At 51.7% G+C, this 49,789-nt stretch carries 40 protein-coding genes and 2 pseudogenes; 17 read left to right on the forward strand and 25 right to left on the reverse strand.

The features are described from left to right. Positions 1-167: 167 nt before the first annotated feature. The 3 genes and pseudogenes from M4I36_RS06605 to M4I36_RS06615 all read right to left on the reverse strand — a co-directional run. Entirely contained in the window at positions 168-548 is a 381-nt protein-coding gene (locus M4I36_RS06605) for an aspartyl protease family protein (protein WP_258110943.1), read from the reverse strand. A gap of 473 nt (positions 549-1,021) precedes the next feature. After that, the gene (locus M4I36_RS06610; protein ID WP_258110944.1) at positions 1,022-1,798 is read right to left on the reverse strand and encodes an SDR family oxidoreductase; all 777 of its coding nucleotides are present in this window, start codon (positions 1,796-1,798) and stop codon (positions 1,022-1,024) included. Positions 1,799-2,663: 865 nt separating this feature from the next. Then, positions 2,664-3,044: pseudogene (locus M4I36_RS06615) on the reverse strand (transposase); the annotation flags it as partial. A gap of 342 nt (positions 3,045-3,386) precedes the next feature. On the opposite strand from M4I36_RS06615, the gene M4I36_RS16835 reads away from it, so the two are divergent. From M4I36_RS16835 to M4I36_RS06635, 4 genes are all read left to right on the forward strand, one after another. Beyond that, the gene (locus M4I36_RS16835; RefSeq protein ID WP_374985650.1) at positions 3,387-4,013 is read left to right on the forward strand and encodes a DUF6431 domain-containing protein; all 627 of its coding nucleotides are present in this window, start codon (positions 3,387-3,389) and stop codon (positions 4,011-4,013) included. Positions 4,014-4,104: 91 nt separating this feature from the next. After that, positions 4,105-5,532 carry a DDE-type integrase/transposase/recombinase gene (locus tag M4I36_RS06625; protein WP_258110946.1) on the forward strand — a complete coding sequence of 476 codons (1,428 nt, stop codon included), beginning with the start codon at positions 4,105-4,107 and terminating at the stop codon, positions 5,530-5,532. A gap of 47 nt (positions 5,533-5,579) precedes the next feature. Next, on the forward strand, positions 5,580-6,194 hold the full coding sequence (locus M4I36_RS06630; RefSeq protein ID WP_258110981.1) for an ExeA family protein: 615 nt from the start codon (positions 5,580-5,582) through the stop codon (positions 6,192-6,194). Between the two features lie 74 nt (positions 6,195-6,268). Continuing rightward, positions 6,269-6,496, forward strand: coding sequence for a DUF5348 domain-containing protein (locus tag M4I36_RS06635; RefSeq protein WP_258110947.1), 228 nt, complete (start codon positions 6,269-6,271; stop codon positions 6,494-6,496). A 114-nt stretch (positions 6,497-6,610) separates the two neighbouring features. On the opposite strand, the pseudogene M4I36_RS06640 reads toward M4I36_RS06635, so the two are convergent. The 6 genes and pseudogenes from M4I36_RS06640 to M4I36_RS06665 form a co-directional block, all read right to left on the reverse strand. Beyond that, positions 6,611-7,540, reverse strand: a pseudogene (locus M4I36_RS06640) (IS110 family transposase); the annotation flags it as partial. A 190-nt stretch (positions 7,541-7,730) separates the two neighbouring features. Continuing rightward, positions 7,731-8,114, reverse strand: a complete 384-nt coding sequence (locus M4I36_RS06645) for a retropepsin-like aspartic protease (protein ID WP_258110949.1) — start codon at positions 8,112-8,114, stop codon at positions 7,731-7,733. Next, a complete protein-coding gene (locus M4I36_RS06650; protein WP_258110950.1) occupies positions 8,111-8,359 on the reverse strand; it encodes a hypothetical protein in 249 nt (82 codons plus the stop codon). The genes M4I36_RS06645 and M4I36_RS06650 overlap by 4 nt, the downstream gene beginning before the upstream one ends. Positions 8,360-8,531: 172 nt before the next feature. Continuing rightward, a complete protein-coding gene (locus M4I36_RS06655; protein ID WP_258110951.1) occupies positions 8,532-8,915 on the reverse strand; it encodes an aspartyl protease family protein in 384 nt (127 codons plus the stop codon). 691 nt (positions 8,916-9,606) lie between these two features. Next, positions 9,607-9,864 (reverse strand): hypothetical protein, encoded by a 258-nt coding sequence (locus M4I36_RS06660; protein ID WP_258110952.1) that lies wholly within the window; start codon positions 9,862-9,864, stop codon positions 9,607-9,609. 144 nt (positions 9,865-10,008) lie between these two features. After that, positions 10,009-11,151, reverse strand: a complete 1,143-nt coding sequence (locus M4I36_RS06665; RefSeq protein WP_258110953.1) for a hypothetical protein — start codon at positions 11,149-11,151, stop codon at positions 10,009-10,011. A gap of 229 nt (positions 11,152-11,380) precedes the next feature. Here M4I36_RS06665 and M4I36_RS06670 point away from each other — a divergent pair, with 229 nt between their 5' ends. Then, the gene (locus M4I36_RS06670; protein WP_258110954.1) at positions 11,381-11,590 is read left to right on the forward strand and encodes a hypothetical protein; all 210 of its coding nucleotides are present in this window, start codon (positions 11,381-11,383) and stop codon (positions 11,588-11,590) included. A 905-nt stretch (positions 11,591-12,495) separates the two neighbouring features. On the opposite strand, the gene mazF is transcribed toward M4I36_RS06670, so the two are convergent. From mazF to M4I36_RS06690, 4 genes are all read right to left on the reverse strand, one after another. Then, positions 12,496-12,825, reverse strand: a complete 330-nt coding sequence (mazF, locus tag M4I36_RS06675; RefSeq protein ID WP_258110955.1) for an endoribonuclease MazF — start codon at positions 12,823-12,825, stop codon at positions 12,496-12,498. Then, positions 12,822-13,052, reverse strand: a complete 231-nt coding sequence (locus M4I36_RS06680) for an AbrB/MazE/SpoVT family DNA-binding domain-containing protein (RefSeq protein WP_258110956.1) — start codon at positions 13,050-13,052, stop codon at positions 12,822-12,824. Before M4I36_RS06680 ends, mazF begins: the two co-directional genes overlap by 4 nt. 274 nt (positions 13,053-13,326) lie before the next feature. After that, positions 13,327-13,590: an IS110 family transposase gene (locus M4I36_RS06685; RefSeq protein ID WP_483860617.1), complete on the reverse strand. Its 264-nt coding sequence runs from the start codon at positions 13,588-13,590 to the stop codon at positions 13,327-13,329. Between the two features lie 199 nt (positions 13,591-13,789). After that, positions 13,790-14,005 carry a hypothetical protein gene (locus M4I36_RS06690; RefSeq protein ID WP_258110958.1) on the reverse strand — a complete coding sequence of 72 codons (216 nt, stop codon included), beginning with the start codon at positions 14,003-14,005 and terminating at the stop codon, positions 13,790-13,792. Positions 14,006-14,358: 353 nt separating this feature from the next. Here M4I36_RS06690 and M4I36_RS06695 point away from each other — a divergent pair, with 353 nt between their 5' ends. Then, positions 14,359-15,657 (forward strand): glycosyltransferase family 87 protein, encoded by a 1,299-nt coding sequence (locus tag M4I36_RS06695; RefSeq protein ID WP_258110959.1) that lies wholly within the window; start codon positions 14,359-14,361, stop codon positions 15,655-15,657. Positions 15,658-15,758: 101 nt separating this feature from the next. After that, complete coding sequence (locus tag M4I36_RS06700) at positions 15,759-16,628, forward strand: proline iminopeptidase-family hydrolase (RefSeq protein ID WP_258110960.1); 870 nt, start codon at positions 15,759-15,761, stop codon at positions 16,626-16,628. A 107-nt stretch (positions 16,629-16,735) separates the two neighbouring features. On the opposite strand, the gene M4I36_RS06705 is transcribed toward M4I36_RS06700, so the two are convergent. The 3 genes from M4I36_RS06705 to M4I36_RS06715 form a co-directional block, all read right to left on the reverse strand. After that, complete coding sequence (locus M4I36_RS06705; RefSeq protein WP_258110982.1) at positions 16,736-17,593, reverse strand: SMP-30/gluconolactonase/LRE family protein; 858 nt, start codon at positions 17,591-17,593, stop codon at positions 16,736-16,738. Between the two features lie 171 nt (positions 17,594-17,764). Then, positions 17,765-18,835, reverse strand: a complete 1,071-nt coding sequence (locus M4I36_RS06710) for a LacI family DNA-binding transcriptional regulator (protein WP_258110961.1) — start codon at positions 18,833-18,835, stop codon at positions 17,765-17,767. 20 nt (positions 18,836-18,855) lie between these two features. Then, positions 18,856-21,501, reverse strand: coding sequence for a beta-galactosidase (locus M4I36_RS06715; protein WP_258110962.1), 2,646 nt, complete (start codon positions 21,499-21,501; stop codon positions 18,856-18,858). Between the two features lie 445 nt (positions 21,502-21,946). Between M4I36_RS06715 and M4I36_RS06720 the strand changes: the two genes are divergently transcribed. Next, positions 21,947-24,154: a glycoside hydrolase family 2 protein gene (locus M4I36_RS06720; RefSeq protein WP_258110963.1), complete on the forward strand. Its 2,208-nt coding sequence runs from the start codon at positions 21,947-21,949 to the stop codon at positions 24,152-24,154. A gap of 260 nt (positions 24,155-24,414) precedes the next feature. Here M4I36_RS06720 and M4I36_RS06725 read toward each other — a convergent pair whose 3' ends face one another. Together M4I36_RS06725 and M4I36_RS06730 are read right to left on the reverse strand one after the other, a co-directional pair. After that, positions 24,415-25,191 (reverse strand): SDR family NAD(P)-dependent oxidoreductase, encoded by a 777-nt coding sequence (locus M4I36_RS06725; protein ID WP_258110964.1) that lies wholly within the window; start codon positions 25,189-25,191, stop codon positions 24,415-24,417. 251 nt (positions 25,192-25,442) lie between these two features. Further along, entirely contained in the window at positions 25,443-26,672 is a 1,230-nt protein-coding gene (locus M4I36_RS06730; RefSeq protein WP_258110965.1) for an ROK family transcriptional regulator, read from the reverse strand. Positions 26,673-26,828: 156 nt separating this feature from the next. Here M4I36_RS06730 and M4I36_RS06735 point away from each other — a divergent pair, with 156 nt between their 5' ends. The 4 genes from M4I36_RS06735 (at position 26,829) to M4I36_RS06750 (ending at position 32,323) form a co-directional block, all read left to right on the forward strand. Next, positions 26,829-29,417: a beta-galactosidase gene (locus tag M4I36_RS06735; protein WP_258110966.1), complete on the forward strand. Its 2,589-nt coding sequence runs from the start codon at positions 26,829-26,831 to the stop codon at positions 29,415-29,417. Between the two features lie 104 nt (positions 29,418-29,521). After that, a complete protein-coding gene (dgoD, locus tag M4I36_RS06740; protein ID WP_258110967.1) occupies positions 29,522-30,670 on the forward strand; it encodes a galactonate dehydratase in 1,149 nt (382 codons plus the stop codon). Beyond that, a complete protein-coding gene (locus M4I36_RS06745) occupies positions 30,664-31,623 on the forward strand; it encodes a sugar kinase (protein ID WP_258110968.1) in 960 nt (319 codons plus the stop codon). The genes dgoD and M4I36_RS06745 overlap by 7 nt, the downstream gene beginning before the upstream one ends. 40 nt (positions 31,624-31,663) lie before the next feature. Then, positions 31,664-32,323, forward strand: a complete 660-nt coding sequence (locus M4I36_RS06750) for a bifunctional 4-hydroxy-2-oxoglutarate aldolase/2-dehydro-3-deoxy-phosphogluconate aldolase (protein ID WP_258110969.1) — start codon at positions 31,664-31,666, stop codon at positions 32,321-32,323. A 66-nt stretch (positions 32,324-32,389) separates the two neighbouring features. Here the strand turns inward: M4I36_RS06750 and M4I36_RS06755 are convergent, their stop codons facing one another. From M4I36_RS06755 to M4I36_RS06780, 6 genes are all read right to left on the reverse strand, one after another. Then, positions 32,390-33,553: a glycoside hydrolase family 88 protein gene (locus M4I36_RS06755; protein WP_258110970.1), complete on the reverse strand. Its 1,164-nt coding sequence runs from the start codon at positions 33,551-33,553 to the stop codon at positions 32,390-32,392. A gap of 39 nt (positions 33,554-33,592) precedes the next feature. Continuing rightward, positions 33,593-35,509 carry a heparinase II/III family protein gene (locus tag M4I36_RS06760; protein WP_258110971.1) on the reverse strand — a complete coding sequence of 639 codons (1,917 nt, stop codon included), beginning with the start codon at positions 35,507-35,509 and terminating at the stop codon, positions 33,593-33,595. A gap of 102 nt (positions 35,510-35,611) precedes the next feature. Continuing rightward, positions 35,612-36,529 carry a carbohydrate ABC transporter permease gene (locus M4I36_RS06765; RefSeq protein ID WP_258110972.1) on the reverse strand — a complete coding sequence of 306 codons (918 nt, stop codon included), beginning with the start codon at positions 36,527-36,529 and terminating at the stop codon, positions 35,612-35,614. Then, positions 36,529-37,425 carry a carbohydrate ABC transporter permease gene (locus tag M4I36_RS06770; protein ID WP_258110973.1) on the reverse strand — a complete coding sequence of 299 codons (897 nt, stop codon included), beginning with the start codon at positions 37,423-37,425 and terminating at the stop codon, positions 36,529-36,531. Before M4I36_RS06770 ends, M4I36_RS06765 begins: the two co-directional genes overlap by 1 nt. Positions 37,426-37,522: 97 nt before the next feature. After that, entirely contained in the window at positions 37,523-38,857 is a 1,335-nt protein-coding gene (locus tag M4I36_RS06775) for an ABC transporter substrate-binding protein (RefSeq protein WP_258110974.1), read from the reverse strand. 326 nt (positions 38,858-39,183) lie between these two features. Beyond that, positions 39,184-41,331, reverse strand: a complete 2,148-nt coding sequence (locus M4I36_RS06780; protein WP_258110975.1) for a DUF5054 domain-containing protein — start codon at positions 41,329-41,331, stop codon at positions 39,184-39,186. A gap of 207 nt (positions 41,332-41,538) precedes the next feature. Between M4I36_RS06780 and rnz the strand changes: the two genes are divergently transcribed. From rnz to M4I36_RS06805, 5 genes are all read left to right on the forward strand, one after another. Then, entirely contained in the window at positions 41,539-42,459 is a 921-nt protein-coding gene (gene rnz, locus M4I36_RS06785) for a ribonuclease Z (RefSeq protein ID WP_258110983.1), read from the forward strand. A gap of 144 nt (positions 42,460-42,603) precedes the next feature. After that, positions 42,604-43,287: a hypothetical protein gene (locus M4I36_RS06790; protein WP_258110976.1), complete on the forward strand. Its 684-nt coding sequence runs from the start codon at positions 42,604-42,606 to the stop codon at positions 43,285-43,287. A gap of 389 nt (positions 43,288-43,676) precedes the next feature. Then, positions 43,677-44,924, forward strand: coding sequence for an MFS transporter (locus M4I36_RS06795; RefSeq protein WP_258110977.1), 1,248 nt, complete (start codon positions 43,677-43,679; stop codon positions 44,922-44,924). A 234-nt stretch (positions 44,925-45,158) separates the two neighbouring features. After that, positions 45,159-46,067 (forward strand): sensor domain-containing diguanylate cyclase, encoded by a 909-nt coding sequence (locus M4I36_RS06800; RefSeq protein WP_258110978.1) that lies wholly within the window; start codon positions 45,159-45,161, stop codon positions 46,065-46,067. 63 nt (positions 46,068-46,130) lie between these two features. Beyond that, the gene (locus M4I36_RS06805) at positions 46,131-46,535 is read left to right on the forward strand and encodes a (deoxy)nucleoside triphosphate pyrophosphohydrolase (protein ID WP_258110979.1); all 405 of its coding nucleotides are present in this window, start codon (positions 46,131-46,133) and stop codon (positions 46,533-46,535) included. Positions 46,536-46,537: 2 nt separating this feature from the next. Here M4I36_RS06805 and M4I36_RS06810 read toward each other — a convergent pair whose 3' ends face one another. Beyond that, positions 46,538-49,321 carry a DUF3427 domain-containing protein gene (locus M4I36_RS06810; protein ID WP_258110980.1) on the reverse strand — a complete coding sequence of 928 codons (2,784 nt, stop codon included), beginning with the start codon at positions 49,319-49,321 and terminating at the stop codon, positions 46,538-46,540. Positions 49,322-49,789 lie beyond the last annotated feature (468 nt).

Consider the following 49,789-nt stretch of genomic DNA (forward strand, 5'->3'; position numbering starts at 1 on the left):
CTGATTCGTCAACCCGCCAAAAATGCAGAGCATGACTGTCGCCTCCGACCATTGCGCGTTCTGTCGCAATCCGGCCCTTTAGCCTAATAAGAAAGGGCTTGAGCAGTAAATATTCATGCAGCTAGCCCTTATTCCGTGTTTGTGCTTCACTTTTATGAGTGAGTTCCTTAGTCATTTTTATTTGTAATATCCATATTATCTAAATCGATGATAAATCGCCCTGTAATTAGGATATCTAGGCCGATCAAGCCGTTAATATCCCAATCAATCTGCCCAAAGTCCAATTGCTTACTTGTCATGAGGAATTCACCGAACTCCAGACTGTCAACAGTTTTCTCAAATGCGTAGTCCGTTCCACCAACACCGAAAGACCGATTTATGGGGTCTCCGATTTTAAAAGCGATTCCTATATCGTCGACCGCATCGGACACGATGATGGTGTGAGCAGCTCCTGTATCAATCGCCATACGCTCAATAATTTTGCTTTTGCCCCTATACGTGATCGTTAAAGAGGCAAGCAACAGCCCAGCGGAATATTCAATGCGCACTAAATCGACCCCTTAGACCTGGTCTTCGTCGAAGTTCAATAACAATTGAGTCACTGTTTGTATGGTAGACGAACAGTTTGTCCTTGCACTGCATTAGGGTTTTTGTAGCCTCATCATCAGGAACGCCACGTACCACCGCAACATCATCTACGTACACGCTATCGTTTTCGATATGCGACGCTAGTTCCTCGACTAATACGAACTGATTAGGAAAGCTTTGACGCACCTCGGACCACTTCACCCTAACCCCTCCCTGTCAACTCTGCTAACTTAAAGGTACCACATTTAAGCAATCAACAGTGGCATCTTTGTTGCACTAAAGGTAGACCCTTCTTCAGGATTACGGCCCGATAGCGTTGGAACCCAGAAAATTCCTTGATCGATATTTATGCACGGACGGGAGCAAATCCTGCTTCGAGTTCAGCCCCCTTTAGTTGAAGAACAAACTGCAGGGGGCGACCGAGAATGCTACATCACCAGAAGCCACCATCGGAGTGAATAATTTGCCCGGTAATCCATTCGGACTCATCACTCGCAAGAAAAACGATTAACTTTGCCACATCACGTGGTTCCCCAATTCGACCCATCGGGAATTTTGGCAATAAAAACTCTTTTAATTCGCTACTCATCCACCCAGAGTCTGTCGGTCCAGGATCTACAGCATTAACCGTGATTTTAAGTGGTGCCAATTCGAGAGCGACTGTTTCGGTAAAAGTGGAAATCGCACCTTTTGTTGAAACGTATGCCAAATTGCCCGGCTCAGGTGATTTGTCTTGCCCTGACACCATGTTAATGATTCGCCCACCATGTTTGCCCTCGATTTGGCGAGCAAAATCTACAGTTAAAAGACACGTTCCTCTTACATTCACACTGTAATGGGCATCGAGAATTTCCGCACTAATCGAACGAAAATCCACGTCAACAGAATGTGTCGCATTATTAACAAGAATTGATGGAGAACCTAATTTCTCATGAACTTCATCGAGCAGTTGTCTCGGGGCATCTGGTTGCGATAAGTCCAATTCCATCGATTCGCATCGGACTCCAAGGCTTCGGATCTCCTTCATCAAATGCTGTGACCAAGCGGAATCATCCTCAATGAAATACTTCATCTGGCGGTCATACCTTGACCAATGAGTAAAAAAAATATCTGCTCCTTCTCTGGCTAATTCTCGACATATTGCAGTACCAATTCCGTTTACTCGGCTAGCACCAGTAACAATCGCAATCTTATTCGTTAATCGTTTCATAAAAAGCATCCCCTTTTTAGAAACGCTGAACAAGCACTATTGGAGATGTAGTTAACCAAACAAAAAAGACGAATACCGACATAGGCATTCGCTTGGCGTTTGGCATTTATAGCACATGACCCCAGCGTTCCTATAATGGTATGAGTGAATATGGACACAATTAACCCCTTCAACCAAAGGAAGCAACTATATCCATGCAGTTACTCAGCCATTAAAGGATATCTCCCATTAAGGTCCATGCTCCTTCCGTACATCTCCACCACTATATGGTACCTTGTTAGGCGAATTTGGTAAAGAGTCAAAACGGATTATCTTGCACATTCCGGCCCATTACTGCAGTAAGCACGCCGAGTCCCTTAACCGATATTCATGCAGTGCCTACGCCTACAACATCACATCACTGGGGTTCCGAAATCGATCGTACATTTTCCGGACGACGTGATTGTTGCTTCAATCCAGGATTCTCCCACTAAGAATTAATGTTTTCTTCTATTTACTCTCTCATTCTCACGATTTCGCACCTTGACATTTTGAGAGGAATGCCGGAATGCTAAATGTTCCAATACTCAAACGGGTACTCGGTTGCAGGAACAGAGATTGGCGTTATGTGACCAATACGTGGAACAAAAATATGTTCGCACCTTTGGATGTCCACACGTTCTCTTGCGGTTTACCCTCCCATGTCACACTGGGTCTATGCCCTCACATTCCTTCGTACTACCTCTCAAGGGGTGGATGCCGTTTCTTGCTCCTTTACTGGGTCGTTGCCCTTATGGAATGGTTACTACGGCTTATCCGTGCTTCAGTTTGTCTTGGTAGGTCATCGTGTACAAGCGAGTCAATCGAACAAACGAGTTTAAATCGGTTAAGCTGCCATCTGTAGTTGGGACTTCCGAAGCGGTCCCAGTAAATCCTCAGCGTTGCATTGAACTTGCTTTGTCCCCAATGTGTGCAGGACACGTATCAGTTTCCCGCATAGTGCAATTAACGACTGCTTCTTCTTCAAGGGATTGCACGGTCGTGTCGTGTAATAATGGTGCAATGCCTTGAACTCTGGGTTCATAGCCACCATCGGTAGTATCGCCCGGAAGAGTAATGCCCTCAACCGGGAGCGTCCTCGTTTGGAGATGCCAGTTTTCCCTTTTCTCTTGCCGGAACTGTTCTCTTTCAGATTCAGTCCAGCAAGTCGAATGATTTGTTGTCCATGGTCGTATCCCTTTAGGTCGCCTACTTCAGCCAAGAACCCAGCTGTTTATGCTCACATTAGATGACACCGTTGACGGCATAACTGCTAGAGATCTCTGTCGGTAAAGGGATGTTTTTGTTAGAAGCGTAGCGTAGAACAAAAACATCCCTTTACCGATTGGGCAAATCGACTGAAATCTGTCTACATTTGTGTAGGATGAAGAGGAATTTGTCGTTAATTGTAGAAAACGCCACTAGGACCGGGTAGGTTCCAAGTGGCGTTTCCATTTGGCTGGACCACGGATGTACTGGTTTTCGAGGCCTCATCCGTATCCAAATCGACTGCCCTAAGGCAAGGTACATGCCCATCGTATGTCTCATTGGCCAACGTGTCAATTCAATCATGCCGGGTCATCTGAAAGATTGCTATCTATCTTTTGTGGCCTCGCTTCTCCCTGTAGACAGTCCTTGTATTCACTGCGCAAATCCGCGAACGCATGGTCATGGATTCTATCCTCGTGTCATCCATTTTGAGGACTTCAGTGAAGTCCTGTGTATTCATCGTCGCCATTGCCCTACCTGTCACAAGACTTTCGGTCTACTGCCGGAAATGGTTGCCCCGTACCAACGTGTTGCCATTTCGGTACAGGACGCCGTGGTGTCTAGGCTTGGCAGCGGACGGAGTTATGCCAAAGTGACCGAGTCCATTCCTTCTCCCTTGGGTCCACTATCTACGCAGACGTTGAAACGATGGTACGTTCGTGGTGCACAGCAGATTCAACGCATTACGGCCCGGTTCACTGCACTCGTGTTGTCTGCGGAACCAACGTGTCTCATCCCAAGTATTCCACACTCCGTTCGCGACCGCACCGTCTGCTTTTTCTATGCCATGGGCGAACAATGGCATGACGTCGGCGGGTACGGTATGAGCGCCGCATGGAACACACTCCGCACCATGGTCTACCTGTTCTCCCCATCGGTGTCGGTAAACAGGGTTTCGTATGGCCTTACACCGGGTCATTTTCCGTAGACTGCGCATTCATCCCACACAAAGTGATCTCTAGTGCGCACGCCGCGACACCTCAACAATGGGAATATCCCAAAAGCTGAGGAGAGATTTCATGAAGGACCATGAACGACGCCAAATCGCTCTGTTTCGCTATGAACTGATTGCACCACTCCTACAAAATGTACACCGTGGTGCACTGCAGGCACAGTTGGAACGAGCAGCTAGCCGAGTCTATGACATGCCAGGTGGGGACCAAAAACGTCTTTCCATTCGTTCGCTCGAGCGATACATGGCCCTTTACCGTAAAGGTGGGCTCGACGCTCTGTATCCCCAAGCACGTGATGACCGCAACCGTCCACGCGCTCTGCCACAAGCGGTGATTGACCGGGCGCTGGTATTGCGCCGTGAACAACCGGCGCGCACGGTGGAACAACTCATGACCATGCTTGAAATGGAAGGGATGGTCCCGCCGGGCTTTTTGAAGAGAAGCACGCTGTCCGCGCACTTACGAAAAGCAGGCCTTGCCCGTGCCAAAGCGATTCGCAAATCCCAAGTGTGGCAACGTTACACGGCCACGCGTGTCCACGAGGTCTGGCAAAGCGATGTCTGCGATTCGTTACGCGTTCCTGACCCGCACATGAACGGACAGATGCGCGTGGCCCGTTTGTTTGCGGTGCTTGACGACAAATCGCGGTATATCTGCGAAGCCTCTTACTTCTTTCGCGAGAATCTCCCGACACTCGAGGAGACTTTGAAGAGAGCGATTTCCAAATACGGAACGCCAGAAAAATACTACTGCGATAATGGTCCCGTTTTTCAAGCGACACACCTGACAGAGATTGCTGCTCGTTTGAAGTTCCAGGTGGTTCACTCTACCCAATACAAGCCCCAGGGACGCGGCAAGATTGAAAAATGGTTCGGGTATGTGGAACGTGCCTTTCGTCCTGAGGCAGAGTTGTGCGTGCGACAAGGAAAGATTGCGAACCTCGATGAACTGAATGCCTACTTCCAAGCGTGGCTGGAACCAATGTATCACCAACGTGTGCATAGTACGCTCAAAAAACGTCCCGCCCAAGCGGTACAGGAAGCTGGCCCACTGCGACTCGTCGACCCACTTGTCTTACAGCAGGCGTTTTTACGGACAGCAGAAGCAAAGGTAGACAAAACGGCCTGTATTTCAGTGCAAGGCAATACGTACGAAGTGGAACCCGCACTCGTCCGTAGCAAGGTGCAGATTCGCTATGACCCCTACGATTTACGCGACATCCAAGTGTGGTTTGAGGGTAAGCGATATGCCAATGCGACGCCACTGAAAATGCGTCGACACACCGATAAAAAGTTGGCTCACGACCAGGTTCCAGTCGATGTAGCCCATGACGAAACAGGCAGTTCATTTCTCGATACTTTGAAGGTACGAGACGAAGCGGCGCGCAAGGGTCGGGTGCGACCCACATCCTACAGCGGAAAGCGCGGTGACTCGAAAGGATTGCCAAGCATTTTGGGTGGACGACGGACCCATTTAACCGTGAAATCCCTGTAGATTCCCTTGTTTCCTTCCAAGCGCACAGCGAGGTCACGGCACGCTTGTTGTTTGCCGCAGAACACCGCCAACTGGCACTCGTCACGGGAGACACAGGCATGGGCAAAACGACAGCTGTGCGCGCGGCTATGCACCGTTTAGACAACGCACACTACCGCCCGATTTACGTGGCAAGCGCAGGACTGACGTCGCAGACACTCGTGCGTATCTTGCTTGAGAAATTACACATTGAACCTCGATTTCGTTACACCGAGAACCATGCGCTCGTGCAACAGGCGCTTGAAGATAACCATGCGGCTGGGCAACAAGTTGTGGTGGTGATTGACGAAGCGCATGACCTGAATCCACTGTTCCTTGGCCAATTGAGGTTCCTGCTCAATTTCCGAACCGACTCGTTCTCTCCGCTGTCGTTGTGGTTGGTGGGCCAAACAGAGTTACGCGAAACATTGCGGTTACGTGTCCTTGCTCCACTGGCCCAGCGCATTGAAATGCGCTACGCGATGACACCGATGACGCATGAAGAGCTGTCGTTTTACATGAAAGAACAACTGCTTCGAGTGGGTGAAGAACGTATGGTTTTTGCCTCTGATGCCATAGCGCAGATTGCAAAGTTAAGTAAAGGCGTGCCACGTGTCGTCAATAGTATTTGCAAAGCAGCATGACTGAACGTGGCCATGCAAGGTGAGCAGGTTGTAGGGTTGACCCATGTGGAGAGCGCTTGGTTGGAGGTGAATGGATGAAACGATTCGGAAAACTACTCTATGACGCGAATGTTTTGCAATGGCGATTTGAAGACAGTCAAGGAGCATGGTGGCTAAAAAACGGAGAGAGTGTAGCCTTTCATCTAGGCGACCGTTATTTGCAAGGGCGGATTGGACACGATGAAACCTGGCATATAACGCTGGGCGATGTCCGATTCATCCTAGATGCGAAAGAAGCCTACGCTGTCCGGATCGAAAGGTAGCTGGCGACCGGAGTCCGTCTATTTTTGGATGGGCTCCTATCCGCCATTTTCGCAAGAATGGACCATGAATTCCAGATGACAATGACAGTGGGAATTTCACCGACAAACAATGCAAGCAGCAACACCAGCCAGCGTCGTCACACCCATCCCTGGCACACTCAGCATGTCTTGAGTGCCTGGAATCCGGCCAAGCAATTGTTCCACTTGCACCATGATTTCATCACGCTGCCGGGTGAATAGCTCATACTGTTCTAGCAAAGCCGTCAGTTCCAAGCGAGCAGCCGTGAGCCCCTCTTTCAGACCAATCGACCTTTCAGCGATTCTGACAAGCCGTTGGGCTCGTTTCATGCCGACAGCACGCTTTATTCCACCACTTTTCCACTGACTCACAATCCCACTGGCACCTAGTGAGACAAGCTCCTGTGGAAAAGGACACTGACGCAGCGTAATGAGAGATGCTTTGCCTTCCCAGTCCTTGAACACCTCTGTGTATTCCGGAAAGAACCGGTCAAGCCAGTTCTGAATCCGCCGCTGTACCTGACCCAAGTTCACCATGACCTTTTCTCTCAGGTTCATGAGGATTCGTAAATCCGCATAAACACCAGTTGGAAGTTTAGGCTCGGTGTATTTGCCGTCTTTCACGAGATTCGCAATGACCTTGGCATCCTTATAGTCGTTCTTCGTCGGCGAGTTATCCTCCAACTCTTTGCTCTTGTTGACGTGGTGCGGATTCACAAGCACGAATCGAACGTTTAAGTCTTGCATGAAGGCAGCTAACGGGAACCAGTAGTGTCCGGTCGGCTCAAAGCCAAAGACGATATCCGTCTTGCCGTGGAGCGGTTGCAACTCCTTCATCCACGTTACGAGTTTCGTCAGACCCTCATCATCGTTGTTAAAAACGCATTCCTTACCGAGCTCAATCCCCCGGAAGTCAAGGGCTCTCGCGACATGCGTTTGCTTTGCAATGTCCGCTCCCACAATGATGGTAGCGTCGGTCATTTGTTGAATTCGTTGATTTTGCTTCTGCTGCATCTTATACTTCACTTGAGCGTCCTCCTCAATTAGGGAATGAATGTCTACCATTCGGAACCCAGCATACAGGAGGCGCTCTTTTTGTTTCAAACCCGAAATTAATTCATTACAGGAATGGCTTCTAGCGTTTTCGTTTGGGTTGCAATTGAACACTTCGGCCCCATAGTTCAACATGGTTATCTCAAGGAAAGTGAATAGTTATTCACGAATGTTCTTGATAAACTTCCATCTTTGCAAGGTTGATAATGAAGTTTCCTGCGGTTAAAAGATCCAATCCGATTAGACCATGGATATCAACGTCCAACCGTCCAAAATCAACTTGAAATCGCTGGGCAATAAAGTTGTCAAATTGAACCTGATCAATTCGTTTCCTGTTGGCTACATCTCGACCACCAATTCCGAATGCGGTGACAATATGATCACCTTCCTCGGGACCTACATCCAAAACATTCTCGACAACGTCCAAATTAACCCATGTATGTGCGGAGCCTGTGTCAATAATCATGGATTCAAGCGTTATGCTTTTCCGTTTGTGGGAAATCGTTAATGGAGACAACAGAATACCATTGACGACACTTAATTTCATGAGCGAATTCCCCGAACCATCGGTTTCATGACGACATCCATTACAATTTTCTCGTTGGATGTATGGTAAATAAACTTATTTGCCTTTGCTGCCTTGAGTGCTTGAAGAGCTTCGTGAGAATCAATGAGAGGGCGGATGATGGCTACCTCATCCACATAAAGCTTTCCATCCTCTATGTGAGACTGCAAATCCTCAAGATAGACAAATTGGCTCGGGTACAATTCTCGAACCTCCGACCATAACATACCTATCACCGTCCACCCGTTTTCATTTCTTGGATTATACCATTTTGCAATGATTAGCGAGTCAGTGCAATGTCGTATTACGGCCCAAATGTGCGATAACGGGCAACCAGGCAACACTGAATATTCATACAACATACCCGGCATTTGATGCGTATTTCAAGTGTTATCTATTTTATCTACCCGATACTCGGTGAACCTCTAATTCGAACAAATCTAAGGTGAATCCGCCGACGCGTAGAACATCTAACCCAATAAGCCCGTTGATACTCTCTATACGTCCAAAGTCAAGCATCATTCCGTCAACGGAAAAATCGACGAATCGAATGCGATCCATGCGCCTACGAAAACTGAAGTCATCGCCACCAACACCCTGTAATCGAGAAATCGGATCAGTAGGGCTGGGATTAATGTCAAGCACTTCGACCGCATCAACATGCAGTATCGTTCGAACAGCACCAGTATCGACTACTACATCTTCGACAGTATGCGTGATTCCCAGATATGTAATCTCTAAAGATGCTGCAAGTAATCCGTTATCCAATTCCTTAATGCGCATGATTGATCCTCAGCAACGGGTTAGGCATGATTTCAATTACAATTTCCGGATTAACAGTGTGGTAAACAAATGTATCCCCTGAGCATTGCATGAGTACCTTCTTTGCATCTCTATCATCATGAAGCGGTCGGATGACAGCTACCTCGTCCACATACTGCTTACCGTTTTCTATGCGTGATTCTACGGCAGTAACCATCACCCATCGTTCGGGGTACAATTCACGTACTTCAGACCACAACATTTAATCACCGCCCATGTCATTCCTCGAATTTATTGTACCATTTTTGCGTGAACTCGGGGCATGCCTTCTTGCGCATAGCGGCCCGTTAGCCGCGCAACAGCTATCGCCTCACCATTGGATATATATTCACAAGGGCGAGTTCCGTTACATCAAAGAAGCATAGGGTAAAGAGCTTCACTGCATGCACATGTGTTTGAGTGACTCTATATAGGCAACCGTACCAAGGGGGGTCCAAAGAGTAATATACCTTGTGGCGACCAACAAGCACATGATATGTACCGAAATACTGTTCTTCGTTGGATGGCATGCTTGTTCCGAGGAGAGTAATTTTCTTTTCGATCTCGCGCATAAGCTTGCGACGATACTCCGATGTCTCATCTTCCGTGAAATGTAAACTCTCTGTGTTTTGCAAAAAGTGGAGCGACTCCAACGACCACTGTACTCGTTCAATCATTGCTCGATTTCCCCGCGCTCCAACATTTCAATGGCTTCCTCTGTGGAATATACCCGCCCAGCCTTAATATCTTGTTTAGCCCGCTCGATCGATGCCTTCAATTCCCGGTCTGATTCAATTTCCAATCCGACCTCATTCATTAAAGGTAACCGTGCTACAAGACACGGAGTCCCATCGACAAGAACAATGGTATTCTCGTCGCCAACGAAACGCTGAAATTCCTCAGCATCGGTTCCTTCAAGTCGTTTCAACATGTGGAACCCCCCTTTTCGTTGACTGCTTAAGACTTATCATTGGCGCGTCCAAACAAAGAGAGTAAGCTGAAACCCAACACGGTCAGCCCTCCCACCAAGTAAGCATTGAGTGGAGACCTTATGATGCCAGCGAGTTAATAACATTTATTTTACTTCAAGCGGTACTGATGAGATGCCAGTTTGTCCGACGTCGTTTGGTCCCGCAAAATGCACATAGAACGATAAGTAACCATTGAACGGGTGAACTGCTTTGAACAATATCGCTTTTCGGTACGGAGACATCCTCTCTTCAAAATCCTTCCTGAGATCTTTGTTACTATATCTGTTGGATGCGGCAGTTGCACTCACATATATCGGATAAGCATCTCCTGTTTCACGGACAACGAGCGTTTGCCCCGCTTTCAGACTCAAAGGTTGTGTGGAACCGCTCAAATTTACTGTTGTTGACTTTGTATTGGACTTCACCTTGACATGTAGCGTATACAGTTTACTGTTCGGGATTTTATTAGGGTAATCAATCGAAACTTGCGTTAAATTAACCTTATTGTCAAAGAATGAATATATAGACGGTGATGCACCTAGCACATGCGATTTTTGTATGAGTAAGGAATTTCCGTCTCGATAATTAACTCCTAGTACAATGGCATTGTTTACATCCCGATTCACCACTAATTTGGTGCTCCATCCACGCCCTTCCTGTGTCAATCTCACGATCTGCATCGTTTCTCCGCTCCAGTCACCTGGACTTACATTTTCAGCGAGCACTGCGTAATTTACATTCCCGATCTGGAACCACATGGGTTCTGCAAATGTCCCTTCGCCCATTTTTGTATGGTACAACTGTTGCCACGTTCCATTTGCTTTATACAGTACATAGCCATTTCCAGAAGGTGGCATACCGCTATTCTCCGATTGATATTCAACGATTTTCAAGTCACCATTATTGCTTAGTGTTTGAGAGACCATTGACTCATTCGTCGGCATATTTGGATGCCATGACGGACTCTTATCTGCGGGGTTAGACTCCCTGTCTGCGACGCTTGAATTGCCAATCGATCCGTTGATAATTGTGGTGTTCGTCGGGATATTAGTAGGATTCATTAGCTTGAAATTTGTCACTGTCGTGTTATGGCTCGATTGAACTTGTCCCCCAAGACTGTTTGACACTGTCGCCGCATTGGTTACATTCGCTGAAAGCGACGTATCGTTGCCTGTTGAGCCGCAGCCAGCAAGACCGCCCACAACGCTCATCGCCACACCTGCTGTTAGCCATTGCTTATATCGCATTCCCGATTGCCCCCTTCCACGAATCTGACGTAACAATTCTGCACAGCGTTTCATCCAGCTTGAGGAGGAGCCGTTTAGTAAGCACCTCAAGTTTCGCACCCGATTTGAGCCGATAGACCATTGGTACAACTGGGGTTTTCGGCGTTTTTATAACGAAAAACACCCCCATTTTTCTAGTAGAATGATGTTGACAGGACAACAATCTACGGAAAAGAGGACGTTTAGCCTTATGGTACGCGAACTTCAGCACCAAGATCAACTTCAGTCTTTGATGTCTTCCTTCTCCAAGCACTACGGGATAGCACGGCTCCTGAAGCAATCGCATGCCAGCAAACAAGCGGGCGTCGCTGTCCTGGAGGTATTTCAGACCATCTTCAGTCTTGTGTTCACTCAGCGAAGCCTAAATCGTTGGCTCAAACAGGCTGGCTGTGCGGCATAGGCGGCAAACCTGATTTCCGTACCATCAGCGATTTTCGTAGGAACAACCTGGAGCTGCTACCCCAAGTTGTTTCGGGACATCGTTGGAATCGCCTGTCGCCTGGGGTATGTATCACCCGGACGCGTGAGTATCGATGGTTCGAAAGTCAAGGCAAATGCTTCTAAGCACAAAGCGATGTCGTAAAAGCACATGAAACAGGAGCTAGTCCCCCTTCAGGCAACCTTGATCTTCTTTTGCTCTCGTAGGATCCGGTCGCCCCGCTTGTGCTTATTTCGCCAACGAAGGTGTGCTTGAATGGCGCGAGCCAACTCTGTATGGTTGCTGTGCAGACCAACTCGACGTTGTTTTTCTCAACTCAGTCTGCCACCTTCCGTGTTTGTGTTGAGAGAAGTTATCCAGGACGGTGTAAAGCCGGGGTCTGTCAAGTATTTTGTGTAAACTCATTTTCACGTGTGTTCGGTTGGTTGTCTGCCAGCAGCCTCGCCATCCACACCCCCAGCACGTCTCTTTGTCCGTCGGGATCGATGCCGACGACCATGTAGGCAGCCTTGCTGTACCCGTTCCGTCAATGGCGGTGAGCAAACCACCGTCAAACACCGTGATCGGCTACACTATTGTCGCTCCTGAAATCTATTTCGAATAAATCCAAAATGGAAGTTTGTATACCGGAGTGTCTCGGCGATTGGACAGTTTGGGTAGAGTGGTGCTTCCGATCGAACTACGACGAATGATGCCATAACGAGCATAACAATAAGCATTGACGTGTGAGCCTTCTTGAACATGCGTACCCGTATACGCAAGTAGATTTGATGGTAATTTGAGCATAACGCAATCTGGTTTTAAAGATTCTCACTTATAGAACGGTTCATCGTGACAGGTCATACGGTATGATTTTTATCCCAAAATCAGATAAGCAGAATAAGCTTCTGTCTCACGCTCGACAGTACAGTTTCTGGAGCCGAACCAATATACGACGCTTCCCTCGCAAGCCAATCCACGCTTCGAGCGTGATCGGCCAATACCACACCCGAGACAAGACCTTCTTCTAGCAAATTAACTTCAAACGGATATCCCTTTACTCGACTTGTAATTGGACACACAAGTGCCAGTCCGGCCGCCTCGTTGTAAGTTTTAGGAGATAGTACGAGGGCGGGGCGACGACCGGCTTGTTCGTGTCCTGCCTGGGGATAGAACTGAAGCCAGATGAAATCCCCACGATCCGGAGTATAGGTCATAGTAATTCCCGCCCCACCGTTCCAAAATCGGTCTCATCATGCCGATTGTCTGTCGTGATCTGTGTGACCAGATCCTCCAACGTGGATTCTTTCTTTTTGATGATGATCTCCCCATCTCGAAAGATCAATTCCACAACTTCTCCATCAGAGAGGCTCATTTCTTCAGCAGCCATTACCGGAATTCTAATTCCCAAGCTGTTTCCCCATTTCGATACACGCGCCTGCATAGAAATGTCCCCTTTTCACGTTCACACAAAGATATACATAGTATATCTTTGTGTGAACTGTTTGACCACTTCGGAAGCGGTGGATCTCGCCCTAAACGTGGTTGGAGCTAAGGATTGTAGGAGTGCAGGCATAGATTGATCACCTGCAGCTTTGAACTGAGCAAACCATCGTCAAACGGCGTGAGCGGCGCCCTCCCGATGAATGAATATCTCACTGCCTTGTCAAGGCCTCTTTTGCCACTAGGCCGACGCATTTCTTGCCTGGTCCACCGATTCACAACATCCTGAGGGGACAGCCCCTTAAGGTCTCCGGGAGTCGGGCCTGCAAGAGAGGGGGCTCTCGTTGATACGGGCTATAATATCCACGTGCCACACTGTCTGTGATGACGGCCACATCCTTCGGATCACTCTTGGAGGGGAGGCTATCCCGGTTCTCCTTGCTCCGATGGGTCGTTATCGGGGTCACGAATACTACCTCGACACCCTTATCCACCCACCAGTTTGCTAAGTTGAACCCGTAGGGACCCGTCGGCTCCAAGGACCAACGTTTTCTCGGTGATTCTCTCCACGCGTTGATTCCGGGTGACCCTTAGATTATGCTTCATAAGTAGCGCCTCCTTGATGAGTTTTAAGGGCTCTCGACCCGTTGCACACTCATCATAAAGGAGGCGCGTTGATTTGGACAAACCCGAAAATTAATGCTAACAGGACTGATGACAAGATACGAAATCATGGTTTCAACCTGAAGGAGCCGTGTCTGCGAAAGGAACGGTTTTGCCTTCCGATTTTCCTTCCAAGGCGGATTGTCCTATCTCACGGTAAGCAATTAAAACCAAAGACTCGTCTAACTCACCAGACAACTCCGCTTCAAATTGTTGAATCTTCTGAACTATTGACGGGTGTAAGTCTGCGAATTGATACGGTCCGAATGATTCCCTAGCGAACGATGCCACTCTGAACACTCCCTGCACAAGTTCATCTTGGAGACGACTCCATCAGCGTGCCCGATTTTCCCGCCTTTTAAAAGGATGTTACACCAAAAAAATCCGAAAACATGGCGGTATTTAGAGATGAAACCTCATATCTTCACAAGTTCATCATGTTCTGTCCAACAAATGTTGACGGATTCTACCCGGCGGACGTTTATACTGAATCCTAAAGTGGTCTGGCTGCCCATTCCACTCGCCCATGGCTCGAAAGAAAGGGTGACCTCTGCACCGTGCAGTTTTCTCGTTCCACGAATTCCAGTTCCTCGGATTTAAAACGACGCTCATCGAAACGAATCCTTTGGGTTGGCTTCCTCCTGATGGTGGCATTGACTACGTACTCTACTGTGGCAGAGTGGTCTGGAATGGCCAGAATGCATCTGCTGCACTATGATTACGCATTCTTTTATCGCGCTTTTTTAGCGATTCTTCACCCTGCTTCCGCAGGTGGTAGCCTCTATTCACGCAGCGCAGAACAGAGCTTTATGCTGCGCCACGGATTTTTGCTTCTGCCTCACAACCAATACGTCTACCCGCCGCAGTTCGCTTTATTGTTCAGCCCACTTGGGTTGCTCTCATTTTCTCAGTCCGCTCTGGCGTGGTTGACCTTATCCGTGTTTTGTTATGTTGTTGGAGTCTTTTTATTCATCCGACTTTTATTGCCTCAACTTCGCGGCATTCGACTATTTGCATTGTGGATGGTCATTGCCATTCTCACACCTGCTCAGATCGATCTCGCTGCTGGCAATGTCAACTCCATCCTCTTTGGTCTCGTGGCGATGTCACTCTACCTTCTCTATGTGCGCAAGCGCCCTCTTTGGGCAGGGCTACCTCTGGCGGTCGCGATTGTCTTCAAAGTGACGCCAGCCGCAATCCTTGTCTATGTGCTATTGCGTCGGCAATGGAAGATGTTCTTTTCCACGTTGACCTTTACCGCCGTCCTATCTCTGCTGGACATCGCCGTTCTCGGCCCGCAGTCCCTGGTCTACTATGCACGCCATTTTGTCGCATTCGGACAGACGAGCATGAAAAATGGCCCGGCTCCTTACAACCAATCGATTCTCGGCGTGCTTGGCATGCTAACGAAACACCACGTCATGCTCTTGTCTCCCCGCACAGAGACAGCCATTTACATGGTATTTGCTGCGACATGCGGCATCCTCATTCTCTGGCTGACCCAGCGGACGCGCCAAAATCAGCGTTGGGATGTGGCACTCGCCAGCCTCACCCCACTCCTGTTTTCCCCACTCATTGAAGAGATGCACATGATGTTCGCCCTGCCGGCCATCTTGGCAACATTGGCTACTGCATTGGACACGAAGACAGAGACGACCCATCTTGCGCATCCTTCGGCGAAGAGGCGTCGTCAGTGGTCCCTCCGGACTCTTGTCACTCTTGAATTCCTACTCTTGTCGCTGCCAACCACGTTCTTGCTGAATTTTGTCACGCATCGTGTCCCCCAACTCTTTTTCCTACACACCCAGATGTTTTGGGTCCTTCTCCTAGCGACCAGCACCGTGATGACTCAAATCCGCCGACCGCTCGCGACCACTTCTCGAGAGAGTCGATGGCTCGGTAATTCTCCCCACGCAACGGAACAAGAGCGAAGGGCTCTGTGAGAGTGCGCGGAAATTCTGCATCAACGGGCACAAGCCGACAGACGAATCTCTCGCGTGAATGCTACACTGGAGAGAGTTTGATGTAGCGGGAGGATGTTTTTATGTATCAAGAAGGATTTGTGAACGTGACGGGTGGACGAGTATGGTATCGGCAGACAGGGCGTACGGGGAAGGCTCCGCTACTCGCACTGCATGGCGGTCCAGGCAGTTCCCATCTCTCGCTCTCCATTCTCGAGACGATTGGAGACGACCGTCCAGTCATTCTATATGACCAATTAGGATGCGGATTTTCGCAACGGCCAACGGATGCCTCGCTCTGGAGGATGGAACGATTTGTGGAGGAACTGGCCACTGTTCGGAGCGTACTGAATTTGGATACCGTTCATCTCTTTGGCCATTCCTTTGGGACTATGCTGTTGGCAGACTATCTCATCAAAGAACACCCTTCCGGAGTACAAAGTGCCATCTTTTCTGGCCCATGCCTCAGTGCAAAGCGATGGTTGGAAGACGCTCATCACTACCGGTCCGAATTGCCTGTTGAAATTCAGGCCACCCTTTTGCGTTGCGAAGAGAGCGGTCAGACGAATACTGAGGAATACCGCGAAGCCAGTAAAGCCTATGAACGGCTCCACGTTTGCAGATTGGAACGCACACCAGAAGAGCGGGCAGAGAGCGCTCGAATGTTCGGTGCAGACGTATACAACGCCATGTGGGGACCGTCCGAATTTTGTGCCACTGGAAACTTGCGAGACTTCGACTGTACTGCCGACCTGCACAAACTGGAAATGCCTTGCCTGTTTACCTGTGGACGATACGACGAGGCGTCTCCCGCCTCCACCGCCTATTACAAGGCGCAAGTTTCGCGTTCGGAACTCCACATCTTCGAAAACAGTGCTCACGTGCCGATGCGCGAAGAGCCGGAAGAATTTGTTCGCGTCATCCGCGAATTCCTCCGGCGTCACGACGAGTGACGACTATAGGGGCCGCCGATGGACATCCTTATTCTTTCGGGTGCCCCTTCGTTCTGCAAGACGACCCAACTGGCCCCCGACACAAGAAACGTGGGCGGCCGTTCCATTCAGCCGAGAAAACGGTGGCTTGGCAACCCAGGCACATCCGTGCGGTGGCGAAAGACACCACCCGCTCCCGGCTGATCCGCTCGTTCTGCGTCAGTGAGTCCCACTCGCGCAGTCGTGATATAGAGGTCCCGGTGCCCTGGGCCACCAAACGTGCAAGAAGTGACATGTGTAGCAGGCACCGTCGCAACGTCGAGTAGCGCGCCTGAACCAGGATGCCACTTAGAGACGCGTCCACCATCCCAATGCGCTATCCATATATTTCCTTCTGAATCTGCGGTCATCCCGTCGGGAATGCCAAACGCCGGCGGAATTTCGAACGACGATTTTAGCGGTCCCAATCGCCCTTCCTCTAGATAAAACTCAAACGTCTGAACACAGCGCCTAGGCGTATCGATGTAGTACATCTCCTGGTGGTCGGGACTCCAAGCCAAACCGTTTGAAATCGTCACGTCGCCCAAAGATAACCGTAGCGGACCAGAATTCGACAGCATATAAAGGCTCGCAATCGGTTGAGACTCCGTCATGTCCATCGTCCCAATCCACCAGCGCCCGCGCGCGTCGCACTTGCCATCATTGAAACGAATTTGCTCCAAGTCAGTCTTTAGCGAGGTCACGGGAGTACGCTCGCCAGTCTCCACGTTAAGTTGCTGAATCTCTTTGCCGAGGGCAATTAAAATATGCTGATCGTCCTTCAGCGCCAGGGCGCTGACCATCCCTCCCACATCGAGACTGGACAGTCGTCCGTCTCGGCCGTCAATCCAATGCACGGTATGACCGAGAATATCGACAAAATACAACCGCGAAAGCCGTTCGTCCCAGACCGGCCCTTCGCCTAATTCCGCGCGAACATCTGCCACTAGTTCCAAACTCAACATCCTCTCGTGTAAAACTCGCTGCCGGACATCCTCGCGCTCGGTGAAGCCCGATTGCAGTCTCAACTACGCGACCATGCTATCCTCTTGCCAGAACGAATCCTGCTCTACGAATCCTGCTCTACGAATCCTGCTCTACGAATCCTGCGCTACTCCTCATCCACACGGTTCAGAAAGCTGACTAAGCTGCCCTGCGGCAGCATTCAGCCCGTCAACCGTACTGCGCCGAATTTTGAGAACTGGCTCCAGTACCGTATGCTTGCGCACGCGGCGCTTTTGAATCAATTGTAAAAGTACTCTTACCGAGGTCTCCCCCAACTCTTTGCTGCGCTGAGAAATGGTTGTCAATTCAGGTGTGGTCGAGGCGGCCAGCACTGTGTCGTCAAAGCCGACCACGGCAATATCGGCAGGAATGCGCAATCCGTGGTCAAATGCGGTCTTAATTACTCCAACCGAGACAAAGTCATTGACGCAAAAGACTGCAGTTGGCCGCTCTGGAAGCGCCAACAACTCTTCCATGCGGCGCATTCCACAACCAATCGAGAAGTCCCCGAGAAGCATCCACTCGGGTCGACTCGAGAGACCGTTGACCGCGAGCGTTTGCTCGAAGGCAGCAATTTTCTCCGTCGTGGCAGTAATCTCCGGTTCGCCGCCGATGAAGCCAATGTGGCGATGACCGAGATCGATAAGATGTTGCGTTGCCAATTCGGCACCCCGATGCTCATCAATGAAAACTCGATGAAAACTGGAGCCAGGTAAATCGCCGTTGACGAGAACGATGGGAATTCGTCGATTCAAGTCTTCTAATTCTTGAGCCAAGTCCGGCGGACAGTGCCGCTGATTGATACGTCCTCCGAGAAACAAAATCCCGTCCACCTGCTTCTCTCGCAACAGCGCCAGGTATTGCGACTCGTACTCAAAATTACCATGCGTTGTGCACAAAAAGAAAGTATATCCTTTTTCTCTGAGTGCATTTTCTGCTCCCGTGAATACTTCAGGGAAGAACGGGTTGTTGATGTCCGGTATGACAATGCCGATTGTCCCAGTCACTTTCTTCAACAAACTGCGGGCCAGTCCATTGGGCTGGAATTGATATTTTTCGATTAATGCGAGAACCTTCTGACGTGTCGACGCTTTGACGGGAGCAGTTCCATTCAGCACCCTCGAGACCGTCGAGACAGAGACCTCCGCTTCACGTGCGATGTCATAAACGGTGACATCCAACATCTATGCCTCGCTCCAATCTGCTAACATAGGGAAGCCCTCATCCAATGATTTCGTCGGATTGCCTCTGTTCCCTCCCGGAAAATCTCGGGTCTTTCAATATATCCATCGGCGGTTGCCTGAATGAAGAGTCGAAGAGTAACGGCTTGCCTCTCTTCGAGCAGCGAATTTTCCAGCCACAGCGCATCTGTGCGTCCCCCCACGAGGTGAGGAGACAACTGCGGTCCAAACCACAGTCTTCCAGCCAGGTGATGATCCAACCATACGTCCATCCGAGCGTTCTCCCCAGCCACTCGCAGATGGATGGAGGACAACACAGCCCTCTGGTGGATGGACAGTCTTCCGGTGACAAGATAGCGCTCTCCTGTTTTGACCGGAAGTGGCCACTGCACAGATGACTCCTGCACACATCTACCCTGCCAAACCTCTTCCCGGACGCGAGCGGTGTTCCACCCATGAATTGGTGCTTGAACGCATGGTTCTCCGTCCTTTGGGGGAGACACAGATATGTTACCGGAAGCGCTGTCTACCTCCTCTCCCGCCAGTTTCCCGCGGATGGCGTGGACTGAACCGAGTATCCCCTTCATCGATCCGAGCACCAAGCTCTGGCACGAATCGTCATGAAAATTGCTGTGACCCCAAGATTCCACCCAAATGTGCAACACATGGTTTCCCTCATAGACCTTCGAAAACATGCACTCAAAAGCCCGACCATCGCCCGCAAAGACCCCTTCGCAACGGTCATCGACGTACACCCACACAAGATCTGCAGCGCCCTCCACATAAATGCCTTGAACCGCCCCAGTCAAAGTCGCCTCGTATACGACCTGACCTTGATAGACACCGAGGAGGTCCATCGGCAACGGATGATAATACACTATGTCTGCCAGTGGCTCGGTCTTCGGCAAGACCATCGCGCTACTCAACCAGGTGAGGCCCGGCAAACTCAGTGTCGAATCCGTCATCGCGGCCTCTTCCGTCCAATGGGTCGGTTGGGTGCCATCTGCCGAAAGCCCCGGAGTCAAAGACAGTTCCTGTACGCTTCCGTCCATGCCATACCAAGTTGCCTCGATTCCGTCCGAAGTAGCGTCGGCTCGAATCCAAAGAGTCCGCTCTGCTGCATCGTAAGCTATCTGACGAACCAGCGCGGAAGTAGACACACAACCCCAAGGCGAGACATAGGTGTGGCTGGCTATGCCCTCTGGCAAGACGACCACAAGGAGACGAAGACCTGTCTCCCACTCGCATTGGAAAAACTCGATACCCTCGCGGCAGACAAGGACAAAATCTCCGCTTTCCGAATCACTCCAAGCACTCTTATCCAGCGCCTCTCCGGTCGCATTCAGAATCCTCTGCAAAGGCTGAGACAACTCCGAACCGCAGAGAACAGAATCGCCCGGTGTTGCTGCCAGTACGAGCATCGTAGCTCCGTCCGCCGCCGTATTTTGAACAATGGCCGCATTGGTCGAGAAGACAAGTTCCACCGCAGAAGTCCTGTTCCCTACATGAACTGAGTAGTTTTCGGTCATAACACCGTACGACATCGGCGCGATGGTCAGCGAACATGACACGGTACCCAGCTGCTGCCCGGAAATCGTATGTAGCGAGTCTTGCAAGTTAAAGTAAAAACTTATTTTTTCTCGATCTCGCTGGATGGTTTGACGATACACTCGACCGTCTTCGCTGAGACGATCGGCGCCCTCTGCCCGTCCGTACAGAAAGGTGTCATGCGCGCTGTAAACAAGCTGGGTGAGCAGTCGATTTTCATAGAAAGTGGCGCGTAGGCGCCCGTCCGCTGTCACCATGCCACCAAAGTCGTAATCGGTGGCGAGATAACTCGGCTTCGCTCGCCAATTGTTGATAGCTTGCCATGGTCCTCGGTGAATCCCGGACACCATGAGATATGGCGCGATGCCCTGAACTCCGGATGCCACCAAGCGACTCAGAGTCAGAGTGTCTCGGTTGGTTTCCATGGTCAGCGGGGCGATGTCCTGCGCTTCTAGGTCGCGTAGAATCGGGTTGTAAGCAGTGGCAAGAGCGGGATCTGCCGGATGTTGCGGATAAAAGTTAAACATCGGCAACAGATGCTCACTGCGACCAGTGGCGCCATCTAAGTCGCCTTGGCCAATACAAGCTGTGATGGGCACGTCCACGCCAAGGCGCCGCATCATCCAAAACAGTGCATCCATGTACGCACGCGGGTTCTCGCATGGGAAGAAGTCCAATTCATTCTCCACTTGTACAGCCAAAACACATCCACCTCGGCTCGACAGATGCGGCAACAACACGGGGACAATCTGCTCATACCAATGCTCCGTCCAGTGGAGCCAAGTCGCATCGTACTGACGGACAGCCAAGCGCGCATCTCGATAGACCCACGCCGGAATACCGCCGCCATCCCACTCTGAGCAGATGTATGGGCCGGGCCTAGCAATCACGAACAGTCCCATCTCCTCACAAAGTGTCAAAAATGCGTCCACATCCGCATCTCCCGAAAACTGCAGGAGACCCTCTGAAGGTTCGTGAAAGTTCCAAGGTATGTAGACATCCACCGTGTTATAGCCAGCAATCTTGACTTTCTCGAGGCGGTCTCGCCACTCCTGTTGCGGCAGTCGAAAATAGAATACGGAACTGATAAAGAGGAAACGGTCTGTGATTCGTCTCGTCACATTCACACCACCTGAAATCGGTTTCATTCGCCATGGAATTTACGTCGTTGTCTTAATCAATTCTGGCGGACTGCATTGCAATTTGCAACCGCAACCACCTCTCGGCGAAATAAGACGAGAAATTATTTGTTCAGAAAAATATTGATATCTCGCAGCATTATGACTAATCTATACCTATACTCCCTAGATTTCTGCCTCGTCGATACAATGTCCTTCCAGCCACTGTTCTCCACTCTCTTGCAGAAGTCCATCGAGTGTCAAGGGGGAATGCCTATATTGTTATTATGAATTATTAATTTGAGGTATTCAACGGAAAGCTTATTGTTCCTCTCATTTCTGAGAACACACATCTTCGCCGGACTAGACAAAAGACGACGGCCTCGGCAAGCACTCATCGCCACACCTCTGCTTTGGCCGAACGAAACGAAAGGGGTTTGACTCTTCCATGGAAAAAAGTAAACGCGCCATCGTTGCGAAATCTGCTATGAGTGCGATTTTTCTCTGCGGAGCAGCAGCGCTGGTGGCTCCAGTCGCGTACGCGTCGCCGCTGTCGTATCACACGATCGACAACTTCCCGTCGCCGCACCTAGGCAAAACCGAACCGATGGACAGTCACATTGAGAACGTCGATGGCGTCAATGTCCTCTATCAATACGGCCAACCAGTTCCTTCTTTCGCGACAGATGGGTTCAAACAGCCGGGTCGCCAATTCATTTCATTGGACAAGGTGTGGCGGTTTCAAACGGATCCGACCGATGTTGGTGTCCTTGAAGGATGGGCTGACCCCGGATACAACGACCAAAACTGGACGCCTGAGAAGATTCCCAGTTCCATGGACCTCTATGGCACAAAAGGCTTTGGGTCCACAGACGGCAGTTACTGGGGAAGTGGCGACTCCCTCTATGACGGATTCGCTTGGTTTCGCACGTCCGTTCAAGTGCCGCCAAACTGGAACAAAAAGTTCGTTCACTTGAACTTTCTTGCCGTCAACTACATGGCTTGGATTTATGTGAACGGTCAATTTGTAGGAGAGCATGAAGGTTCCAACACCGCATTCTCTTTGGATGTGAGTCGATACTTACACCCGGGGAAGAATGTCATTGCCGTCCGAGTTTGGCGTCCGAATCCACACATGACCTTGGACCGTGCTGTTCCCAATGGTCGCGTCGACTACTGGCCCTATGGAGGCATCGTCTACGGCGCTTATTTAGAAGCTACGGACCAGATGAGCGTCAGCAAAATCTTGACGAACACTGGTGACCACACGTTGAACACGGACGTCGTTCTCTACAACCATGGTTCTAAGACTGCCACGCGCACACTCGTCGTCAATCCCGGAAAAGGTTCTGGAGGCAAGCCAGTATCTCAGACAGTCACCTTGGCTCCGCATTCGGTGCAAGTAGTCAAAATGACGTTCGCCATCCCGAAGGCACAGTGGTGGACAAGTTCCACACCAAATCTGTACACCGTCACCGCGTCCCTCTATGCACCAACCCCTGGGCCAGGGCCTGGTGCGCAAGCGGGATCGACCACAGGGACGGTCTATGGCCCCACGACCGTCGCTGGTGCATTGCAGCCGCCCGTTGGGCCAAATCCTCCTGCTGTACCGGGCGGCCCCGCACAGCCAGGACCGGTTGGAAAAGGCAACCCTCCACAGCCACCCACGCCGCCAGCCGGGCCGGGAGTTAAGCCCCTGGACAGCTTGACGACGCACTATGGTATGCGCACCATCGGCATTGCCAACGACCATATCACGCTGAACGGCAAGCCCATCTTCCTGAAGGGGTTTGATTGGTACTCTGAATTCGGGAATGACGGAGAATCCATAACCAAGGCTCAATATCGAGAAGAACTGAGTGAAGTCCATAAATTAAATGCAAACTTCATTCGAAACAACTCCTATCCACGTGCTCCTTTTGTCTACCACTATGCCGACAGACATGGCATCATGGTCATGGATGAGGCGCCCAATATGTGGCTTAGTGGCAAAGGAGAAGAGCGACAACTGACTTACGGCTTGTCGAAAGCGTTAGTAGAGTCCATGGTATGGAACCACGAAAACAACCCGTCCATCATCCTCTGGTCGATGTCCGATGAGGTTCAACAGAACCATGGCTACTTCAAACGCTGGATGTCGCAATTGGTCGACGCAACCAAAAAGCTCGACGTGCAAAATCGACCCGTCACTTGGTGTGCTGACCCGTGGCACTGGCATGGCGACAGTCTTGCAAGTGTTCTCGGATTGAATGAGTACTACGGCTATTTCTACAATACTAACCATCCAAAGCGCAACTACAACTACTATCTCAGCCGCTTTCACAGCGAGTATCCGAACAAACCCATTTTGGTCACGGAAAATGGTAGTTGGTCGCTCAAAGGCAATGGGAATTCCGCAAATACACCCGGCTCGCAAGAATGGGAAGCAAAACTCTTCCAAGAGAATTGGGATGTAGCACTGCAGAATGACTCTTTTGTAACCGGTTACACATATTGGGTTTTGAAGGACTACAAGACCCGCGGCGGATACAACCAGAATTTGAATGGATTTTCCACCATGGGCATGCTGTCCTTCAATATGCACCACAAGCGGCTCGTCTACACTGCTTTCAAAGATGCGAAGAACCCTATAGCCTACTCTTCCGTGGCAAAGTGAATTACTACAGACCCCAGGCACGAAACGCATAGCATAGCGTGGTCAGTTCCGGCTGACGACAAAACCGAATGCGGCACCTGCTTCCATGTTGAGGAGCGGGGCCGCATTCGGCATTTGATGTCTGTTGGTTTGAATCCGGTTGGGCGTAGTCCGAGCCGACTGTCGCGCGAATACCGTCAGCCCACACCCCCTCCCGCCGAGCCTAAACTTGCGGCGTTCTGTAGCGCAAGGGTGCGCTCGGTGATGTCTCCTCACCGGGCTCACTCGGACACATAGAGTTGAGCTGAAACACCACCATCCAAGACAACAGACGTCCCCGTTATCATGCTGGCATCCTCAGATGCGAGAAAAACAGCAAGCTTGCCTACATCCGCAGGACTTACAATCCTCCCGAGAGGATGAAGCCGCAGCGTCTCTCGTTCTCGTGCCTTGGGATCTTCGACATCTTGCAACCAACGCTGGTAGTGTGGGGTATCCGTAAAACCGGGACAGATGGCTACGGAGCGAATGCCTTTGGGACCGTAAGAGAGCGCAAGACTTTTGGTGAATGCAACCATAGCACTCTTTGCTGCGGCGTAGGCCTCACTGTCTGGGAGGGTTGAAAGCGCGTGATTGGACGCAATGTTGAGGATAACTCCGGACCCTTGTTGCATCATCGTCGGCAGGACTTGTTTGGAACAGAGAAAAGCTCCCTTCAAGTCGACCGATAGTAAGTGATCCCATTCGGATTCTTCCATGTCCAAAAGAGGTTTGAACAACACAACCCCGGCATTGTTGACGAGCGTATCAATCCGACCAAAATTGTCAATCACACGCTCCACCATGGCCCGCACTTGGCGTCCATCCGACACATCCACTGGAATAAAAAAGCCACGGTTTCCCGAACGCCGCAACTGCTCTGCAGTCGCTTCGCCATGCTCTACATCAATATCTGCAATCAAAACGATAGCGCCACGCAGAACAAACTCTTCGGCCACGCCTCTGCCAATTCCAGCCGCCGCACCGGTGACAATAACCACTTTGTCGCGTACTTCCATGAAGGCGACCATCCTCTCCGCAATGCATCTATCCGAACAAACAACCAAGACGTGCAACCAAAACGTACAAAAAACCAAAACGACGCACTGTCGCTATTATATCATAATCGCAAATAACTAAATGTGGTTGAGACGGTAGAAACCCATGATTTCCACCCAACAGTTCTGAAACAATCCCCCTATTTCTGTAGCTCCCGCTCTCGCTTGCGCCGCTCATCGCGACCATCCCGAGAGCGGTCTCTCTCATCGGTTCAATCTTGAATGGATTTCGGTATAGCCACCGCTTCTGGAGATTGAAAGACGTGTTCCAGAACCAGAGTCGCTCCACCCAGTGGATAAATTAATTTGCCGAACTTCGATACGAGAACCTTGGTACTCTTTCCTGCATCCCCAAGTGCCCGATGAACAATCACATCTTCAATATCCGGCAAAATCAAATCTGCCACTTCCGCCATCCCGCCGCTCAAGACAACGAAAAGTGGATTAAACAGGTTGATGAGCGTCGACATCCCAATACCAAGATACCGTCCCGCGGACCGCAGTACGTCTTTACACAGTTCATCCCCAGAACGCGCAGCTTGGTAGATGGTTTGAATGGAAATACTGTTCTCATCCCAATGGTCGAATTGTGAAGAGAGAACGCTTCGCTCCCCCGCACGAAGCCGCTTTAAAACGCGGCGGACAATCGCTGGCTCAGACGCCATAACTTCAAGACACCCAAAGTTACCACAAGCACAGCGCGGCCCGTCTTCATCAACCGTGGTGTGACCAATCTGTCCTTCAATATGGGCAATACCGCGGTATAGTTTGCCATCAAAGATGATGCCCGCACCGATGCCATAGTCGACGACCATCGTGATGAACTGTCTCGAACCTGTGGCTACGCCTGTCCACAACTCGGCGAGCGCGGACGTATTGGTATCACTATCGACGTAAGTCGGAAGACCCATTTTGGCTTCCAAGAAGTCCTTTACAGGTACATCGTGCCAACCGAGATTCGGAGCATAGACAGAATAGCCAGTGCCTGGGTGCACCACTCCATGCATCGCCACGCCAATTCCGACTAACAGCGAGCGCTCCACACGGCAGGAAGCAATCAGACTTTCGCACATAGAGCAGACTTCGGTCAGTGCCAGCTCAGGCGTGACCCCTTCGGTCAGAGGGACCGTGCTTTGACCGATGACTTCCGAATTGAGATTGCAGAGGATGACGCTCAGTTGATACGCGCCAATCTCTGCACCGAGGACATACCGACCGTTCGGATTAATCTCCAGAGGAATAGGCCGTCTCCCGCGACCACCGGGCGATGCAGTCAATTCTCGAATCCATCCTCCGACAATCAAGTCACTGACGATTTCTGATACAGATGGTCTGGATAAATCAATACATTCCGCAATTTCCGACCGAGAAATTGGCCCTCTTTCACGAATGACACGAAGTACGGAAATAATATTGAACTGCTTCATCATTTCAATATTCATCTTTTGAGCCTGCAACATAGAACTCCACATCCGATTTGTGTTTTTTCAATATCTTCATGTAGCTTCTTCATCATAAAACTGGCTAAGGGCCAAATCAAGAATTGATTTTTCGTGTCAACAGATTTATTATCACAAATAACAATAGGAGGCGAAGCAATGACTACGAGCGTCCAAATAGATCGTCACAGTGTCCTTGTAGACGGTCAGCGGCTCCAGCTGGTCTCGGGAGCAGTTCACTATTTTCGCATTCCACGGGATGAATGGGAGTCTCGCCTCGATGACTGTTGGCAAGCTGGCCTTAATACCATTGAAACCATCGTTCCATGGAATGTCCATGAATATCACGAAGGAAAGTATTGCTTCTCAGGCAACCGGGACTTGGCAGCATTCATTGACCTCTGCCATAGCCGCGGATTTTTTGTGATTGTGCGCCCCAGCCCCTATATTTGCGGGGAATGGGACAATGGTGGTCTTCCTTTTTGGCTGACGCAGAAGAGTGACATCGCCTATCGGCGGGCCAATCCCGTGTTTATGAAGTATATCTCTCGCTGGCATGAAGTGCTACTGCCACTAATCGTGTCGCGTCAAGTAAGCTCTGGCGGACCAATTTTAATGGTTCAGATTGAAAATGAATACGGCTATTTTGGCGATGCGGACGAGATCGAATACATGACTTTCTTGCGCGATGAATTGTTGCATCACGGAGTGACTGTCCCTCTCATCACCTGCGACTTACCCGGCAACGGATGGCTCGTGGATGGGGCGACGAAGTGCGCAAATTTTGGTTCTAACTTCCGGGAGGGATTGCGTGTCTTGGCAGACGAACAGCCAGATGCGTTTCGCTTTGTCTCGGAATTGTGGCTTGCTTGGTTTGATCATTGGGGAGGAGAACATCACACACGTTCTGGCAGAAATGTAGGGAACGCGTTGAAGGAAGTTCTTGCTGCTGGCGGACACTACAACTTTTACATGTGGTCGGGTGGGACGAACTTCGGATACTACGGTGGACGTACCACAGACGACGAATTTGGTGCTTTCATCACGGCGAGCTATGACTACGATGCTCCACTGGGCGAGACGGGCGTCATCACCGAGAAATTTCATGAGTGTCGCCTCGTCAACTGGTTAGCACAGAGCTATCAGGACCTCTTTGTAGACAGTGACGAAACGCCTGTGACGTGGAGGGTGCCAGAGACTGACGTGCTTTTAACGGAGCGCCTATCTCCTTCTGGACGCACCATTTTTGTTCGAAATGACACTCCCAACACCGTCACTCTTCGTCTCGCGAACCATGATGATTCGGTACGCGCAAAGGCTGGTACGTTGCTCGCGGGAGAGACGCGCATCTTCTTATCTGACGTCGCGCTCAGTCCAACCGTGAAACTACGTCTCGCCACGGCAGACGCCTTCTTAAATTTGGGCAAGGAACACCTCTTCTACGGTGAACCGGGCGACACGTACGAGTTTCATCTGACTGTGGATGGTACCGTGACGGTTTTATCAGGCACAGTGCCGAACGGTCAGGAACCAGCCAGACACGCTGTCGGCGACGTGACACTCTACGTCTTTGCGAGAGAAGTCGCACGTTCTGTACGCGTACCGAAAGAACATGCCTCGTTTACCGTGCAAATGGACTGGAACCAATACGACCAACAGGAGGCCTTGCCCGCACTCTCCTTTGAACAGGCTGAAGTTCTCTCCGCCTTGGATACCAGGACGTCTGACTGGAAGTCGTCGCACCCACTTCCGCTCGAAGACTTCGGTGCATACCAGGGCTATGGCTGGTACCACACGTCGTTTGTCAGCGACGGCACGCCGACTCGCCTCGTTCTTGAATCCGTTCATGACCGCGCCACGGTCTTTTTAAACGGGCGCCGTCAAGGAGTGGTCGGAGCATTCGCCCCGTTCGCGCTATGCGATATCGAACCCACTCCGGGTGTCAATTGCCTCTCCGTCTTGCTCGACAATTTGGGTAGATATTGCTTCACCGCGCGACTCGGGGAACGCAAAGGGCTGCTTGGCAACGCCTACCTCGGCGGACACGAACTGGCGCTGCCCACTTGGACTCCGAGTGAGCTAGACGATGGAGCCCTTAATCTACGCATTCCTTGGGAACACGGCGAAGGCATTTTGCTCCGAGTGTTTGGACTCGACACGACTCCCATCGAGTTTTATCTGCATGGCCACCTCATCTATAAACACCGTTCGTACAACGATGACGACCGCTTCTTTGAAGTCAACGTCACGAAGTGGTTGCGGCCAGGCGATAACATCTTGGAAGTCCGTCCCGCAAAATCGCTTGAACATGCACCCTCCATCAAGGCTGTCCGCTATGCCTTGGACCAGCAATTGACAGAACCGTGGACAATGGCAGCAGGTGTGGTCGGAGAGAGCGGCGATGTTGAGATTTCGACTCATCCGTTTGCCGCAATGTCTTATGGACCAGTGCCAGTCCCCGCCGAAAACAGAGTGGCGCCGCGCTTTTTCCGGAGCCATTTCAAACTAGCCCCCGCAGGGCCTACTGTGCGCAGGCATCCGGTCAAGTTGAAACTCACAGGACTCGGAAAAGGCTCTGTGTGGCTGAACGGACATCATTTGGGACGGTACTGGTCAGCGGGACCACAGACTGCACTGTACATCCCCGACAGCTATTTGTCTGAAACAGGTAATGAACTGTATATCTTTGATGAAGAAGGGCGTAGTCCAGACCAAGTCCATCTGCTCTACGAAGCACATTTTTCCTAGAGTCAGAGGCCAGCCTGCGGGCTGGCCTTGTCCGTCTTTGCACGGGAACACAACAGAAGACCTACGCGTCAGGGAATGTAGTCTGCCCGAAGGAGGACATCGGCGTGAAAGTCGAACGGATTGAAACCTTTTTAGTTCCGCCACGGTGGCTGTTTGCCAAGGTCACTTGCGATGACGGCACATTCGGCTGGGGTGAACCCGTCGTCGAAGGCAAAGCGGAGACCGTTGCCGCAGCCGTGAAGGAATTGAGTGAGCATCTGATAGATAGAGATGCAGAGAACATCGAAGACATCTGGCAGACCCTCTATCGTGGCGGATTTTACCGAGGCGGGCCTATTTTAATGAGCGCTATCGCTGGCATTGACCAAGCCCTATGGGACATCAAAGGCAAACGCCATGGTATGCCCGTACATCAGTTGCTCGGCGGTCTGGTGCGCGAACGAGTGCAGGTCTACAGTTGGATTGGCGGAGACCGCCCGCAAGACGTGTGCGATCAAGCAAAACGTCAGGTGGAAGCCGGATTCCGAGCTCTCAAAATGAATGCGTGCGACGAATTGCACTACGTGGACAGCCATGCCAAAGTCGAAGCCGTCGCACAGCGCGTCGCTCTCGTTCGCGAAGCCGTCGGCAGCGGTGTGGGCATCGCGGTCGATTTTCACGGCCGCGTCCACCGCGCCATGGCCAAAGTGCTCCTTCGCGAGTTAGAGCCATATCATCTGATGTTTGTGGAGGAGCCCGTGTTGCCCGAGCACATGGACGCCCTCGCCAGCATCTCGAGCAGTTCCTCCATTCCCATCGCTCTAGGCGAACGTCTCTACAGCCGTTGGGACTTCAAGCAAATTCTCGCCAGCGGGTTGGTCGACATCATTCAGCCGGATTTGTCTCACGCGGGCGGCATCAGCGAAGTTCGTAAAATTGCCTCCATGGCGGAAGCATACGACGTCGCGGTGGCTCCGCACTGCCCACTGGGTCCCATCGCCCTCGCCGCCTGCCTGCAGCTCGATGGCGTGACCCCCAACGTCTTCATTCAAGAGCAGAGTCTAGGCATTCACTACAACACGTCCAACGATTTACTGGACTATCTCCAGGATGCAAGCGTCTTTACCTACCACGACGGCTTTGTACGCATTCCCGACGGTCCTGGCCTCGGAATAGATGTAAAGGAACCACTCATCCGGGAACTCGCGGCGCGAGGCCATGCATGGCACAATCCACTTTGGAGGCACGAGGACGGGACGGTGGCCGAATGGTGAACCAAGCCCGCACCACAGAGGTCGCGACGTTTGGGGAGGTGATGACCCTCTTCTATCCCACGACGGTCGATCCGCTTCGATTTGCCCACCGCTTCGCCAAAACGGTCGCTGGAGCAGAGTCGAACGTCGCTGTAGGCTTAGCCCGACTCGGTCATCGCGTGAACTACCTGACGAAGCTTGGCGACGACGAGTTCGGCCGCTTCGTCCACCATTTTCTGCGCGGCGAAGGTGTAGACACGCGTCATGTGACCTTTCACAAGACCGCACCCACCGGAGTCTTCTTCAAGCAGCGGCAGCCAACAGGGGACCCGCAAATCCTCTATTACCGCAACCATTCTGCAGCGAGTACGCTGGCCCCATCCGACATCCCTGAAGAGTTCATTGCGAGTGCCCGCTACCTGCACCTGACAGGAATCACACCCGCGCTCAGTGCGACCGCGCGCGAGGCCACCTTCACAGCTGCCCAAATGGCCCGCGAACATGGCACGACGGTCGTGCTCGACCCTAACATTCGGCGCAAACTGTGGAGCGCAGAAGAAGCTCAAGAGACGCTGCTGAGGCTCGCCCAGTGGGCAGACATCGTGCTCCCCGGCATAGATGAGGGACGTCTTCTGACCGGACGAGACTCTGCAGAAGAGATGGCCGCCGAGTTTCTCAATGCAGGGGCACGCCTCGTCGTCGTCAAGCTCGGCCAAGACGGTGCATACTACCGCACGAACGACACAGCAGGCACTGTGCCAACCCATCCCGTTCCCACAGTGGTCGATCCGGTTGGCGCCGGCGACGCCTTCGCCGCTGGTCTGTTGTCCGGGTTGCTGCGCGAGCAGCCCCTGCCGGATGCGGTTGCTCTGGCGACACGCGTGGCGGCACGGGTCATCGAGTGGGTCGGAGATGTTGAAGGCCTGCCCACTTGGCAGGATATCACAGAAGACAACGAACGGATCACCCGATAGAATGCGAGCCAATTTGCGGTACGAAAAGGAGTGAACAACCATGAGTCGTTCCGAGGTATTGGAAGAAATCAGAACAACGGGATTGATTGCGATTCTGCGTGGATACGCCGGACGAGCAGTGCCATCCATTGTGGAGAGTCTGATTGCAGGGGGCTGCAGAGCGGTCGAAGTGACCATGAATTCGGAGTCTGCGGTCGATTTGATTGCCGAGCTGGCCGAGCGTTTTAAGGGGCGCGCGCGGATTGGCGCGGGAACCGTCCTGAGTCCACAAGATGCAGAGCACGCTATTCGCGCCGGAGCAGCGTTCCTCGTGGCACCGAACCTGAATCCGCAGGTCCTCCAGGTAGCGAATGCCAAGGGCTGTGCCGTCTTCCCTGGTGCTATGACCCCAACCGAAATTGAGCAAGCCTACTCTCTTGGTGCGGACGCGGTCAAAGTGTTTCCCAGCGACGTGCTCGGCCCTGCCTACATTCGGGCGGTGCGTGCGCCGTTGCCGAACATTCCACTCGTGCCCACGGGAGGCGTTTCACAGGCCAATGCCGCCGACTACATCCGAGCCGGAGCCATCGCCGTAGGAGTCGGCAGTCATCTCGTACCCAAAGCCGCGACAGATGGTACCATGCCGCAACTCGTGCAGACCGCGACAGAAGAGTTCCTCGCGGTCATTCAGTCCGCGAAGCGAGCCTTGTCCCCAAGCTGAGAGGACGCGGCGGGCGGGCCTCTGGTTCCGTCCGCCTCCACCTTCTCTGACGGCTGAAAAGATGCGTCACCAAATCTCCGGCTCCATCGTCCCTCGAAGTCGCATCAGCGCCTCCACATAGAAGTAGTCCCCGTAAATGAGCGATGTGTTGACGTGTAAGTTTTCTGGAACATTAGCCGATGCATTCGGAACAATGCCTTCCGAAAAGTTATCCGCGCCCTCCCTACCTCCAACTTCTTGCTCATGCCACTGCACGTGGTGCCACAGGCGCTGTACCCACTCGCGACCGCGAGCAAGTAGGCTTCCATCGGACATCGCGTCCCCAAGGACCAACAGACCACAGGCAGCGATAGCCGCTGCAGAGCTGTCGAAAGCATCGCTCGCTACCCCACGATGGTCAAAGTCCCACGGAGGCATGCAGTCCACTCCCCCAGCCGTCCAGGACGCATCGAAGAAATCCGCCAAGCGCCGCGATGCTCGTGCATAGCGTTCATCGCCTGTGTGCCGAAACTGGTGTGCCAGTCCGCATAGCGCCCAGGCCGCTCCGCGTGACCACGCGGAGTCTTCACGAGCACCCTGACCCGACAGCCTGCCAAGCCGCTGCCCCGTCTCCGGGTGAAACGCCACAATGTGCGCCGTCCACCCATGTGGATGGAGAAACTCGGCTAGCACGGTGTCCGCATGAGCATTCGCGATGTGCGAGAAGCGCGGATCTCCGGTGAAGTTGCTTGCAAAATGGAGTAGCGGCAAATTCATCAGACAGTCGATAATGGCCCATCCTGCCATCTGCCGCGACTCCTCGGTGTTTCCCCAAGCGCGGAGAAAACGCCCGCGCAAATTGAAGCGACTAGCCAGTCGCTCGGCTGCGGTGAGCGCATGCAAAGCCGCCTCGTGGTCAGAGGCCAGCCGATACTGTTGCACCGAGGACAGCGTAAAGAGAAAGCCAGCATCGTGATCGACCCTGGCATCAGCGCGCAACACCCCAACCAAATCCGCTTCGCACCGCTCTGCGATTTGACGGTACGCGTCCAGTCCCAGATATCGATAACCCAGCCAGAGGAGCCCTGGCCAAAAGCCGCCGGTCCACCAGGAAGGCTCCGCCAGAACATACTCACCTCGAACCACCGCGTGCGGAAACTGCGACGAAATTCTCTGCAGCAACCGCTCTATTTTCCCATTCGCATGGTCCAGCGCCAACGTCACCCAGTCGTTCTCTCCAGCCCGTTCCATGCTGGCCTGCTCCCCTTTCCGCAAACACATCTACTGCCGCTAACGCGTCTCGCCCTGTTCGACCAACGCGTGAAAGAGAAACGACACATCGACCTCCACAGAAGCGGGCAGAGGCACGCAGAGCCGATACGCCAAGCTCCCGTTTTCTAAAGGAATCGTCTCCACAAAAGGTTCTCCCGCAGACGAGGGTAGGTCTAAGCGGACGGCCCCAACGTCAACTCGCCACTCCACGTTGCCCGCCTGGACAACGGGAGGTACCGTGCTGATAAAGCGCTCGACAACCTCTGCAGGCCGCTTTAACGACAGGCGGTCGCGCAAGGTCAGAGTGGCGGCCTCCGAATACAAACCGGAGCGCGACGCCTCTGCTCCTCCAACACCGTTCGCACTTTCTGGTTCTGCCATCCGTGAAGACCGTTCGGCGCCCTCGATTGCAGTGGGCGATCCGCTGCGGCGCCACACAAACTCGCGCCGAAACTCCCTCACGGTTTGACTCCGGTAGGCTGCCGACAGGTCGAGGGAGAACGCGACTTCGGGACCATCATTTCGATATTCCAACACCGTGGCCACTGCCTCGCGCCCCTGCTGTTGCTCCTCACCTGCGACCAATGGCACTGAGTGCCCGCGAGACGAGGCTTGCACCGTCTCATAGCGCTGATCCGTGAAATAAGAGCGAGTGTACGGTCCTGCACCGAGATCGGCAAGCAAGGCATGGTGGCCCACTTGTATCAGAAAATGACCTAAGTCGTTGTGATTGTGCGGCTCGTCGTTGTGCCCACCTTTGCTAGCAAAGAGCACTGGGATTCCATGAGCATAGTGCCTCTCAAGCACCACGCCGAGATTTGAGAAGTATTCGTGCGCTTCGGGCAAAGCGCGGCCGAACAAGGTCTTGTCCGTCCACAACACATCGTGAATCGCCGCGGCCGGATTGTGGATGAGCGAAGCGGTCGTGGAAAGAGCTGGTACACGACTGCCAACGCGTTCATGCAATCGGTGCAGCAAGCCCGTAATGGGGCGAAAATGATGGAAGGCATCAGAAAAGTTGAGGAATGTTTCAGACGTCATCTGAACGCGCGCTGGAAAGGATGCAATGGCACGAATGCGCTCGTCTTCCAGTAAATCCACTCCGCCCGCCGTGGCATCGCAAAGCATTTCGGCAAAGTACACAAAGTAACCAAAACCGTATTGCCAATAGGACACTCCTTCAGAGCAGCCACCATCTTCTCCAAAGCCTTCGAGAAAAACCTCCATCGCGGCGATGCACCGATACAAGCATCCGGCCAAACGCTCCCGGTCGTCCATCATCAACAGTGCCGCCATGCCCGTACCACCCGCAGTCACGGAGGCCCAGTTCATCGGAGTCCACTCCCACCACCAACGCTCCGGATGATGAAAGAGCGGGCGAAACAGACGTCTCTCCATCTCCGCGCGCACGCGAAACACGACGTATGGGTGAAGTCGATGCTGCAGCGCGTTGACGACTTCCGCGAGCAGATAGGAGACTTCCGCAGCGAAGATGTCCGCGTGCTCGTCCGGTGGCAACCTGTGCTGAGACGCCGCTTCGACACACACCGGAAGGTGTGCGGGAGCCGCCCAAGAATACTCGTCACAGATGGCCCAAATAAGGTTTTCAATCGCCTCCACATCCATCGCCTGCTCGTCCGCCAAAGCTTCCATGAACAGCACCATCAAATACTTCCGCCGCAAGAGCCACGGCCCTTCGTAGCGCTGCCGCTCGCCCGATGTTGCAAATTCAATGAAATCACGAAACGACAGCGCTGGAGGCGCCTCAGTCCGCGCCGCCGCTGCCAGCGAGCGGATATCCGTACATAGCGGAGTGTCTGACAACCATGTGAGCTTTCGGGTCATCGTCCGGTGCAGATAACCTGCACGCGCCTCGCGCCACGAAGCAGGGTCGGAGAAGAGACTCTCATGCAAGCACGAAAAGGATACAGTCACAAGACACTCCTTTCCCCCCGCTTCCACACAGTGAAACCGGGGTAAGAGACAGCCCATCTTGGTTCATCACACCCCAGCATCGGCACTCGGGTTACCAGCGTATCAGGTGATTTTGCCGAGAACGTTAGAGCCTTCATAGAGATAGCGTTGACTGAAGAAGTAGACCAAGACCATCGGCACCGTGAGCAACATACTGCCCGCCATAATGAGGTTCCACGGTGGTATTTGACCGCGATTTGACGTCTGCGTCATCATGTAAATTCCTAACGCCAGAGGATAGAAACGCGTCTTCGAGATGTAAATGAGAGGTGCCAGAAACGAACCCCAATTGAACGTAAAGGTGAAGACACCCACCGTTGCAATCGGTGCAAACGAGAGCGGCAGAATGATACGTCGCCAGATACCAAAGAAACCGAGACCGTCAATTTTAGCGGCATCGTCCAGTTCCGTAGGGATGGACATCATAAACTGTCGCATCAAGAAAATGTTGTATGCGTTGCCGAACAGCTGCGGAACAATGAGTGGCCAGAACGTGTTAATCCAGTGGAAGTAGCGAAACAGAATGAACGTCGGGATGATGGTAACTTCGTAGGGAATCATCAAAGTGGCTATCGTCATGATGAACAAAATACGCTTTCCTGGCGCCCTCAAGCGCGCGAATGCGAAAGCAGCCATCGAGGACGAGATAATTTGTCCGGCAATGCTCGGAACCACGATGATGATGGAATTCAGAAAGAACTGGCCCATATCGTGATTCGTAAAGATGGACACATACTTCCCGAATTCAAAATGCGTCGGAATGAAGTGCGGTGGAAAAGACGTAGCATATTCATTGTTCGAAAGCGACGTGGTGACCATCCACAGGAGCGGAAGCAGCATCAAGACAGCACCAAAGACAAGAACCAAGTAGACAATGAACTTGTTGGCTGCGGCTTTCGCCAATTTGGCGCGCCGGTAATTGCGATTGTTTCGGTCGTTGTTGGCTGGCACGCCAGGCGTTGTGGTCAGTGTCTGACTCATTACCGCACCTCCCCTTCATAATAGACCCAAGATCTCGACCAGCGAAGAACAACGAGCGTCAAAGCCATGACAAAAATGAAGAAAATCCAAGCGACGGCGGATGCGTAACCCATTTTGAAATAGCCAAAAGCTTCGTGATACAGGTACGGAACCGCCATTACGGCCGCTTTGTTGTCTCGCGCAATAATATACACTTGCGTAAATACTTGAAGGGCACCAATGATGCCATTGATCAGATTGAACAAGACAATTGGAGACAGCATCGGCACAGTAATCATCAGAAATTGCCGAATTGGTCCGGCGCCTTCCATCGCACTTGCTTCATACATGTATTTCGGAATACCTTGGAGGCCCGCTAGAAACAGCACCACACCACTGCCAGCCGCCCACACACCCATCAGAATCAGGCCCGGCTTTATCCAAGCGGGATCGACAAACCAAGCAGGCCCATGAATTCCAAACCACCCAAGAATTTCATTGAGGATACCCGACGGGGCCAATATCCATTGCCAGAGAAAGACGACTGCGACAATGGGCAACGTTGCCGGAAGGTAAAATACCGTTCGGAAAAATCGGCGCAAGATAATATTTTGATTGAGCAACACGGCCAGAATAAGCGCTACCACAATGGACAGAGGAACCAGAATCAGTGCATAGTACGCCGTGTTTCCCATGGCCAGCCAAAATTGCGACGGCCCAAACAACACCCGTTTATAATTGGCGAGCCCAACCCACTGAGCAGGTTGTAGCAAATCCCAATTGGTGAAGCTGAGCACCAAGGAGGCAAGGAGTGGCCCCATCAAGAACACGATGAATCCAATTCCCCAAGGGGTGAGGAATAAATAAAATGCTAACGTTTCTTTCGCCTTCATCGACATTCCTCTCGCCGAGCTCATTTATTCCCCTCCTCCTGTACCAGTGATGTTCGCGAGTGGCGATGACCCGAGAGAGGGCGAGTGCCCATGGCACTCGCCCACCCGCTCGAGAGAGAACTCAGTTGCCAGCGAGAATAGAGTCGACTTTTTTGGTCGCGGCTTCTGTAGCTTTCTTGACCGTGGTGGTACCATCCCAAAGTGGCGTGAAGTCTTCCGAAATGTCTGTCTGCATTTCGTTCCACTGTGGTGGAATCCGCGGCGAGAAGATATCTTGCTGCGACAGCTCCATTTGTTTGTAGCTGAGACCGTCCGGCAATGTCTTCACCCAAGCCGATACATCCGCCTTGTTCGCAGGAATGTCCTCGTGATTCGTGACAATCGGCATTTCTCCGGCCGCACTCGTCATAAACTTGATGACTTTGAATGCCGTATTCTTGTGTGCAGAACCCGATGCGATGGCCAGACCTGTACCCGCTGTGACCATGCTCGGATGCCCTTCTGGAGCCACTGGCACTGGAGCAATTCCGAAGTCCATATGCGCATTCGAGAAGGACGAAATATCCCAGAAGCCAGAGATACTCATCGCGTTTTTATTTTCCAAGAAGAGATTGTCGCGGTTAATGTCGGAACCGTAGTCTGCCCACTGCTTAGCATCCGGAGAGACGTGGTACTTGTAAATCAAATTCCAGTAGAACTGCAAACCTTTCCGGAATGCTGCACTGTCCATGGTTGCCTTCGTTCCCGCTTGGTTCACTTCATGTCCGCCAGCGGAGTGGGTGAACGCAAGATACTCAGGCCACCAGTTGTCTACGGCGCAACCCCATTGAACGGTCTTTCCATCTTTGACAATCGTCAATTTGCGCGCATCCGTGAGAAATTGAGACCAAGTCCACCCGGCCTTCGGATACGCCAATCCAGCTTTCTTAAACATCTTCTTGTTGTAGAATAGCGCGATATAACCGCCGCGGTCTGGCAGGGCATATAGTTTGTTGTTATACATATAACCACTCACATAGCCCTTGGAGTAGATTTGGTGAACGTGCATGTCTGCCTTTTTGACGTAGGACGAGAGACTGATGATGGCTCCTTTTGCAGCCAACGGTGCATAGTCTTGAGAGACTTCGACAATGTCTGGCGAGTCGCCACCCGCAATCATCGTCTCTAACTTTTCATCGTAGTTCGTATTCGGCAACAGCTTGACAGATACCGTCACATTCGGATGCGACTTAGTGTAGAGGTCAGCCCGCTCTTGATATGTCTTTTGGTCGAGCGAGGAGCCCCACATGGTCAGTACCAAGTGAATTTTCTTGGCCGACGAGGTCGTGGCGGCCGGAGTCGAACTGGAACTGTTCGACGTGTTGTTACTAGCGGCTGTTCCGCAACCGGCAACCAACATGCCCACGCCAATGGTCGACATCGCCATGACTGAAACCCGTTTCATTCTTCGATTCAAAATTTCCTCCCCCTTTTCTTTTAAAAACAGCGAGTACACGAACCAACGCCATCGACTCTCCAAAAAGAGACTTGAGAGAAAGCAGTCGCCCGCACTTTTCCCCTGCATACGCTTTCAAGCGTCCGAGAGAACGGCTCGAGATGAGCCCGTTAACAAGCGACCAAGGAATTAGTTATTGTTACTGCATTATAACGATAACATTGAGTCAATTCAACAAAAATTCTCTATCCTTTTCGAAAAAATTTCTATGCCCATAGAATACCTCGATGACAATGGCGAAGCGACAACCCTCATGCCGCTTCGCCCATACCAATGCAGCAGACAACTCAGGTCGAACGCAGCAAAGAGACTCGAAAGCGATACCTCATATCTCCCTCAAACCACATGGGAAAGTTGGTTCCCCACACATTGTTGTGCAAATTGAAGTGAAAAATTCCTGGATTTTGGGCAATGGTTCGGTCGAAGCGGAGAAGTCCTGGAGCCCCGACTGCCACGAGAGGTGCATCGAGAGTCTCAATCAAGGCGCTTCCATCGGCCCCGTTATAGCGAAGTCCTCGTCCAAGTGCATGTAAATTACGATTTCCACCTCTGACCACCTGTACAGGCGAAACCCATTCGCCCAATTTGTGCAGTTGCCAGTTGGTTGGATGGTCAACATTCAGTCCAAAGGAAAACCAACTAGCTTCGGGTAGACGATAAGCATCTTTGTGCAGACAATCGAGACGGATGTCGATTCGTTCGGAAGTCTTTGAAAATGCATATTCTACGACAACCTGCGCCGGAGCACCCGCATCGAGTGTCGCCCATTCCGGAAGTTGCAATTCTGCACGCACGATGTCACAGTCTCCCTGCTCCCAGCGCACGAGCCCACGAGCCACCGCCTCCACTGTGCGGTGATGCACTGGAGGTTCTAGGGACTCAATGCCCGGTTTTCCAAAGTCACACGTAATCCACGTCTCGTATTCCGTTCGTCCACGTGAGCAGTAGTCTTGATACCAGCGGCGGTAATCCTCTGCATCAAAGACCTCGTACGTATACACGCCAAGGCGAATGGCGCCCCCCGCCCAATCGCGTCCAGTCGCATCGCAGAGCTGCGATATCGCCCCGGTGTTGTCCCAGGTCGCGTCAAACAAGCCAAGAGAGTAGCTCTCTCCCGCCACCAGCGGCAGTCTTTTTACACTGGCAACCTCCGTCTCGGTTTGCGTCATCGTCGCCTTCCCGGTCGTCCTATCCTCAGACTGCGCTCGCGATTCGCTCACCAGCAACGCACTCGGACAAAGCGCCGCCAACGCCTCGCTCGCCTCCTCTTCCAGCTCTCGCGGCAAGGCTCGCATTGCCTTTGTCACATAGTCGCGCTGCTCCTGCCAAGATTGCTCTACAAACGAGTAGCTACACTTCTCGTCTCGAGTCTTCCGAGCCCAGTCGTAGACGTATTCACAGCCTTTCGGCGCGAGAACGACCGGTATTTTGTCAGCGCTCCGAGCCTGTCCAAAATCGCCTTTCGCATAGTTCACATAGTCCGTCAGGTAAGTCTTGATATCCACGCCCCAGGTGTGCTCCGGCACGAGTAGCAGCCACTCGCTAAACTCCTTATAAATGGCGCTATCGTCCGCCAATTTCCCCGCCTCGAGCCAAGCATCGCGGCAGCGCAATAGAGCGCGAAATTGCGCAACCTTGAGCGGATCCGTCCCAATTCCATGAATCCACGTGTCTCCAATTTCCTCGCTGACGACTGGCAACTGTTCTTTGACCTTCCCCAGCTTTCGGGCAAAAGCGTCCATCGTGGATGGGCCAATTTCCGCGCCCGGAAACCGCACACCCAGGTCCGCGTACAGCGCATCCAAAGCCTCTGCAGCCTGCGGGCCATGGTTATCGTGGGTATGCGCAAAGACCAGAGCGTCCGGCAGACCCTCGATACAGAGCGCCTCCCCGTACGAGTCGTGGTAAGCCACGATGACCTCCGTGCCGTCTGCCGTGCGCCAGCGGAAAACGGGGGGAACCTGCGGTACGGCTGAACCTGGATTGACGCCAATGTGGAAAAATTCCACTCCATTTTTCGCCAATAGACGCGCCACGGCCAACGTGTGCCCCGGTACGTCCGTCATTTTCGCGGCAACAGTCTGCTTGCCAAACCGCCTGTCGAGCTCTTTCGACAGCGACAAGCCAAACTCGAAGAGTCGTTCGTCTGCCAGTTCTGAATGCATGGTGAACGGAAGTGCGTGCCACGCGATTCGACCAGCCTCAATCGCTTCCTCCATCCGCTTTCGATCCGCTGCACCAGCCACTTTCAAGTAATGATGGATGAGCCAACTGCCCGTGGTCCAAAGAAATTCGCCGGGCCGCTGTTCTGCCAGGTTGAGCGCACGCGGAATGTATTCATCGACGTACGTCTGAATGACATTTTTAGCTAAATCAGTGAATCCGACGTCAAGATGGGTTTTGAAGATAACATGGACCCTCTCGATGCTCGACATCCGCATCGCCTCCTTTTAATTCGCAGAAATAACTTATTGTCCACATTGTACACGCTACCGCCGCACGGCCAAAGTCCTCCACCTGTATGCCCTCGGTATGGTGTCGACTGGCTCCGGTGTATGCTAGGAGCAGAGATACGGTCCAAGCATAAGCTAGGCGCTTCCTTATAGTTCACCAAAAACAACGCCAAAATGGAGATGAGTGCACTGGAACTCTATTTTTTAGGAACTGGCGCAGGACTGCCAAGCAAGGACAGAAATGTGACCTCCATCGCGCTTCGGATGGAACAAGAAACAGCTTCTTTCTGGCTCTTTGACTGCGGCGAAGGGACTCAGCACCAGATGCTCGCCTCACCGTTGAAGCCTGCAAAATTAGAGCGGATTTTCATCACACACCTTCATGGCGATCACGTCTTTGGACTCCCGGGCTTGCTCAGTAGCCGTGGCTTTCAATCTGGAACCGGACCTGTGACGATTTACGGTCCAACCGGTATTCGGTCCTTTGTAGAGATGTCCCTCGAGCTCAGTGAAACACATTTGCCCTACGCCGTAGAAACGGTGGAAATTGACGAGGGCAGCGTGATGGAATGCCCACCTTTCACCGTTCACTGCCGCCGCTTAAATCACGGCATCCCCTCATTTGGCTATCGCCTCGAGGAGAAGCCGCGTCCCGGAGCGCTGCAAGACCACGTTCTGCAGGAATGGGGGATACCCGAGGGTCCACTCTACGGTCAACTCAAAGCAGGGCAGGACGTAGTCCTCGACGACGGTAGAATCATTCGTGCGAAAGATGTTCTCGGCCCCTCCCGGCCGGGTCGCATTATCACGATTCTCGGGGACACGCGCCCGTGCGCTGCCAGCGTCGCCCTGGCCGCCGACTCCACCCTGCTCGTGCACGAAGCTACTTATATGGTTCGAGATGCCAGTCGTGCTCTCTGCTATCATCACTCCACCACCGCAGACGCAGCGAATGTCGCGAAAGCTGCCAATGCCACGAAACTCATAGTGACGCATTTGAGCTCAAGATATCGAGCAGACGAAATGGACAACTATTTGGCCGAAGCAACTGCCATCTTCCCCAATACGCAAGTCGCACGGGATGACTTGTCCGTTCCTCTACCTGTCTAGGCAGAATAAATCGGGCCACGGCACATCTGTCCCCGTTTTCACGCCGCTCTGATGCATAAGATGACAGCACAAGCAGGAGACAGAAACTAAAGGACACTTGACATAAAAGGCTCATCGAAAATGTGGGATTCGGGGGGAATAAACGTGGCTCGATTCGAACGACTGCGCTGGGTGCCCATGCTCATCCGCGCCTACTATGATGCAGAGGCGCGCCTACGCAACCAGGCGGAGAAAGGATTTCCTCAATCCCCGGTCACCGAAGCACATCGCCAAGACACAGGTCGTATAGCGCCGAACGAAACCTCCACTCGTTCTCCCCATCACCCACAGGCCCGAAGAAAAGCGCGAGCGCGCATGTCCAGCCAGCGGATCGGCCAAAAGAGAACAGTCCGCGCGGCGCACTCAGGAAAACGCCGTCAGCCAGAAACGAGAACCAGCACCTCCACCGGAACGACGTCCACTCGTTCCACAGCATCTGGTTCTACAGCATCTAGTTCCACATTGTCTGGCGGCCCGCAGATCTACAGCAAGGCTCGTCTACTCCGCGAACTGCGCGCGGCCAATCAAAAGCTGCGGAGTTTGGACGAAATGCGTCAGCAACTGAATGGCATTGGTCTATCACTTGAAGAATTTGGACGACGGCTCGACGAGTGGAGCGAGAAGTCCACGATGAGCAACAGCCAAGTGACGGCCCCGTCTCCGTTACCTAGGCGCGGCGATGAGACACTGGACGCCCCCCGCTATCCACACGGGCTCACCATGCAGCCGCAGCGTCCTATCAATCCTCACAGTGGCACGCATCCTCCAGTTCTTGCGCCAATGGAATAGCTTCAGCCCGCGCGAACAACGTATTGCAGGAGTTTCAACTCGGCCCGGGGGGTTGACCCACGACAGCGACGACATAAGGACGAACGCTGCCACGGCTTCGAACAACACCGCTTCGGACGGGCACCACCGTGCTAAGACGCCAATTGATTTCCAACTCTACGCAAAGGCACCTCATTCGCACTAAATTCCCAAGTTCATCATCATGCTCACTTCGCCGAATGATGCATCCTGACAGTCGAAACCACCCGAGATAGTTGATTGACAGTGCCATCTATCTACGTTATGATTCGCTCATATATCCGGATATTCGAAGGTATTGAAATTAACCAAGCCAATCGCACGGCTAAAAAGCCGGTGACTGACGATATAGAGGAGATGTACCAACATCCATGACGACAAAGGAACTGGGAATTCGGCCAAATCTACAACAGTTTTTATGGCTTGTCTTCAGTACCATTTTGGTCGGAATGACCGTTGGCTTGGAACGTACTGTGGTTCCTCTACTCGGTAGAGACGTGTACCACATCACTTCGGCGACGCTCATTTTCGCGTTTATCATCGCCTTTGGCGCGACCAAAGCGATTTTGAATTTGGTGGCTGGTCATTTTTCGGATGCCGTTGGACGGCGCCCTGTCCTCATCATCGGTTGGCTACTGGGCATCCCCATGATCGCACTGCTTTTGTTTGTTCACACATGGTCGGCTGTCGTGCTGGCGAACGTGTTTTTGGGTGCGAACCAGGCTTTCTCCTGGACGATGACCGTTACCAAGCAACTCGACCTTGTAGGAACTAGACAGAGAGGACTTGCGATGGGCATCAACGAAGCGACCGGGTATATCGGGGTAGCGATTTCAACAGTCCTGACTGGAATCATCGCTGCCCGCTTCGGGCTCGTGCAGGCACCTTTTCTCTACGGTGGCGCGGTGGTTCTACTAGGATTTGGCATCAGCGTCCTCGTTATCAAAGAAACGCGCGAGCATATGTTGCAAGAGGTAAGGAATCGCGAACAGACTGGGGGTCAGACGGCGAAAGCCAAGGTGAGCGTTGTGCACATCGTGTGGACCACGACAATCGCCAATCCAACACTGTCCGCACTCAGTCAGGCAGGCCTCGTCAATAAGTTGGCGGACACGTTGGTGTGGGTGATGTTGCCCCTTTATTTGGCGCATTTGCGGCTGCCAATCGCACAGATTGGGTACATCGGCGGTATCTATACGATGGTCTGGGGCTTTGCGCAGTTTGGCACCGGGGTTTTGTCCGATGTGGTGGGACGCAAACCGCCCATTTTATCCGGGATGACCCTACTTGGCCTCGGCATCCTGGCTTTCGGGTTGGGCCATTCTTTCCTTTGGTGGATGATCACTGCGGCGGTGATGGGACTCGGGATGGCGCTACTGTACCCCAACCTGAACGCCGCAGTGGCGGACGTGGCACCGCCAGAAATACGTGGTGGGGTACTCGGCGTATATCGACTATGGCGTGATGGTGGTTATGCCATAGGAGGCCTGTTGCTTGGTATCACCAGTCAAACGATTGGGATGCTGCACAGCCTGTACATGATCGGCGTAATTGTGCTGATCTCAGCACTGATCATTTTACTGCGTATGAAAGAAACCCGTCTGAGCACATCTGAGTGACCTGATTGCCACTCGGTGGGGATTTGCCGCCTGCAATCCAGACAAGTTTCCTCCATTCTGTCACGGGCTCTTGCCGCCACTGACGGTTGTTCATGGCCATGCGTGTCGATTCTATCGTGGCCATCTACAAACCGAAACATCCTCGATTCGAACAAACAGCGCGGTACCTCCGCTACTGTGTCTGACTTTTGCTATAATAGAGGCTGTCGAAATTTGCTCGAAGGATGTGAGCCGATGGCAGTTCTTGCATCGCGGCTTGGAAACGACCGTTATCGTGAATCAATTTATGAAGACATACGAGACCTTGTCTTTGTCCTTCAGCACGACCGCATGCTCTTCCGTTACGAGTATATGAATCGTTCCGCCATGGCATCCTCTACTCTCGACTCAACAGCTTATGGAAAGACGCTTCATGAAGCGAATGATAAAAGTGTCGCAGATTTTCTCCAGCCCTTTTACGAACAATGCGCGAGCGGGCGAGACGCCGTCAGCTTTATCTATGAATTTGGGGGAGAGACCAGCCAGACTCTTCTCACACCCCTGTTGGACAACGACGGAAACGTCACCCACATTGTGGCCATTGTGCGAAATGTCTCCGGATTTGCCGACCAAGTAGAAGCATTTCGACATTTGTCCGAAACCGACTCACTGACTGGATTTTTCAATCGACGCGTGCTCTTAGACACTTTTCAGACATGGTCTCAAAAGGCGAATGACCTCCATCAACGTCTGGCCATTTTGGCCTTGGATACAGACGGGCTGAAGTGCATCAATGATCAATTTGGCCACCGAATTGGAGATTTAGTTCTCATCGAACACAGCCGCCGGATGAAGCAAGTCGTCTCACCCCCATTCCCTATTTTCCGAATGGGGGGAGACGAATTTCTCGCGCTGTCCTTGGTCGAAAGTGAGGACCATGCGAAAATACGACTGTCCGAACTGAGACACGTCTGTAATCAAAGCTGGTCTCACGAAGGCATCTCTATTCCTATGGGGATGAGTGTCGGTCTAGCAACGTACCCAGACAATGGAACCGATTTCGGATTGTTATTAGACGTCGCAGACTTAAGAATGTACGAAATGAAAAGAAGCAAGCAAAGTACTACCCCCACCATGGATTCAGAGAAGGACAGGCACGTGTGACTCGTTGAACTTGAATGCGGAGACGAGATGGCCTTACCGATGTGCTCCCTGGAGGCTACCTATATGAAGCAGATTGAAGTTGTCGGTGCTGTCATTGTGAATAGCGAGCGGCAAATACTGTGCGCATTGCGCTCCGCACATAGGTCGTTGGGCGGAATGTGGGAATTCCCGGGCGGCAAAATTGAACCCGGCGAGACACATCAACAAGCTCTAGTTAGAGAAATTCAAGAGGAACTCGGCTGTCAGATTACAGTGGGACAGTTCATAACCGAGTGTTTACACGGATATTCTACCGTCTGTGTTCACCTTTACACGTATTACGCCACCATATCTTCAGGCTCACCTTCTCCAAGGGAACACGAGAAACTTGAGTGGAACCCTGTGATGCGGCTAGGCACCCTGCATTGGGCCCCGGCTGACTTACCCACAGTTCAAATGGTCATTCAAGACTTGTCCGGCACCGATTAATACTACCTTATGAAGTCCATGAACAGGTCATGTGGAACTGGATGGCTTAGCTTCCAAGTGGTATTCATGGGCCTGTTCCCGTGACTCGAAACATAGTTGACTTCACCTAAATACATAAATGGCAATGTCATCCCATGCATTTTTTCGAATTTACGAATAAACAGGTGAATGTGAATGCCACGCTCATCGTGATGAACGTAATCTTGTCCGCGCTCCGATTCATGCGACGTCTGATTCGCACTTTGCCAGTGAAATGTCTGATTATCAATAAATTGATCATGGTATCGCAAGTGCTCGGCCATCTTTTCGCCTTTCTTCAAGTTGATGAACAGTAAGTAGTGATTACGAACCTTACTAATTCCCTCCCTCCAACTCCCCTCTTGAACATTCGCTTGAAACAGAAAAATCAATTCGTTACGCGTATAGTTTTGGTAGAGAATCAAACTCGCTGTATTTCGAAAAAACTCTGTTGGCCTATAGGTCCTTTGAAACTCGATTAACCCATACTCGAGGCGCTGATTCAAGTAAGCCTCGAATTCACTCCATAGTACCCTGATATTGTGACTTAGATGGAAAGTGTCACCCTCCACAGCCCCGAAAATTACACCTTGAGAAGAAGTAGTCTCAGAGAGCCTTAGCATTGCTCTTTCGACATACGGTCGATGTCTCTCTTTACACACCACGTGCCCAAAGCGCTTCAGCAATCGACCGAGTACATCGTCGATTGTTGTCAGCCCATCATGACTCCGGACGCATTCTTGCAAAATCACAAATTCATATGGCCATTTGAGGGGAAACATCTTCTCGAGACGTCTCACAGGGTGCAGATGCTCAATTGAATTAAGAAGTTGACGATCACGCTCATTGGCGTCGCCCATTCGCTCCTTAGTTTCTACCCATGAATTATATCTTGAAATAAAAAAATACAGTCCAGGAGCATTCTCTGTGTACAAGAAATCTTCAATTTCCGGAGGTCGTCCCAACAGAGAGCGAAACTCTCGATATAAGTCCATCAACATGTGATTGCGGTCGAGTCGGACTTCGTCAATTTTCTTTAGAATTTGCTCGCGCGAGACAGGCTCTAAATCTACTGCACAACCTTCTGGTAGATCTGCGAATTCGGTCTCAACCGCTACACGCAGCGAATCCTTGTCAAAGGCTCTGTGGTTAAATTGTCCGGACAAGGCTAGTGGCACTACAAAGGATTTTTGATAGTTACCAATAAAGTCAAGAACCGTAACATATTCCTTATTCTCTGCTTTTCTCAACCCGCGGCCTAGCTGTTGCAAGAAAATAGTCGCAGATTCTGTAGGTCGCAGAAACAACAGTAAATTCACCTTGGGAACGTCGATTCCTTCGTTAAAAACGTCTACTGTGAAAATAATTTGCAATGAATCCAATGGGTCCTCTAAGCGACGAATAACGTCCCGGCGAACATTTGGAGAATCTCTTCCAGTCAATACCGCAGAACGATATCCCCTCAGATTAAACTCTTGAGCCATGAACTCTGCGTGTTCAATCGTCGCGCAAAATCCAAGCGCAATACGCCGGTCGCCATCATGTCCGAATGTTTCCATCATGTCAATCACGTATTTGACACGTTCGTGTGTCCGCAAGGCCCGAACCAAAGCATGTTCATCAAATTGCCCCCCGCGCTGTTCGATATCATCATAGTCTACGGTCGGATCGGCCAATCCGAAGTAATGAAACGGCGCTAGAAGCCCCCCTGCCAGAGCATCCCGGAGACGAATTTCATAAACCAGGTTATAGTCGCACAGCTCTAACACCTCTCGGCCATCCATGCGCTCCGGCGTCGCGGTTAACCCTAAAAGAAATTTGGGTTGGAAGTAATCCAACACGGTTCGATAAGTTTCAGCTTGCGCGTGGTGAAACTCGTCCACCACAATGTAATCAAAACGATCCCGCTGAAAAAGTCTGAGATTCTCCTCTCGATGCATGGTCTGTACCGTGCTGAACAAGAAGGGCTTCTCCCACTGACGTTCAGTCCCGGTAAATTTTCCGCACATGTCGACGTCCCCAAAGACATTAACAAACGTGTTTTTGGCGCCTTCCAACAACTCATCTCGGTGGGCCAAGAACAGCAAAGATTTTGCCTGGAAAGCCTGTGCGTCAAAGGCGGATAAAAACGTCTTCCCCGTTCCAGTTGCTGCAACAACTACGCCCTTTGTGTTACCATCCATTCGCGTCCGTTTCAATGCAGCTAATGCGGATTTTTGCATCTCGTTTGGCGAGATGTTCGCCTCAGCGGAAGATTGGGCTGAGTACGCCAGTTCCAGTTCTGCGACTTCGTCACAATTCTCTTCTCTGAAAACCAGGGATCGCAGTGGTGAAGGATCTGCAGTTCTTGTGTACTGTCTTTCCTGATGGTATTTCTCTTCGTATATGGCCAACAGTTCGTCTGTGACAGGTTGCGAGTGACTATTAGTCCACAATTCTTCGAACTGATTTCCAGCACTGGAATATACAGAAATATGCGACGCACTGGGGAGCTTTACATTCCACTCGTGGCCCGAACGGAGAGCTGAGTTGGACAGGTTAGACGAACCAATGATAACTGTGTTGAGACCTGAATTTCTTTCAAAAAGATACGCCTTTGTATGAAAAGATTCGCGCTCTGCCACAAACATTTTTAGTTTTACATTGTTCAGAGAAGTACGTTTCCTTAATGCCTTGGGCTCCGTGATATGCAAATAGTTCGTGGTCAGAATCCGTACCGGAGTTTGCCTGCGTTCGAGTTCCAGAAAAGACCGCCATAATAATTGCAATCCTGACCACTTCACAAAACTAACCATGAAATTAACACTGTCCGCAGTTAACAATTCGAATTTCAACGTCTTAAACAAATTGTAGTCCTCAGGTCCGACTGCGCGGTTGCTGATAAAGGCAGGGTGGGTAAGATACATACCAGGAAAAAGCGGAATGGGTTCGGCGTCATAACGATAGTGTATGTAATGTAGCGGCGATTCTAATTCGATGTCAACACCAGTCGATACAACTTTCTCACGGAGGAAACTTCGAACCTGTTGCGACAGCTCAACAATGTCATCGAAGCGTTGACTATCTAGGGGCTGCTGAATAAACTAAAAACCCTGTTGCAGCAAGGATTTCGGGCACGATTTGTCGAATTAAAGTGCATGGATTTTGAGCGGATTGAGCAAAAAACCGTGCACTTGGGGGAAGGACATTGTACGCGAATCATCAGGATCAACAAATACTTCCAGGAGACTTCTTTT

Source organism: Alicyclobacillus sp. SP_1, assembly GCF_024706985.1.
In the GTDB taxonomy this organism is placed as follows: domain Bacteria; phylum Bacillota; class Bacilli; order Alicyclobacillales; family Alicyclobacillaceae; genus Alicyclobacillus_I.

Excerpts from the sequence above, each read along its gene's own strand:
- M4I36_RS06610 (WP_258110944.1), bottom strand. The coding sequence starts at position 1,798 with ATGAAACGATTAACGAATAAGATTGCGATTGTTACTGGTGCTAGCCGA.
- M4I36_RS16835 (WP_374985650.1), top strand. The coding sequence starts at position 3,387 with ATGCCGGGTCATCTGAAAGATTGCTATCTATCTTTTGTGGCCTCGCTT.
- M4I36_RS06625 (WP_258110946.1), top strand. The coding sequence starts at position 4,105 with ATGAAGGACCATGAACGACGCCAAATCGCTCTGTTTCGCTATGAACTG.
- M4I36_RS06635 (WP_258110947.1), top strand. The coding sequence starts at position 6,269 with ATGAAACGATTCGGAAAACTACTCTATGACGCGAATGTTTTGCAATGG.
- M4I36_RS06645 (WP_258110949.1), bottom strand. The coding sequence starts at position 8,114 with ATGAAATTAAGTGTCGTCAATGGTATTCTGTTGTCTCCATTAACGATT.
- M4I36_RS06650 (WP_258110950.1), bottom strand. The coding sequence starts at position 8,359 with ATGTTATGGTCGGAGGTTCGAGAATTGTACCCGAGCCAATTTGTCTAT.
- M4I36_RS06655 (WP_258110951.1), bottom strand. The coding sequence starts at position 8,915 with ATGCGCATTAAGGAATTGGATAACGGATTACTTGCAGCATCTTTAGAG.
- M4I36_RS06660 (WP_258110952.1), bottom strand. The coding sequence starts at position 9,864 with ATGTTGAAACGACTTGAAGGAACCGATGCTGAGGAATTTCAGCGTTTC.
- M4I36_RS06665 (WP_258110953.1), bottom strand. The coding sequence starts at position 11,151 with ATGCGATATAAGCAATGGCTAACAGCAGGTGTGGCGATGAGCGTTGTG.
- M4I36_RS06670 (WP_258110954.1), top strand. The coding sequence starts at position 11,381 with ATGGTACGCGAACTTCAGCACCAAGATCAACTTCAGTCTTTGATGTCT.
- mazF (WP_258110955.1), bottom strand. The coding sequence starts at position 12,825 with ATGACCTATACTCCGGATCGTGGGGATTTCATCTGGCTTCAGTTCTAT.
- M4I36_RS06680 (WP_258110956.1), bottom strand. The coding sequence starts at position 13,052 with ATGCAGGCGCGTGTATCGAAATGGGGAAACAGCTTGGGAATTAGAATT.
- M4I36_RS06695 (WP_258110959.1), top strand. The coding sequence starts at position 14,359 with ATGGTGGCATTGACTACGTACTCTACTGTGGCAGAGTGGTCTGGAATG.
- M4I36_RS06700 (WP_258110960.1), top strand. The coding sequence starts at position 15,759 with ATGTATCAAGAAGGATTTGTGAACGTGACGGGTGGACGAGTATGGTAT.
- M4I36_RS06710 (WP_258110961.1), bottom strand. The coding sequence starts at position 18,835 with ATGTTGGATGTCACCGTTTATGACATCGCACGTGAAGCGGAGGTCTCT.
- M4I36_RS06720 (WP_258110963.1), top strand. The coding sequence starts at position 21,947 with ATGGAAAAAAGTAAACGCGCCATCGTTGCGAAATCTGCTATGAGTGCG.
- M4I36_RS06725 (WP_258110964.1), bottom strand. The coding sequence starts at position 25,191 with ATGGAAGTACGCGACAAAGTGGTTATTGTCACCGGTGCGGCGGCTGGA.
- M4I36_RS06730 (WP_258110965.1), bottom strand. The coding sequence starts at position 26,672 with ATGAATATTGAAATGATGAAGCAGTTCAATATTATTTCCGTACTTCGT.
- M4I36_RS06735 (WP_258110966.1), top strand. The coding sequence starts at position 26,829 with ATGACTACGAGCGTCCAAATAGATCGTCACAGTGTCCTTGTAGACGGT.
- M4I36_RS06745 (WP_258110968.1), top strand. The coding sequence starts at position 30,664 with ATGGTGAACCAAGCCCGCACCACAGAGGTCGCGACGTTTGGGGAGGTG.
- M4I36_RS06750 (WP_258110969.1), top strand. The coding sequence starts at position 31,664 with ATGAGTCGTTCCGAGGTATTGGAAGAAATCAGAACAACGGGATTGATT.
- M4I36_RS06755 (WP_258110970.1), bottom strand. The coding sequence starts at position 33,553 with ATGGAACGGGCTGGAGAGAACGACTGGGTGACGTTGGCGCTGGACCAT.
- M4I36_RS06765 (WP_258110972.1), bottom strand. The coding sequence starts at position 36,529 with ATGAGTCAGACACTGACCACAACGCCTGGCGTGCCAGCCAACAACGAC.
- M4I36_RS06770 (WP_258110973.1), bottom strand. The coding sequence starts at position 37,425 with ATGAGCTCGGCGAGAGGAATGTCGATGAAGGCGAAAGAAACGTTAGCA.
- M4I36_RS06780 (WP_258110975.1), bottom strand. The coding sequence starts at position 41,331 with ATGTCGAGCATCGAGAGGGTCCATGTTATCTTCAAAACCCATCTTGAC.
- M4I36_RS06795 (WP_258110977.1), top strand. The coding sequence starts at position 43,677 with ATGACGACAAAGGAACTGGGAATTCGGCCAAATCTACAACAGTTTTTA.
- M4I36_RS06800 (WP_258110978.1), top strand. The coding sequence starts at position 45,159 with ATGGCAGTTCTTGCATCGCGGCTTGGAAACGACCGTTATCGTGAATCA.
- M4I36_RS06805 (WP_258110979.1), top strand. The coding sequence starts at position 46,131 with ATGAAGCAGATTGAAGTTGTCGGTGCTGTCATTGTGAATAGCGAGCGG.